The 54,723-nt window shown below is 70.9% G+C and carries 57 protein-coding genes, 1 pseudogene and 1 riboswitch; of the genes and pseudogenes, 34 read left to right on the top strand and 24 right to left on the bottom strand.

Annotated elements, in window-relative coordinates; all coding sequences use genetic code 11:
- The first annotated feature begins 185 nt into the window (after positions 1-185).
- Genes ACWDEW_RS24865 through ACWDEW_RS24850 form a run of 4 tightly spaced genes read left to right on the top strand, consistent with a single transcriptional unit; the run spans position 186 to position 3,275 of the window.
- Entirely contained in the window at positions 186-1,103 is a 918-nt protein-coding gene (locus ACWDEW_RS24865; RefSeq protein WP_450515126.1) for an ABC transporter ATP-binding protein, read from the top strand.
- On the top strand, positions 1,103-1,261 hold the full coding sequence (locus ACWDEW_RS24860; protein ID WP_450515125.1) for a hypothetical protein: 159 nt from the start codon (positions 1,103-1,105) through the stop codon (positions 1,259-1,261). The genes ACWDEW_RS24865 and ACWDEW_RS24860 overlap by 1 nt, the downstream gene beginning before the upstream one ends.
- A complete protein-coding gene (locus tag ACWDEW_RS24855; protein ID WP_450515124.1) occupies positions 1,258-1,974 on the top strand; it encodes an ABC transporter permease in 717 nt (238 codons plus the stop codon). Before ACWDEW_RS24860 ends, ACWDEW_RS24855 begins: the two co-directional genes overlap by 4 nt.
- Before the next feature lie 17 nt (positions 1,975-1,991).
- A complete protein-coding gene (locus ACWDEW_RS24850) occupies positions 1,992-3,275 on the top strand; it encodes a sensor histidine kinase (protein WP_450515123.1) in 1,284 nt (427 codons plus the stop codon).
- Here the strand turns inward: ACWDEW_RS24850 and ACWDEW_RS24845 are convergent.
- A complete protein-coding gene (locus tag ACWDEW_RS24845) occupies positions 3,253-4,815 on the bottom strand; it encodes an alpha-L-arabinofuranosidase B (protein WP_450515122.1) in 1,563 nt (520 codons plus the stop codon). The genes ACWDEW_RS24850 and ACWDEW_RS24845 overlap by 23 nt on opposite strands.
- Before the next feature lie 298 nt (positions 4,816-5,113).
- On the opposite strand from ACWDEW_RS24845, the gene ACWDEW_RS24840 reads away from it, so the two are divergent.
- Positions 5,114-5,746, top strand: a complete 633-nt coding sequence (locus ACWDEW_RS24840) for a response regulator (protein WP_450515273.1) — start codon at positions 5,114-5,116, stop codon at positions 5,744-5,746.
- A gap of 29 nt (positions 5,747-5,775) precedes the next feature.
- A complete protein-coding gene (locus ACWDEW_RS24835) occupies positions 5,776-5,988 on the top strand; it encodes a hypothetical protein (RefSeq protein ID WP_450515121.1) in 213 nt (70 codons plus the stop codon).
- A 64-nt stretch (positions 5,989-6,052) separates the two neighbouring features.
- On the opposite strand, the gene ACWDEW_RS24830 is transcribed toward ACWDEW_RS24835, so the two are convergent.
- The 4 genes from ACWDEW_RS24830 to ACWDEW_RS24815 form a co-directional block, all read right to left on the bottom strand.
- Complete coding sequence (locus tag ACWDEW_RS24830) at positions 6,053-6,886, bottom strand: hypothetical protein (RefSeq protein ID WP_450515120.1); 834 nt, start codon at positions 6,884-6,886, stop codon at positions 6,053-6,055.
- The gene (locus ACWDEW_RS24825) at positions 6,883-7,434 is read right to left on the bottom strand and encodes a SigE family RNA polymerase sigma factor (protein WP_450515119.1); all 552 of its coding nucleotides are present in this window, start codon (positions 7,432-7,434) and stop codon (positions 6,883-6,885) included. Before ACWDEW_RS24825 ends, ACWDEW_RS24830 begins: the two co-directional genes overlap by 4 nt.
- 51 nt (positions 7,435-7,485) lie before the next feature.
- The gene (locus tag ACWDEW_RS24820) at positions 7,486-9,063 is read right to left on the bottom strand and encodes an MFS transporter (protein ID WP_450515118.1); all 1,578 of its coding nucleotides are present in this window, start codon (positions 9,061-9,063) and stop codon (positions 7,486-7,488) included.
- A 64-nt stretch (positions 9,064-9,127) separates the two neighbouring features.
- The gene (locus ACWDEW_RS24815) at positions 9,128-10,318 is read right to left on the bottom strand and encodes a lipid-transfer protein (protein ID WP_450515117.1); all 1,191 of its coding nucleotides are present in this window, start codon (positions 10,316-10,318) and stop codon (positions 9,128-9,130) included.
- 184 nt (positions 10,319-10,502) lie between these two features.
- On the opposite strand from ACWDEW_RS24815, the gene ACWDEW_RS24810 reads away from it, so the two are divergent.
- The 5 genes from ACWDEW_RS24810 (at position 10,503) to ACWDEW_RS24790 (ending at position 15,977) form a co-directional block, all read left to right on the top strand.
- A complete protein-coding gene (locus ACWDEW_RS24810; RefSeq protein ID WP_450515116.1) occupies positions 10,503-12,236 on the top strand; it encodes an MFS transporter in 1,734 nt (577 codons plus the stop codon).
- Between the two features lie 120 nt (positions 12,237-12,356).
- Positions 12,357-13,007 carry a class I SAM-dependent methyltransferase gene (locus tag ACWDEW_RS24805; protein ID WP_450515115.1) on the top strand — a complete coding sequence of 217 codons (651 nt, stop codon included), beginning with the start codon at positions 12,357-12,359 and terminating at the stop codon, positions 13,005-13,007.
- Between the two features lie 76 nt (positions 13,008-13,083).
- A complete protein-coding gene (locus ACWDEW_RS24800) occupies positions 13,084-13,986 on the top strand; it encodes an N-acetylmuramoyl-L-alanine amidase (RefSeq protein ID WP_450515114.1) in 903 nt (300 codons plus the stop codon).
- 119 nt (positions 13,987-14,105) lie between these two features.
- Entirely contained in the window at positions 14,106-14,855 is a 750-nt protein-coding gene (locus ACWDEW_RS24795; RefSeq protein WP_450515113.1) for a hypothetical protein, read from the top strand.
- A 117-nt stretch (positions 14,856-14,972) separates the two neighbouring features.
- Positions 14,973-15,977, top strand: coding sequence for an LLM class F420-dependent oxidoreductase (locus ACWDEW_RS24790; protein ID WP_450515272.1), 1,005 nt, complete (start codon positions 14,973-14,975; stop codon positions 15,975-15,977).
- Here the strand turns inward: ACWDEW_RS24790 and ACWDEW_RS24785 are convergent.
- Positions 15,974-16,549 carry a hypothetical protein gene (locus ACWDEW_RS24785; RefSeq protein ID WP_450515112.1) on the bottom strand — a complete coding sequence of 192 codons (576 nt, stop codon included), beginning with the start codon at positions 16,547-16,549 and terminating at the stop codon, positions 15,974-15,976. The genes ACWDEW_RS24790 and ACWDEW_RS24785 overlap by 4 nt on opposite strands.
- 142 nt (positions 16,550-16,691) lie before the next feature.
- On the opposite strand from ACWDEW_RS24785, the gene ACWDEW_RS24780 reads away from it, so the two are divergent.
- A complete protein-coding gene (locus tag ACWDEW_RS24780) occupies positions 16,692-16,985 on the top strand; it encodes a hypothetical protein (RefSeq protein ID WP_381250752.1) in 294 nt (97 codons plus the stop codon).
- 123 nt (positions 16,986-17,108) lie between these two features.
- Here ACWDEW_RS24780 and ACWDEW_RS24775 read toward each other — a convergent pair whose 3' ends face one another.
- Genes ACWDEW_RS24775 through ACWDEW_RS24765 form a run of 3 tightly spaced genes read right to left on the bottom strand, consistent with a single transcriptional unit; the run spans position 17,109 to position 20,337 of the window.
- The gene (locus ACWDEW_RS24775; RefSeq protein WP_450515111.1) at positions 17,109-18,176 is read right to left on the bottom strand and encodes a prenyltransferase; all 1,068 of its coding nucleotides are present in this window, start codon (positions 18,174-18,176) and stop codon (positions 17,109-17,111) included.
- Entirely contained in the window at positions 18,173-18,907 is a 735-nt protein-coding gene (locus ACWDEW_RS24770) for a class I SAM-dependent methyltransferase (RefSeq protein WP_388112096.1), read from the bottom strand. The genes ACWDEW_RS24775 and ACWDEW_RS24770 overlap by 4 nt, the downstream gene beginning before the upstream one ends.
- Entirely contained in the window at positions 18,901-20,337 is a 1,437-nt protein-coding gene (locus tag ACWDEW_RS24765; RefSeq protein WP_450515110.1) for a glycosyltransferase family 4 protein, read from the bottom strand. Before ACWDEW_RS24765 ends, ACWDEW_RS24770 begins: the two co-directional genes overlap by 7 nt.
- A gap of 222 nt (positions 20,338-20,559) precedes the next feature.
- Here ACWDEW_RS24765 and ACWDEW_RS24760 point away from each other — a divergent pair, with 222 nt between their 5' ends.
- Positions 20,560-21,186, top strand: coding sequence for a TetR family transcriptional regulator (locus ACWDEW_RS24760; protein ID WP_450515109.1), 627 nt, complete (start codon positions 20,560-20,562; stop codon positions 21,184-21,186).
- Between the two features lie 7 nt (positions 21,187-21,193).
- The gene (locus tag ACWDEW_RS24755; protein ID WP_450515108.1) at positions 21,194-21,817 is read left to right on the top strand and encodes a maltokinase N-terminal cap-like domain-containing protein; all 624 of its coding nucleotides are present in this window, start codon (positions 21,194-21,196) and stop codon (positions 21,815-21,817) included.
- A 25-nt stretch (positions 21,818-21,842) separates the two neighbouring features.
- On the opposite strand, the gene ACWDEW_RS24750 is transcribed toward ACWDEW_RS24755, so the two are convergent.
- Together ACWDEW_RS24750 and ACWDEW_RS24745 are read right to left on the bottom strand one after the other, a co-directional pair.
- Positions 21,843-22,076 carry a ferredoxin gene (locus tag ACWDEW_RS24750; protein WP_019067177.1) on the bottom strand — a complete coding sequence of 78 codons (234 nt, stop codon included), beginning with the start codon at positions 22,074-22,076 and terminating at the stop codon, positions 21,843-21,845.
- 7 nt (positions 22,077-22,083) lie between these two features.
- Positions 22,084-23,541, bottom strand: coding sequence for an aldehyde dehydrogenase (locus ACWDEW_RS24745; protein WP_450515107.1), 1,458 nt, complete (start codon positions 23,539-23,541; stop codon positions 22,084-22,086).
- Positions 23,542-23,669: 128 nt separating this feature from the next.
- On the opposite strand from ACWDEW_RS24745, the gene ACWDEW_RS24740 reads away from it, so the two are divergent.
- Together ACWDEW_RS24740 and ACWDEW_RS24735 are read left to right on the top strand one after the other, a co-directional pair.
- The gene (locus tag ACWDEW_RS24740) at positions 23,670-24,704 is read left to right on the top strand and encodes an MBL fold metallo-hydrolase (RefSeq protein ID WP_450515106.1); all 1,035 of its coding nucleotides are present in this window, start codon (positions 23,670-23,672) and stop codon (positions 24,702-24,704) included.
- A 42-nt stretch (positions 24,705-24,746) separates the two neighbouring features.
- Positions 24,747-25,193, top strand: a pseudogene (locus ACWDEW_RS24735) (nuclear transport factor 2 family protein).
- A gap of 8 nt (positions 25,194-25,201) precedes the next feature.
- On the opposite strand, the gene ACWDEW_RS24730 reads toward ACWDEW_RS24735, so the two are convergent.
- Positions 25,202-27,460 (bottom strand): ATP-binding protein, encoded by a 2,259-nt coding sequence (locus tag ACWDEW_RS24730; RefSeq protein WP_450515105.1) that lies wholly within the window; start codon positions 27,458-27,460, stop codon positions 25,202-25,204.
- A gap of 210 nt (positions 27,461-27,670) precedes the next feature.
- Here ACWDEW_RS24730 and ACWDEW_RS24725 point away from each other — a divergent pair, with 210 nt between their 5' ends.
- Positions 27,671-28,726, top strand: coding sequence for a PP2C family protein-serine/threonine phosphatase (locus ACWDEW_RS24725; RefSeq protein WP_450515104.1), 1,056 nt, complete (start codon positions 27,671-27,673; stop codon positions 28,724-28,726).
- Positions 28,727-28,752: 26 nt separating this feature from the next.
- On the opposite strand, the gene ACWDEW_RS24720 is transcribed toward ACWDEW_RS24725, so the two are convergent.
- A complete protein-coding gene (locus ACWDEW_RS24720; RefSeq protein WP_450515103.1) occupies positions 28,753-29,478 on the bottom strand; it encodes an alpha/beta fold hydrolase in 726 nt (241 codons plus the stop codon).
- Positions 29,479-29,627: 149 nt separating this feature from the next.
- Here ACWDEW_RS24720 and ACWDEW_RS24715 point away from each other — a divergent pair, with 149 nt between their 5' ends.
- On the top strand, positions 29,628-30,485 hold the full coding sequence (locus tag ACWDEW_RS24715) for a helix-turn-helix domain-containing protein (RefSeq protein WP_450515102.1): 858 nt from the start codon (positions 29,628-29,630) through the stop codon (positions 30,483-30,485).
- 147 nt (positions 30,486-30,632) lie between these two features.
- On the opposite strand, the gene ACWDEW_RS24710 is transcribed toward ACWDEW_RS24715, so the two are convergent.
- Both ACWDEW_RS24710 and ACWDEW_RS24705 read right to left on the bottom strand, forming a co-directional pair.
- On the bottom strand, positions 30,633-31,586 hold the full coding sequence (locus tag ACWDEW_RS24710; protein ID WP_450515101.1) for a glutamate ABC transporter substrate-binding protein: 954 nt from the start codon (positions 31,584-31,586) through the stop codon (positions 30,633-30,635).
- A gap of 178 nt (positions 31,587-31,764) precedes the next feature.
- Positions 31,765-32,451, bottom strand: a complete 687-nt coding sequence (locus tag ACWDEW_RS24705) for a phosphotransferase (protein WP_450515100.1) — start codon at positions 32,449-32,451, stop codon at positions 31,765-31,767.
- 100 nt (positions 32,452-32,551) lie between these two features.
- A riboswitch (cobalamin riboswitch) is annotated at positions 32,552-32,630 on the top strand.
- A gap of 113 nt (positions 32,631-32,743) precedes the next feature.
- Here ACWDEW_RS24705 and ACWDEW_RS24700 point away from each other — a divergent pair.
- The 8 genes from ACWDEW_RS24700 (at position 32,744) to ACWDEW_RS24665 (ending at position 40,411) form a co-directional block, all read left to right on the top strand.
- Positions 32,744-33,991 (top strand): prenyltransferase/squalene oxidase repeat-containing protein, encoded by a 1,248-nt coding sequence (locus tag ACWDEW_RS24700; protein ID WP_450515099.1) that lies wholly within the window; start codon positions 32,744-32,746, stop codon positions 33,989-33,991.
- Positions 33,988-34,599 (top strand): SCO2322 family protein, encoded by a 612-nt coding sequence (locus ACWDEW_RS24695; protein WP_450515098.1) that lies wholly within the window; start codon positions 33,988-33,990, stop codon positions 34,597-34,599. Before ACWDEW_RS24700 ends, ACWDEW_RS24695 begins: the two co-directional genes overlap by 4 nt.
- The gene (locus tag ACWDEW_RS24690) at positions 34,592-35,761 is read left to right on the top strand and encodes an energy-coupling factor transporter transmembrane component T (RefSeq protein ID WP_450515097.1); all 1,170 of its coding nucleotides are present in this window, start codon (positions 34,592-34,594) and stop codon (positions 35,759-35,761) included. Before ACWDEW_RS24695 ends, ACWDEW_RS24690 begins: the two co-directional genes overlap by 8 nt.
- A complete protein-coding gene (locus ACWDEW_RS24685; protein WP_450515096.1) occupies positions 35,758-37,428 on the top strand; it encodes an ABC transporter ATP-binding protein in 1,671 nt (556 codons plus the stop codon). The genes ACWDEW_RS24690 and ACWDEW_RS24685 overlap by 4 nt, the downstream gene beginning before the upstream one ends.
- Before the next feature lie 23 nt (positions 37,429-37,451).
- On the top strand, positions 37,452-38,258 hold the full coding sequence (locus ACWDEW_RS24680; protein ID WP_450515095.1) for an ECF transporter S component: 807 nt from the start codon (positions 37,452-37,454) through the stop codon (positions 38,256-38,258).
- Positions 38,259-38,564: 306 nt separating this feature from the next.
- A complete protein-coding gene (locus ACWDEW_RS24675; RefSeq protein WP_450515094.1) occupies positions 38,565-38,981 on the top strand; it encodes an aggregation-promoting factor C-terminal-like domain-containing protein in 417 nt (138 codons plus the stop codon).
- Positions 38,982-39,054: 73 nt separating this feature from the next.
- A complete protein-coding gene (locus ACWDEW_RS24670) occupies positions 39,055-39,759 on the top strand; it encodes a YoaK family protein (RefSeq protein ID WP_450515093.1) in 705 nt (234 codons plus the stop codon).
- A 67-nt stretch (positions 39,760-39,826) separates the two neighbouring features.
- Positions 39,827-40,411: a TerD family protein gene (locus ACWDEW_RS24665; protein ID WP_381250708.1), complete on the top strand. Its 585-nt coding sequence runs from the start codon at positions 39,827-39,829 to the stop codon at positions 40,409-40,411.
- 66 nt (positions 40,412-40,477) lie between these two features.
- On the opposite strand, the gene ACWDEW_RS24660 is transcribed toward ACWDEW_RS24665, so the two are convergent.
- Entirely contained in the window at positions 40,478-41,713 is a 1,236-nt protein-coding gene (locus ACWDEW_RS24660) for a cytochrome P450 (protein WP_450515092.1), read from the bottom strand.
- Between the two features lie 229 nt (positions 41,714-41,942).
- Here ACWDEW_RS24660 and ACWDEW_RS24655 point away from each other — a divergent pair, with 229 nt between their 5' ends.
- Complete coding sequence (locus tag ACWDEW_RS24655; RefSeq protein WP_450515091.1) at positions 41,943-43,112, top strand: steroid 3-ketoacyl-CoA thiolase; 1,170 nt, start codon at positions 41,943-41,945, stop codon at positions 43,110-43,112.
- Here ACWDEW_RS24655 and ACWDEW_RS24650 read toward each other — a convergent pair.
- Positions 43,096-43,995, bottom strand: coding sequence for a LysR family transcriptional regulator (locus ACWDEW_RS24650; protein WP_450515090.1), 900 nt, complete (start codon positions 43,993-43,995; stop codon positions 43,096-43,098). The two genes, ACWDEW_RS24655 and ACWDEW_RS24650, sit on opposite strands and share 17 nt — an antisense overlap.
- 139 nt (positions 43,996-44,134) lie before the next feature.
- On the opposite strand from ACWDEW_RS24650, the gene ACWDEW_RS24645 reads away from it, so the two are divergent.
- Positions 44,135-45,022, top strand: coding sequence for an SDR family oxidoreductase (locus tag ACWDEW_RS24645; RefSeq protein WP_450515089.1), 888 nt, complete (start codon positions 44,135-44,137; stop codon positions 45,020-45,022).
- Here ACWDEW_RS24645 and ACWDEW_RS24640 read toward each other — a convergent pair.
- Entirely contained in the window at positions 45,006-45,281 is a 276-nt protein-coding gene (locus ACWDEW_RS24640) for a DUF397 domain-containing protein (protein ID WP_450515088.1), read from the bottom strand. The two genes, ACWDEW_RS24645 and ACWDEW_RS24640, sit on opposite strands and share 17 nt — an antisense overlap.
- Positions 45,238-46,101 carry a helix-turn-helix domain-containing protein gene (locus tag ACWDEW_RS24635; RefSeq protein ID WP_450515087.1) on the bottom strand — a complete coding sequence of 288 codons (864 nt, stop codon included), beginning with the start codon at positions 46,099-46,101 and terminating at the stop codon, positions 45,238-45,240. The genes ACWDEW_RS24640 and ACWDEW_RS24635 overlap by 44 nt, the downstream gene beginning before the upstream one ends.
- A gap of 126 nt (positions 46,102-46,227) precedes the next feature.
- Here ACWDEW_RS24635 and ACWDEW_RS24630 point away from each other — a divergent pair, with 126 nt between their 5' ends.
- Positions 46,228-46,620 carry an ATP-binding protein gene (locus ACWDEW_RS24630; RefSeq protein WP_450515270.1) on the top strand — a complete coding sequence of 131 codons (393 nt, stop codon included), beginning with the start codon at positions 46,228-46,230 and terminating at the stop codon, positions 46,618-46,620.
- A gap of 10 nt (positions 46,621-46,630) precedes the next feature.
- On the opposite strand, the gene ACWDEW_RS24625 is transcribed toward ACWDEW_RS24630, so the two are convergent.
- Positions 46,631-47,461: a hypothetical protein gene (locus ACWDEW_RS24625; RefSeq protein ID WP_450515086.1), complete on the bottom strand. Its 831-nt coding sequence runs from the start codon at positions 47,459-47,461 to the stop codon at positions 46,631-46,633.
- A gap of 104 nt (positions 47,462-47,565) precedes the next feature.
- Here ACWDEW_RS24625 and ACWDEW_RS24620 point away from each other — a divergent pair, with 104 nt between their 5' ends.
- The gene (locus ACWDEW_RS24620) at positions 47,566-48,027 is read left to right on the top strand and encodes a hypothetical protein (RefSeq protein WP_450515085.1); all 462 of its coding nucleotides are present in this window, start codon (positions 47,566-47,568) and stop codon (positions 48,025-48,027) included.
- On the opposite strand, the gene ACWDEW_RS24615 is transcribed toward ACWDEW_RS24620, so the two are convergent.
- A complete protein-coding gene (locus ACWDEW_RS24615; protein WP_450515084.1) occupies positions 48,018-50,069 on the bottom strand; it encodes a bifunctional glycosyltransferase 87/phosphatase PAP2 family protein in 2,052 nt (683 codons plus the stop codon). The two genes, ACWDEW_RS24620 and ACWDEW_RS24615, sit on opposite strands and share 10 nt — an antisense overlap.
- Positions 50,070-50,351: 282 nt before the next feature.
- Between ACWDEW_RS24615 and ACWDEW_RS24610 the strand changes: the two genes are divergently transcribed.
- Entirely contained in the window at positions 50,352-51,023 is a 672-nt protein-coding gene (locus tag ACWDEW_RS24610; RefSeq protein WP_450515083.1) for an O-methyltransferase, read from the top strand.
- Between the two features lie 20 nt (positions 51,024-51,043).
- On the opposite strand, the gene ACWDEW_RS24605 is transcribed toward ACWDEW_RS24610, so the two are convergent.
- On the bottom strand, positions 51,044-51,436 hold the full coding sequence (locus ACWDEW_RS24605; protein ID WP_450515082.1) for a hypothetical protein: 393 nt from the start codon (positions 51,434-51,436) through the stop codon (positions 51,044-51,046).
- A gap of 82 nt (positions 51,437-51,518) precedes the next feature.
- Here ACWDEW_RS24605 and ACWDEW_RS24600 point away from each other — a divergent pair, with 82 nt between their 5' ends.
- Positions 51,519-51,947: a DnaJ family domain-containing protein gene (locus ACWDEW_RS24600; protein WP_450515081.1), complete on the top strand. Its 429-nt coding sequence runs from the start codon at positions 51,519-51,521 to the stop codon at positions 51,945-51,947.
- 1 nt (position 51,948) lies between these two features.
- Here ACWDEW_RS24600 and ACWDEW_RS24595 read toward each other — a convergent pair whose 3' ends face one another.
- Both ACWDEW_RS24595 and ACWDEW_RS24590 read right to left on the bottom strand, forming a co-directional pair.
- Positions 51,949-52,644, bottom strand: coding sequence for a hypothetical protein (locus ACWDEW_RS24595; protein WP_450515080.1), 696 nt, complete (start codon positions 52,642-52,644; stop codon positions 51,949-51,951).
- 5 nt (positions 52,645-52,649) lie between these two features.
- On the bottom strand, positions 52,650-53,294 hold the full coding sequence (locus ACWDEW_RS24590; protein ID WP_450515079.1) for a hypothetical protein: 645 nt from the start codon (positions 53,292-53,294) through the stop codon (positions 52,650-52,652).
- A gap of 187 nt (positions 53,295-53,481) precedes the next feature.
- Between ACWDEW_RS24590 and ACWDEW_RS24585 the strand changes: the two genes are divergently transcribed.
- Positions 53,482-54,108 (top strand): dihydrofolate reductase family protein, encoded by a 627-nt coding sequence (locus tag ACWDEW_RS24585; RefSeq protein ID WP_450515078.1) that lies wholly within the window; start codon positions 53,482-53,484, stop codon positions 54,106-54,108.
- 10 nt (positions 54,109-54,118) lie between these two features.
- On the top strand, positions 54,119-54,619 hold the full coding sequence (locus ACWDEW_RS24580) for a GNAT family N-acetyltransferase (protein WP_450515077.1): 501 nt from the start codon (positions 54,119-54,121) through the stop codon (positions 54,617-54,619).
- The last annotated feature ends 104 nt before the right edge of the window (positions 54,620-54,723 follow it).

The following is a 54,723-nucleotide window of genomic DNA, read 5'->3' as shown; positions in this document are numbered from 1 at the left end:
CGGGCCGACCTAGAACGCGTTCCAGTCCGGCGACCCTTGTATAGCCCAGCACCCGGCAGTTGTGAAGGCTCCTGACACTGTGTCAGGTCCGGGTGCCGCGGCTGGGGACCAGTGACATTTGTCCTGCCCGAGTCCGTACAAGCGCATCTGCCGGACAGGGGGCGCGAGTTCGTAGCGTCGTACCCATGACACAGACAGGTGGGACAGAGCGCACGGTGTCCTTCGCGGGGGCGGTCAAGACCTTCGGCGCGGTGCGTGCCGTCGACGGGGTGGACCTGGAGATCGGGCGCGGCGAGACGGTCGCGCTGCTCGGGCGCAACGGCGCGGGCAAGTCGACGGCGATCTCGCTGCTGCTCGGGCTGAACGCGCCCGACGCCGGCACGGTCGAACTGTTCGGCGCGGTGCCCGAGTCGGCCGTACGCGGCGGCCTGGTGGGGGCGATGCTCCAGGAGGCGCGGGCGGTGCCCCGGGTCACCGTCGGTGAGCTGGTCGCGTTCGTCGCCCGGCGCTATCCGGCGCCGATGCCCGTCGCGCGGGCCCTGGAGCTGGCCGGGATCGGCGAGCTGGCCGGCCGGCGGGTGGACCGGCTGTCGGGCGGGCAGACGCAGCGGGTGCGGTTCGCCGTGGCGCTGGCGGGCAACCCGTCGCTGATCGTGCTGGACGAGCCGACCGCCGCACTCGATGTGGAGGCGCGGCACGCGTTCTGGCAGTCGATGCGGGCGTACGCGCGGCGCGGCCACACCGTGCTGTTCTCCACTCACTACTTGGAGGAGGCCGACGCGCACGCCGACCGGATCGTCGTCATCGACCGCGGCCGGATCGTCGCCGACGGCACCGGCGAGCAGCTCAAGCGGGCGGCCGGCGGCAGCCTCGTCACCATCGACCTGGCGGGCCGCCCCACCGAAGGCCTCGACCGGCTGCCCGGCGTACGCACCCTGGAAGTCCGCGGCGACCGCGCCCTGTTGCGCACCGACGACTCCGACGCGACGGTACGCGCGCTGGCGGAACTGGACGCGATCCACGGCCTGGAGGTCGCGCCGGCGTCGCTCGACCACGCGTTCCTGGCACTGACGGCACGTGAACTCGACCTGGAGACGGTGTGATGCGCGACCGCCTGCGGCTCGCGGACGGCCGGACCGAGCGCGCCCCTGGTTCGACGACCGGCCGCACGGACACGGACCGCCCGCACGACGCCGTCCCCGCGGCCCCGCACCACCGCTCCCCTGCCCGCACGACCCCCGAGACGGAGACCGTCCGATGATCGACTACCTGCGCCTCGAAGTCCGCCGGACCCTGCGCGACGTCGGCTTCGTGATCGGCGGGATCGCGATGCCCGTGATGATGTACCTGCTGTTCACCAACCTCGGCGGTGACGACAGCGGCTACAAGGCCACGGCGATGGTCGGCATGGCCGCCTACGGCGCGGTCGGCTCCGCGCTCAACACCGGTGGCGGGGTCGCCGAGGACCGCGCGATCGGCTGGCTGCGGCAACTGCGGGTGACGCCGATGACCCCGCGCCAGGTCGTCCTCGGCCGCGCGCTGACCGGCTCGGTGACCGTGCTGCCGGCGATCGTCGCGGTGCTCGCGGCGGGCGGCCTGGTCAACGGCGTACGACTCGACGCCTGGCAGTGGGCGGCGATCGCGCTGCTGCTGTGGCTGGGCTCGATCCCCTTCACCCTGCTCGGCCTCGGCAACGGCTACGGGCTCACCTCCCAGACCACCGGCGTCGCCAACATGGCCTGCAACCTGGGGCTCGCGGTGATCGGCGGCCTGTGGTTCCCGATCAGCCTCTTCCCCGGCTGGCTGCGCGCGATCTCGGAGTACACCCCCACCAACCGCTTCGCCCAGCTCGGCACCTCCGTCGCCGACGGGCACGCCCCCGCGCTCGGCGCGATCGTCGTCCTGACGGCCTGGCTGCTCGCGTTCGGTTCGTACGCTGTGCTGGCGTACCGCCGGACCGGGCGGACCGTGTGACCGGGGGAGCGGAAGAGATGTCCTGGATGCGAGGGATCAGGTGCCAGGTCCGCGCCTGGCGGGCGGCACGGGCCCGGTGGCGGGCCGACATGGCGGAGTTCAAGGCCGCGCAGAAGGAGGCGCGCCGCAAGGGCGAGTGGCCCGAGAACCCGGGCCCGCCGCCGACCGGCTTCTCCCTGCTGCCGTGGCTGCTGATGGGTCTGGGCTCCTTCTCCAACCTCCTCCAGGGCAAGGCCGACAACCCCTGGATCGGCGGCCTGGGCCTGCTGACCTTCAACTCCCTCTACATCTACGTCGTCTTCCGCTCCTTCGTGAAGGAGAAGCGCGAGGCCGTCGCGACGCGGGTGGCCCTCGTCGTGATGGGCCTGGTGACCTGCGGCCTCGCCCTGGGCTACGGCGGCAGTTGGCTGTACTTCTTCCCGCTGCTGGGCCTCGCCACCGGCGCCTGCCTGCGCGGCCCGCGCCTGGGCCAGGTCGGCCTCTCGCTGACCGCGCTCGCGGCGGCCGTCTCCATCTACCGGGCGGGCTGGGACGCGATCAACGTCGCCTACGGCACCTTCCTGTCGACGATGGTGACCGCCGCGATCCTCTCCCTCTCCGAGGCCGTACGCGAACTGCGCGCCGCCCGCGAGGAGTTGGCCCGCCGGGCGGTGGCGGAGGAACGCATGCGCTTCTCCCGCGACCTGCACGACCTGCTCGGCCACACCCTCTCGGTGATCGTGGTGAAGTCGGAGGCGGCCCGACGCCTCGCACCCCGAGACATGGAGGCCGCGCTCGGCCAGATCACCGACATCGAGGCCGTGGGCCGGCAGGCGCTCACCGAGATCCGTGAGGCCGTCACCGGCTACCGCGAGGGCAGCCTCGCCACCGAACTCGACCGCGCCCGCTCCGCGTTGTCCGCCGCCGACATCGACCCGGTGGTCCGCCAGTCCGGCCCGCCGCTGACCCCGCAGACCGAGGCTCTGCTCGGCTGGGTGGTCCGCGAGGCGGTCACCAACGTCGTACGGCACAGCGGCGCGACCCGCTGCGAGATCACCCTCGACGGCGTCCTGGACCGCGCCCGCCTGACCGTCGCGGACGACGGCGCCGGCGACCCCACCGGGTCCGGTGCCGCCGAGGGCGTCGGCGGCACCGGTCTGAAGGGCCTCACCGAACGCCTCGCGGCGGCGGGCGGCTCCCTGCGGGCCGGCCCGTCGCCGCGCGGCGGCTTCACGGTGACCGCCGAACTCCCGGTGGAACAGGCGGACTTGACGTCACACGTCGTGACTACGACGGGGACTACGGCGCCCAGGGAGCCGTGACCACCCAACTCACGTCGTCCGTCCACGAGGTGGCGCTGTCGAAGGCGTTCGAGCCGCCGTCGCTCGCTATGTAGACGTTGTAGTTGTAGTGCCGGAGGTATCTGGTCGGGTAGTTGTACGACGCGAACGAGGTGCCCGTGCCGCTCTTCCCGGTCGAGGCACAGAACGTGGCGTCCTGTCTGAACTGCGCGGTGCCGACCATGGGTTGGCGGTAGAGCTGGTAGTTGTAGTGGCGCAGGAAGTCGCCGGGGTAGTTCCGCGACTCGAAGGAGTAGCAGGAGCTGTCGGCCAGGCCCCGGCGGACGATCCAGGTGGCGTCGCCCTTGTCGAGCGTCGAACTGCTCGATGTGATGGCCGAGATGACCGCCGCGTTGTTCTGGTGGCGGACGTAGTCGGCCGTGCAGCACGAGGTGGTCGCCCGCAGCGAGATCTCCGAACCGGCCGCGAGCGTCCCGGTGGTGCCGGTCGAGCCGCCGTAGCCGACGGACACGATGTTGGCCTGTACGGAGTTGTCGGCGGCGTCCGTCGGGATGCCGGCCGTCATGACGCCCTCGAAGAACGAGCCGATGGAGCCGTTGCTGTTGTCCCCGCCGGTACCCAGGACGATCGCGCCCTCCTGATGCATGGGCGAGTAACCGCTCGTGGTGGGCTCACCCCCGGAATAGGTGGTCGTGAGACTCCCCGACTGGGCGTTTCCGTATTTCAGCGCGAAATGGTTCTGACCGTTGTTTTTCAGCAAAGCGGTGACGAACGGTATCGCCCCGGTGCCGGTGTTCGCCGTGTTCTTGCTGTACCCGGAGTCCGACTGGAACAGCCCGTTCTCCAGGTCGGCCTGCACCCAGGGACCGCTGCCGTAGCAGGGCGCGAACCAGCACTCGGTGCCGAAGTTGATCGCGTCCATGTGCCCGTTGCCGGTGTCCTGGTTGTTGGTCTCGGCGTTGCCGTAGTCGAAGCAGCAACTGCCGTTGACGTGGGTGCCCGAGGTCACCATGTACATCCCCTCGGCGGCGCCGTTGGTGGCCACGCCCGAGGTGGAGTTGTCGCGGTAGCCCATCCCGGCCGAGATCTCCAGGCCGTAGACCTGGTGCCCGCCGACGGTCACCGGCAGCGCGTCCGCGGGCGCCCCGACATCGGCCACGCCGGCCCCGCCCGCGCCCTCGATCGTGAGGTCGTTGTGGCGCGCGGACTGGTCGTAGATCTTGGTGATGATGCACGTCGTACCGGAACAGAACGAGTCCTGCGCCGCCGCGTTGGCGTATCCCCCGGCCGCCAGCAGGCCTATGTTCGCGGTGGCACCGTCGGAGGCGCGCTGCACTTGGTACAGCGACCCGTTGTACGACGAGTAGAGCGCCCGGACGAGGCTGTGCGCGGCGACGCACGGTGTCCCGGCGGTGGCGTAGATGTCGCACGGGAGCGAGGTGGCGGCCGACGCCTGCGGAACACCGACGGCCAGTGCGAGGACGGTCACGAGCGCCGACAGTGCGGCCAGGGTCGCGTTTCTCAGCCGGCGCGGCCGAGTGCGGAGGAGTCTCAAGAACACGGTGCACCTCTTTTTCTGCTTCTGGTGGGGCGGTGCGGGTGGCCGGCATCCGGAGGAGTGGGCAGGGGATGGTCGATATACCGAATGTCGTTCGATCGAAATGCCGAACCCATTCGCGATCGAAATGTCGAACTGTCGAAAGTTTTCCGAAAACGGCTCTGCTCGGGGAATTCCAGGATGCCGGCGGAATGCCGAGGCGATTGTTTGCCCGCAGCCGAAGACCGTCAAGACTCGCGGACGCGAACAATGAAGAGTTTTTGATAACCGCCCCGGGCCTTACCCTTGCCCCGTGGATGAGATGCCCCGGGACCACCGGCCCGCCAAGTCCGTCAGAGTGCTGCTCGCCGAGGACCAGGGCATGATGCGCGGCGCCCTCGCCCTGCTGCTCGGCATGGAGGCGGACCTGGAGGTCGTCGCCCAGGTCGGGAGGGGCGACGCGATCGTGGACGCCGCACTGACCCACCGCCCCGATGTCGCCCTCCTGGACATCGAGCTCCCCGGCATGAGCGGCCTGGACGCCGCCGCCGAACTCCGCGAACAGGCCCCCGACTGCCGGGTGTTGATCCTCACCACCTTCGGCCGCCCCGGCTATCTCCGCCGGGCGATGGAGGCGGGCGCGGCCGGCTTCCTGGTGAAGGACGGCCCGGTGGAGGACCTGGCCGCCGCGATCCGCCGCGTCCTGACCGGCGAGAGGGTCATCGACCCGGCCCTTGCCGCCGCCGCGCTGAGCGCGGGCCCGAACCCGCTGACCGCCCGCGAATGCGACGTCCTCAAGGCCTCGGTGGACGGCGCGACGGTCTCCGACATCGCCACGAAGCTCCACCTCTCCGAGTCCACCGTCCGCAACTACCTCTCGTCGGCGATCGGCAAGACGGCCACCCGCAACCGCATGGAAGCGATGCGAGAGGCCCGCCAACAGGGGTGGTTGTAGCCCGGATGCACCTCAGGAGACGGGGAGGGATGGGCGAACCCGAGGTGCAGGCCACTGTGAGAGCGAGCGAACTGTTGGCCGAGCACGAGGTCGAACTGCTGAGGCGTCCGCTCCTGGAGTGGGCTGGTCCCGCACGCTGCGGCGACCACGGCGCCGAGACGACGACCAGGACGCTGCGGGTGATTCAGCGGAAGCCGGCCCGGACCGTCAGCCCCTATTGCGGGAAGCGACCGAGCGAGTAGCCCACCCAGGCCAACCCGCTGCCGACCGCTCCCTGGACCTGCCGCAGGAACGGCCGGGCAGCTCCTAGTTCGTCACCGTCACCGAGTCGAACATCGCCCCCTCCGCCCCGACGCACACGAACCAGTTGTCCGGGGAGCCGGCCGCCGGGCGGATCGTCGACTCGTCGCTGTTGACGTCGGCGCCCGCTGCCACTCTGCGGGCCTCGGTGGACGTGCCGTCCTTCCAGGTGCAGAGGACCGTCCGCGCGGTCTTGGCGACCTGGCCGACCACCAGGCGCTGGGGGCCGTCGGTCTTCTTCGGGTCCAGGGTGGAGGCGCCCGACTTGAGGTCCGTGCCCGCCATGGTGTCCTGCGGGGAGGCCGAGTCGCCCATCAGGAGGGTCGGGGCTCCGCTCCCGTATGTCCGACGTACGAAGTATGTGATCTTGCCGACCAGTGCGGACGCCTTGTCCTTGTCCCAGGGCTCTTCACCGCGGTTGGACATGGCACTGAGCTGGGCCTGGGCCTCCTCCTCGGTGCGGGGGGCGCCCCACACGTCGACCGTGACGTACCACGCCCGGCCCTTCTCGGTGCCCGCCGCGAGCATCGTCTCCTGCGGCAGATACACGTGCCGCTCCTCCGGTGTCGACGGCAGCGTCGGCTTCTGGGTCACCGCGGGTGTCACCTCCGCGCCGCTCCCGTCGCGCAGCGAGGCCAGGGCCAGGGTGCCCGACGCGCCCGTGATCACCAGTGCCGCGGCCGTCGCCAGCGCCCAGCGGCGGGCCCGGCGGCGACGGCCGCCGCGGATCACCGCCTGGTAGGGGGCTGTGCCGATCTCGACCTCGTCCGCCGCGTCCGCCAGCAGGAGGGCGATGTCCGTGTCCGTCATGGTGTGGTTCGTCTCCCGGTCCGCGTTCATCGCTTCGGCCCTCCCTGCGTCACCGTCTCGGCGAGTCCTGGTATGGCGCGGAGCTTCGCGATCCCCTTGGCCGCGTTGCTCTTCACCGCGCCGACGGAACAGCCCATCGCCTGTGCCGTCTGTGTCTCGGTGAGGTCCTCCCAGTACCGCAGCACCACCGCCTCCCGCTGCCTGGCGGGCAGTTGGGCCAGCGCCTTCAGCAGGGCGTTGCGGTCCTCGGCCTGGGCGATGCGGTCACCGGTGTCGGCGATCTCGCGCACCAGTCCCGAGTCGTCCTTCGGGGCGAGGAACTCCTTGAGCCGTCTGCGGTGTTTGCGTGCGTGGGCGTTGATCATCACGCGCCGTACGTACGCCTCCGGATCGTCCGCCGAGCCGACCTTGCGCCAGGCCACGAAGACCTGCTCCAACGTCGACTGGACCAGGTCCTCCGCCGCGTGCTGCTCCCCCGTCAGAAGAAATGCCGTCCGCATCAACCGCGGCCAGCGGCCGATGACGAAGCTCTGGAACTCGTCGTCCCGAGTCCCCCGAGCCTCCTTGCGATCCCCCATGGGCACCTCCTAGATGTCTGAAGGAGTCCATGAGCCGCCCGGACCGTTGCCTCACTTCTCGAAACTCGTGGAAGTCGTGCCCTCCGCGTTGGTGGAGGCCGTCCCCTCGGCGACCTTCGCGGCCACTGCCGGCCCGGCCCCCTTCCCCCACGGCAGCCACACCAGCATCAGCGCCACCCCGCCGAGCAGCACCCCCGCCCCCGTACGGAACGCCAGCGCGTATCCCTCCGTCAGCGCCTCCGGCACACCGCCGTCGGGCCCAGGCGTACTGATCGCACCGGCCGCGCCGGCCGTCCCGGCCACCCCCAGCGCGCTCGCCGTCCGCGCCGCCGCGATCGTCGACATCACGGCGAGGCCCAGCGAACCCCCCATCGTGCGCGAGGTGTTGATCAGCCCGGAGACGAGACCGGCCTCACCCGGCGCCGCCCCGGACGTGGCGAGCGCGGCGAGCGGCGTGGCGGTCAGGCCCGCGCCCAGCATCATCAGGATTCCGGGGAGCATGATCTCCGTCAGGTAGTCCCCCCGCGCGGTCATCAGCGACTGCCAGCCGAAGCCGACCGCCGCGATCACCGTCCCGAGCACGGCGACGTTGCGCGCGCCGAGGACCGGCATGAAGCGGGGCGCCGACTTGGAGCCGACGAGGACGGCGAGGGAGCTCGGCACCAGGGCGAGCCCGGCCTCCAGCGGGCTGTACCCGAGGACGTTCTGCGCGTACAGCGTCATGAAGAACCACATGCAGAACATCGCGGAGCCGCTCAGGAACATCGCAGCGTTGGCCGACGACACCGCCCGCGACCGGAACAGCCCGAGCGGCATCAGCGGAGCCGCCGTGCGGGCCTCGACGACCAGGAAGAGCGCGACCAGCGCGAGTCCGGCGGCCAGCGGGACCAGGGTCGCGGCGGCCGTCCACCCCTCGGCCTCGGTCTGCGAGATGCCGTAGGCCAGTACGCCGAGACCGGCCGTGACCAGGACGGCACCCGGCAGATCGAGTCGCCGGCCGTCCCCCGCCCGGCTCTCCGGGAGCCACCGCAGTGAGCTGAGCAGGACCACCGCGCCGACGGGCACGTTGATCAGCAGCACCCAGCGCCAGGACAGCGTGTCCACGAGCACCCCGCCGACGAGTCCGCCGGCGGCCCCGCCGCCCGCGCCGACCGCGGTCCAGGTGGCGATGGCCCGGGCGCGGGCCGCGCCCTCCGGCACCGCCGAGGTGACGATGGTCAGCGTCGAGGGCGCCAGCACGGCGGCGCCGAGTCCCTGCGCGGCCCGGGCGAGGAGCAGTTGCCAGCCGTCCTGGGCGAGGCCGCCGCACAGCGAGGCCAGCGTGAACAGCGCGAGCCCGACCAGGAACATCCGCTTGCGGCCGTAGAGGTCACCGGCGCGCCCGCCGAGCAGCATGAACCCGGCGAAGGCGATGGCGTACGCGTTGACCACCCACTGGAGCCCGGGCGCGCTCATGCCCAGGTCGGTCCGCATCGACGGCAGCGCCACGTTGACGACGGACACGTCGAGCACGACGAGGAACTGTCCGGCGCACGCGAGCGCCACCACCAGCCAGGCGGGCGGCGCGGCGCCCCTGCTGAACAGGCGGGATATTCGGGAGGCATCAGCGGCTCGGGACATGGTCGTCATACTCTCAACCGGCCCGCACCCCCGGCATCGGCATTTCGCCTCAGCCCCACCACCGCCGTAGGACCTAAGCCGCCCGCAGCAACGTCACCACCGCGGCCCCGCCCAGCCCGATGTTGTGCGCGAGCCCCACCTCGGCCCCCGGTACCTGCCGCTGCCCCGCCGTCCCCCTCAGCTGCCACACCAGCTCGGCGACTTGGGCGATCCCGGTGGCCCCCAGCGGATGTCCCTTGGAGATCAGCCCGCCCGACGGGTTGACCACCCAGCGTCCGCCGTACGTCGTACCGCCGGACTCGACGAGCTTCCCGGACTCCCCGGGTCCGCACATGCCGAGGGCCTCGTACGTCAGCAGTTCGTTGATCGAGAAGCAGTCGTGGAGTTCCACGACGTCCACGTCCTCGATGCCGAGTCCGGACCGTTCGTAGACCTGGCGGGCGGCGGCCCGGGACATGGGCTGTCCTACGACGTCCACGCAGGAGCCGGAGGCGAAGGAGTCCTCGGTGTCGGTGGTCATCGCCTGGGCGACGATCTCGACGGGCCGACCCGCCAACTGCCTTGACCGCGCGAAGCGTTCGGAGACGACGACCGCCGCCGCGGCCCCGTCCGAGGTCGGTGAGCACTGGAGTTTCGTCAGCGGGTGGTGGACGACCCGGGCCGCGAGGATGTCGTCGACGTCGTAGACGTCCTGGAACTGGGCGTTCGGGTTGTGCGCGGAGTGCCGGTGGTTCTTGGCGGCGACGGCGGCGAGCTGGGCCTCGGTCGTGCCGTACTTCTCCATGTGTTCGCGGGCCGCGTCGCCGAAGATCTGGGCGGTGGGCGGGGTCATCTCGAAGCCGTGCCGGGCGGCCATGACGCCGTAGTGGCGCGCGACGGGGGACGTAGCGAAGTCGCCACCGTCGGCGCCGCCCCCGAGCGCACCCCTCTTCATCTTCTCGAAGCCCACCGCCAGTACGCAGTCGGCCGCCCCGCCCTCGACGAGCTGGCGGGCGAGCATCAGGGCGGTCGAACCCGTCGCGCAGTTGTTGTTGACGTTGTAGACGGGGATGCCGGTGAGACCGAGCTCATAGACGGCGCGCTGGCCGGCGGTCGAGGGCTGGAAGCAGTAGCCGATCGGAACCTGTTCTACGTCCGCGTAGGAGATCCCGGCGTCCGCGAGGGCGGCACTCCCGGCCTCCCGCACCATGTCCCAGTACTGCCACTCCCGGCTCTCCGGCTTCTCGAACTTCGTCATTCCGACGCCGGCGACATAGGCCTTCATGGCGGGCGAGACTAGAACACGTTTCAGTAAATGGCCAGAGGTGACGGAGGGTCAGATATTCATGGGACGGTCAAGGATTCGTTAGTACGCCGAAGCATCGGAATAGTTGCCCATGCATACGAGGTTTACCGTGCACTTATCCCGCACGGATCACCTCACCCTTACGGCCTGGAGGCCTCACTCCATGACGCACACGTCGACCGACCAGCCCGCACGGAGGCCGTCCGGCGCCATCGTGCCGGTGCTCGCCTTCGCGGGCATCGTTGTCGCGGTGATGCAGACCCTGCTCGTCCCGGTCATCAAGGACCTGCCGCAGCTGCTGAGCACCGAGCCCAGCAACGCCACCTGGGTCCTGACCTCGACACTCCTCTCCGGAGCCGTCGCCACGCCGATCATGGGCCGCCTCGGCGACCTCTACGGCAAGCGGCGGATGCTGATCACCAGCCTGGCCATCATGGTGGTGGGCGCCCTCGTCAGCGCCCTCACCAGCGATCTCCTCACGATGATCGCGGGCCGTACGCTCCAGGGCTTCGCGATGGGCGCGATACCGCTGGGCATCGGCCTGATGCGCGACATGCTGCCCCGCGAGAAGCTCGGCTCGGCCATGGCCCTGATGAGCTCCTCGATCGGCGTCGGCGGCGGCCTCGCCCTGCCCGCCGCGGCCCTCGTCGCCCAGCACGCCGACTGGCACGCCCTCTTCTACGGCGCCGCCGGCCTCGGTGTCCTCGCCATCGCCCTCACCCTCCTCGTCGTACCGGAGTCCCCGATGCGCGCCGAGGGCACCTTCGACGTGCTCGGCGCGATCGGCCTCTCCGCCGGCCTCGTCCTCTTCCTCCTGCCGATCACCAAGGGCAGCGACTGGGGCTGGACCTCCGGCACCACGCTCGGCCTGTTCGCCGCGGCCGTCGTCGTCCTGCTCCTGTGGGGCGTGATGGAACTGCGCGTGAAGGCCCCGCTGGTCGACCTGCGCACCACGGCCCGCCCGGCGGTCCTCTTCACCAACCTCGCCTCGATCATGGTCGGCGTCTCCTTCTACGTCGTCTCCCTCGTCCTGCCCCAGCTCCTCCAACTGCCCAAGGCCACGGGCTACGGTCTCGGCCAGTCGATGGTCACCGCCGGTCTGCTGGTCGCGCCGCTGGGCCTGACGATGATGTTCACCGCCCCCGTCTACGCCCGTCTCTCGGCGAAGTACGGCCCCAAGGTCACCCTGATCATCGGCATGGTGATCATCGGCGTCGGCTACGGCGCGGGCATCGGCCTGATGAGCGCGGCCTGGCAGAGCCTGGTCATCGCGGTCGTGCTGGGCGCGGGCATCGGCCTCGCGTACTCGTCGCTGCCCGCGCTGATCGTGGGTGCGGTGCCGGCGTCGGAGACCGGTGCGGCGAACGGGCTCAACACCCTGATGCGGTCCATCGGTACGTCCGTCTCCAGCGCCGTGATCGGGATGGTGCTCGCCAACACCGCGAACCATGTGGGCGGGGTCGCGATCCCGACGATGCATGGATTCCGCGTCTCCTTCATGATCGCGACGGGTGCGGTCGCCGTCGGTCTGCTGATGGCGCTGTTCCTCCCGAAGCCGAACCGGGCACCGCAACTGAACTTCAGCAGCGAGGAGGAGGCCAACCTGGAGCGCGCGGAGGAGATTCTGCGGGGGTTCCGGGGGCGGGTGCTGGGTGCCGACGGTTCTCCTGTCGCGCGGGCCAAGGTCACGTTGATCGACCGGCGGGGGCGGCAGGCCGGAGCCACCTTGTCCTCCGAGGACGGGAGTTACGTCATCGCTGTGCCGTCCGAGGGGGCGTACGTGTTGGCGGCGCGGGCCAGTGGGCATGGGCCGTTGGCCTCGTCCGCGTCGCACGCGGGGGACGAGGTTGCGGTTGACCTTGATCTGTCGTTGCCCGGGGAGACTGTCAGCGCGTAGTCGGTAGTTTGTTGGCCGCGGGTGTGTGGGGGCTGGTCGCGCCCAGGCGGCGGAGCCGCATATCGACACAGCCCCGCACCCCTGAAAGACAATGCCGTACCCCCGATCGAGAGGTCCCCCATGCCGCCGGCACCCAAGTCCGAAATCCTCGCCGCGTTCGAGGCCGCCAAGGGATTCATGCCGGCCGGTGAGGGGCTCGCCCTGTACTCCGCCGCCGTGGAAGCCGGAAGCCTCGGGCTGCCGCTGCTGGAGGTGGGTACCTACTGCGGGCGCTCCACCCTCCTCCTCGCCGATGCCGCCCGCGCGGCCGGTGTCGTCGCACTCACGGTCGACCATCACCGGGGCAGCGAGGAGCAGCAGCCGGGGTGGGAGTACCACGACCCGGCGACCGTCGACCCGGAGATCGGGCTGATGGACACGTTGCCCACGTTCCGCAGGACCCTGTACCGGGCGGGGCTTGAGGAGCATGTGGTGGCCCTCGTCGGGCGGTCGCCGCAGGTGGCACGCGTGTGGGGCGCTCCCCTCGGCCTCGTCTTCATCGACGGCGGGCACACCGACGAGCACGCGAACGCCGACTACGAGGGCTGGGCGCCCCATGTCGCCGAGGGCGGGCTGCTCGTCATCCACGACGTGTTCCCGGAACCCGAGGACGAGTTCACCGGGCAGGCCCCGTACCGCGTGTACCAACGGGCCCTGGAATCGGGCGCGTTCACGGAGGTGTCGGTGACGGACTCACTGCGGGTGCTACGGCGCACGGGAACCGGCGTCTGAAGATCGGTCGCGACTCCTGGCGGCGCTCGTCGCCGCTTCGGCGGGACCGTCCCGCCAGGCCGCTAGGCTGGCTCACGTGTCGTACGTAGGTCCGGACTTCGATCCTCCGCAGCCCCGTCGTTCCCGTCGAGGGCCCCTGACCGTGGCGCTGGCCGCGCTGGTGCCGGGGGCGCTGATCGGGTGGTTCGTGTACGGGGCGGTGAGCGGCCCGGGTGACTCGGGCGAGGCGTCGGCCACGGTGCCGGGTGCGTCCTCCTCGCCCTCGGTCACCGCCTCGAACGACGACAAGCCGCCGAACTCCAGGCCCCTCACGGGCAAGGTCGTCGTCATCGACCCGGGGCACAACGTCACCAACTTCCAGCACACCGCCGAGATCAACCGCAAGGTGGACATCGGCACGAACTGGAAGGAGTGCGACACGACCGGGACGTCCACCAACGCGGGTTACTCGGAAGCCCAGTTCACGATGGACGTGTCCCACCGGCTGCGGAAGATCCTGGAGCGGCAGGGCGCCACGGTGAAGCTGACCCACGACGGCGCCTCCCCGGCCTGGGGACCGTGCGTCGACGAGCGCGCGAGGATCGGCAACGCCGCGCACGCGGACGCCGCGATCTCCATCCACGCGGACGGCGCACCGGCCGGCGACCGCGGGTTCCACGTGATCCTTCCGGCCTCCGTGCACGCGGGCGGCGCCGACACCCGCGCGATCGTCGCCCCCTCCGCCGTTCTCGGCCGCACCATCGAGAGCGACTACCGTCGCGCGACGGGCGAACAGCCGTCCAACTACGTCGGCGACGGCACCGGTCTCGTCACGCGTAAGGACCTGGGCGGTCTCAATCTGTCAACGGTTCCCAAGGTGTTCATCGAGTGCGGCAATATGCGCGATAGCAAGGATGCCGCACTGCTGACGAACGGCGCCTGGAGACAGGCGGCGGCGCAGGGGATCTCTGAGGGAATCGTGAGTTTCCTGCGCGGGTAACGATCAGTGGGCTGATCCGGGCGGACACCCTGGCAAGGTGGACGATAGGGTCAACCGACGACGAGACGACCTACGAAGGACCTGAAGTGAATATCCGCTCCCTCACACGAGGCGACGGTGTGGTGATCGGAGCAGCGGTATTGCTCTTCATCGCGTCGTTCCTCAAGCTCTATTCCGTCTCCGGGTACAACGTGGACGTGACCGCGTGGACCAACCTCGGTGACGCCCTCGGCACTTACGCCGGCGGCGTGATCGGTGCCGCTCTCATCGTCGTCAACCGCGCCCTGCCCCAGCCGCGCAAGATCGTGGGACTGGACCTCGGGACGGTCGGCGTGGCGTTCACCGTTCTCTCCGCGTGGACCCTCTTCTGGTCGCTCGTGGACACCCCGGACGGCGCCAGCGCCTCCTCCGGCCTCATCATCGGCTTCATCGCGGCCCTCGCCCTGGCCGGTGCCGCCATCGCGACGCCTCTCGTCCCGGCGCTCCAGGCCGCCCTCGTCCCCGCCCCCAAGCCGGCCGCCCCGCAGCCCTACGGCGCCCAGCCTCCCGGTGGTTACGGCTACCCGGGCGCCGGTGCGCCGCAGCCGTCGTACGGCACTCAGCCGCAGCAGGCGGGGACCGCGCAGCCGTTCGGGCAGCCCCAGCCGCAGCCGACGCCGCCTCCCGGCGGGGACTTCTCGCCGTTCTGGTTCGCCGTGCCGGTGGCCCGGCCGCTGTTCGCGGAGGACGGCTCGCCGTCGCCGATCGCCGAACTCGCGCCGGGTACCTGGTACTTGGCCGTCGAGCAGCGCGGTCCGGCGCTGATCGCGCAGACGCAGGACGGCCGTCGTGGCGTACTGCAGGACACGTCAGGGATCCAGCGCGGCTGAGCCCCGCACCGTCTCCCACGGCCCCTCGCCCTTCCGGGCGGGGGGCCGTTGTCGTACAGTCGCAGCCGTCCCGTCGAAGAGCTGACGATCCGTCAGGTGGCTGACTGTGGAGGCGACATGCGGCTCGGTCTCGCACTCGGGTACTGGGGACGCGGTCCCTCCGCGGACCATGTGCCGCTGGCCCAGGAGGCGGAGCGGCTCGGCTACGACTCGGTGTGGACGGCCGAGTCGTGGGGTTCCGACGCCTTCACTCCCCTGACCTGGATCGCCGCGCAGACGTCAACGATCAAGCTGGGGACGGCCGTTGCCCAGATGGCGGCCCGGTCCCCGACCACCACCGCGATGCACGCGCTCACCCTCGACCATCTGTCGGGCGGGCGGATGATGCTCGGGCTCGGGCTGTCGGGGCCGCAGGTGGTGGAGGGCTGGTACGGGCGGCCGTTCCCCAGGTCGCCGCTGACCGCGACCCGGGAGTACGTCGAGGTCGTACGGCAGGTGCTGCGGCGGGAGGCGCCGGTCGAGGTGGCCGGGCGGTACCACGCGCATCCGTACCGGGGCGCGGACGGAACGGGACTCGGCAAGGCGCTCAGGTCCATCACCCACCCGCTCCGCCCCGACCTGCCGGTCCTGCTGGGCGCCGAGGGGCCGAAGAACGTGGCGCAGACGGCCGAAATCGCCGACGGGTGGCTGCCGTTGTACTGGTCGCCGAGTCGGCCGGAGGTGTACGGGACCACCGACTTTCGCGACAACTTCCTCGTGGCGCCCATGGCACAGGTGAAGGTCTGTGACGACGTCGCCGAGGGCCTGCTCCCCGTGAAGATGATGCTCGGCTTCTACATCGGCGGGATGGGGCACGCGGCACGCAACTTCCACGCCGATCTGATGGCGCGCATGGGGTACGAGGAAGAGGCCCGGCGGATACAGGAGTTGTTCCTCGGCGGGCGCCGGGAGGAGGCCGTCCGCGCCGTGCCGGACGCGTTCGCCGACGAGATCTCGCTCGTGGGGCCGCGTGAACGGATCGCGGAGCGGCTGGAGTCGTGGCGCAAGGGCCCGGTGACAGATCTGCTGGCCCTTGCGCCCGACCCGCACACACTGCGGGTACTGGCGGAGCTCAACTCCTAGGAGCCGCCCGCCAGTTGGCCTGCCGACGGCACCTTCTCGGTCACCTCGGCACCGGCGCTCTTCCCGGCTTCCTTGACCTTGTTGATGATGTCGTCGAAGGAACTCGCCGTCGCGTCGGTCGAGTCGCCCTTGCGGAGCTTGGACGGCAGGTCCTTGAGGGATTCGATGCCGGCGGTCAGCGGGGCGAGTGCCTTGGAGAGCGTGGGGTCGCCCTGGGCGTTCTTCTTGGCCGCCTTGAGCCGGTTGTACGCGAACGCGCCGGCCAGACCCGCCTTGACGAGGGCGAACCTGCGTCCGCTCGCCCCCTTCTTGAACTTGCCGGCCTTCCAGGGCTTCACGATCCACTGGTAGGTGGCACCGGCGGCGAGGCCCGCGTTCGCGACGAAGCGGGTCTTGGCCAGTTTCTGGCGCTCGGCGGTGGTGCTGGGGCTCGGCGTGGCGGCGGCAGCGGCCACGACGGCCGCGGTGTTCTGTGTGGCGTCGTCGGCGGTGCTGCCGCAGGCGGTGCCGCCGGCGAGCAGGGCGCAGCACAGGGTGAGCGCCGCGAAGAGGCGCCGTATCGGTACGGGCACGGAATCCTCCGGGGGTTTCCCCGAGTGGGTGTCCTTACCCCGGCAGCCTCACCCGGCCCGGAAGGTTGCGCCACCCGGGGGACGCCGTTCGGGTTTCACCGCTACCTGGTTTCATCGCGGGCGGAGCGGCAATCCGGTGGGCATGTCCCCCTACTACAGACGCGGTTCGAATTCCGCCGGCAACGTCATCGTGATCATTGCCGACATCATGGCCCTCATCCTGGGCCTCTGGATTCTGATGTACCTGTTGGACGCCAACCGCGCGAACGACCTCGTGCAGTTCGTCCACCGCACGGCCAACTGGCTCGCGGGCTGGTCCCGCGATCTGTTCACCTTCGACGAGGCGTGGGCGCGGGTCGTGTGCGGTTACGGTCTCGCCGCGATCGTCTACCTGTTTATCGGCCATGCGATCGCCAACCGGGTGAACCGCTCCTGACTGTTCGGCGGCTGCGAGTGCGTCGTGGCTGAGCGCGCAGTTCCCCGCGCCCCCAAGGACTCCGGCTCGCCGTGTCTTTTGGGGGCGCGGGGAACTGCGCGGCCGGCCCCCACCGCCCCGCACCTAGCAACAGTCGGGATCCAGCCCATCCGGCAACAGCTCGGCCCCGAACACCGCGCACGTCGCGTCATGCCCGCCCAGCGCCGCCACCGCCAGCAGCAACGACCCCGCGGTCCACGTCGTCAGCTCACGCGGCCAGATCGCGTCGTCGTCGAAGACGTACCCGGTCCAGTACAGCCCGGTCTCCGCATCGCGCAGGTGCTGTATCGACTGGAGGATCTCCAACGCGCGGTCGGACTCGCCCAACACCCACAGCGCCAGGGCGAGTTCGGCGGACTCGCCGCCCGTCACCCAAGGGTTGGGGACGACACACCGCACCCCGAGACCGGGTACGACGAAGCGGCTCCAGCCCTCCTCCACACGGGACTTGGCCTCCGCGCCCAGCAACGCGCCGCCCAGGACCGGGTAGTACCAGTCCATCGAGTAGCGGTCCTTGTCCAGGAACCGTTCCGGATGACGGCGGATCGCGTGCCGCAGTGCGCCGACCGCCAACTCCCAGTCGGGCTGCGGCTCTTCACGCTGTTCGGCGATCGCGAGGGCGCAGCGCAGCGCCTGGTGGATCGAGGAGGAACCGGTCAGCAGCGCATCGGCCGTGTCCGTGCCGTCGGCGTCCCGCTTCCAGCCGATCTGCCCGCCCGGCTGCTGGAGCCGGAGGACGAACTCGACGGCCGCGTAGACCGTGGGCCACAGCCGGTCGAGGAACGTGTCGTCGCCGGTCGAGAGGTAGTGGTGCCACACGCCCACGGCCACATAGGCGACGAAGTTGGTCTCGCGGCCCCGGTCGGTGACGTCGTGCGCGTCGCCGTCGGCGTAGGCCGCGTACCAGGAGCCGTCCTCGTTCTGGTGCCGGGCGAGCCAGTTGTACGCCCGCTCGGCGGCCTCGTGCTCGCCCGCCGCGTCGAGCGCCATCGCGGCCTCGGTGTGGTCCCACGGGTCGAGGTGATGGCCCCGGAACCAGGGGATCGCCCCGTCCTCCCGCTGCACGGCGAGGATGCCGGCGACGGTCGCGGCGGCCTCCTCCGCGGTGAGGACCCCGGGCAGGACGAGGTGTTCTGTCCGGGGAGCGGTCACTTGGCTTCCGCCAGGGGGAGGTGCGGCTTGGTCGCGTAGGCCACGAAGCTCTTGCCGATCAGCGGGTTCAGCGCCTGTTCGGCGACCCGGGTGGCGAGGGGTTTCTTCATGATGTCCCAGACCAGGAGCTTGTGGTACGCCTGCACCGGCAGCGCCTTGTCGTTGTCCACGCCGAACGCGCACTTCAGCCACCAGTACGGCGAGTGCAGCGCGTGCGCGTGGTGGGTGCCGTAGGGCTTGAGGCCGGCCTCGCGGATCTTGGTGAGGAGTTCGTCCGCCTTGTAGATGCGGATGTGGCCGCCCTCGACCTCGTGGTAGGCGTCGGACAGCGCCCAGCAGACCTTCTCGGGGCCGTAGCGCGGGACGGTGATCGCGATCCGGCCGCCGGGCTTCAGGACCCGGACCATCTCGGCGAGCACGCCCTTGTCGTCCGGGATGTGCTCCATCACCTCGGAGATGATCACGACGTCGAACGACTCGTCGGGGAAGGGGAGTTGGAGCGCGTCGCCCTCCATCGCGGTGGCGGTGGCGCCGGCCGGGGCCTCGCCGGCCTCCTTCATCGCCGCGAACCACTTGGCGACCTCGCGGATCTCCTCGGCGTTCTGGTCGAGGGCGACGACCTGGGCCCCTCGCCGGTAGCACTCGAACGCGTGCCGCCCGGCACCGCACCCGAGGTCCAGGACACGGTCGCCAGGGGCGAGCGGGAACCGGGAGAAGTCGACGGTCAGCACGTGGCCCTGCTTTCGGGATAGACGCCGGTTTCACTTGTCGAGGTCGTGGATGCGACACCCTGAGAGGCCGCGGAGCGGCCGGGAAGCCTGCCGGCGAGGGGGGTGCCCCCGCGCGAGTTCTTCCGAGCGTGGGGGCCCGCCATGGCCTCGCGGTAGCGCAGGACCGTGCCCTCCGCGGCTCGCGACCAGGTGAACCGGGCCAGTACCCGCTCACGTCCGGCGCGGCCGAGTCGGGCTCTCAACCCCGGGTCGCCCAGCAGGCGGCTCAGGGCGGTCGCCAACGCGCCCGGGTCACCCGGCGGTACCGCCAGGCAGGTCTCCCCGTCGCGCCCCACGACCTCCGGGATCGCCCCGCCGGTCGTGGCCACGACCGGCGTCCCCGTGGCCATCGCCTCGGCCGCCGGGAGCGAGAAGCCCTCGTACAGCGAGGGCACGCAGGCGACCTCCGCCGAGCGGACCAGGTCGACGAGTTCGGCGTCCGAGATGCCCTTGACGAACTCGACGGAGCCTTCGAGGCCGTAGCGCTCGACGGCCTGGGCGACCGGACCTTCGGTGGGGCGTTTGCCTACGACGACCAGGTGGGCGTCGAGGTGTTCGGTGCGGACCTTGGCGAGGGCCTCGACCAGGAAGACCAGGCCCTTGAGGGGGACGTCCGCGCTGGACGTGGTGACGATCCGGCCCGGCACCTGGGGTACGGCGGGGTCCGGGGAGAACTGGTCGGTGTCGGCGCCGATGTGGACGACGTGGATGCGGTCGTCGCGGACGCCGAGGTGGTCGATGATCTCCTGGCGCGAGGTGCCGGAGACGGTGAGCACGGAGGGCAGGCGGCGGGCGACCCGCTTCTGCATCTGCGTGAACGCGTACCAGCGGCGCTTGGACATCCGCTGCCGCCGGTTCTCCGCCGCGTCCAGCTCCAACTGCCGGTCCACGGTGATGGGGTGATGGATCGTCGTCAGCAACGGGGCACCGACGTCGCCCAACAGGCCGTAGCCGAGCGTCTGGTTGTCGTGCACGACGTCGAACTCACCGCGCCTGGCGCGGAGATGGCGGCGGGCGCGCAGCGAGAACGTGAGGGGCTCGGGGAAGCCGCCGGTCCACATCGTCGCGACTTCGAGGGCGTCGATCCAGTCCCGGTACTCGTCGCGCTTCGGGGTGCGGAAGGGGTCGGGGGAGCGGTAGAGGTCGAGCGAGGGCAGCTCGGTCAGGGAGATGCCCGGGTAGCCCTCGTCGAGGACCGGGTACGGCTGGGAGCCGATGACCTCGACGCGGTGCCCGAGGCGGGCCAGTTCGCGGGAGAGATGGCGGACGTAGACGCCCTGACCACCGCAGAACGGGTTCCCTTTATAGGTGAGGAGTGCGATACGGAGCGGTCGCTCGCCGTCTGCGGCCGGGCCCTCCTGGGGGCCCGCCTGACTGGCCTCAGCGGTCACTCTGAGCCCCCTTCTGCCTGCACTGTCCCGCGAGATTACGCCGGGACGCTAATCTAGAACAAGTTTCAGACTTGATCGTCCAGGAGGTTCTGAATCTACCGGCCGGTACGGGCGCTGTGAGAAGTGGATCAGGTGATTCACACCACGGCCGAGACCCTGCCATGATCGGTCCGATCACCCGCCCTCACCGACAGTCACGGGAACAGTCACGGAACGGGAGCCATGCCAGTGGAAGCCAAGCCCGAAGCCACTGCGCGGACCTCACCGCCCCTCACCGAGCGGCAGGAGGCGCGCCGGCGCCGCATCCTGCACGCGAGCGCGCAGCTGGCGAGCCGGGGCGGTTTCGACGCCGTGCAGATGCGGGAGGTCGCGGAGTCCTCGCAGGTCGCGCTCGGCACGCTGTACCGGTACTTCCCGTCCAAGGTGCATCTCCTGGTCGCCACGATGCAGGACCAGCTGGAGCACATGCACGGCACGCTCCGCAAGAAGCCGCCGGGCGGCGAGACGGCGGCCGAGCGGGTCGCGGAGACCCTGATGCGGGCCTTCCGCGCGCTCCAGCGCGAGCCACATCTCGCCGACGCGATGGTCCGCGCGCTGACCTTCGCGGACCGCAGCGTCTCCCCCGAGGTCGACCAGGTCTCCCGGCAGACCACGGTGATCATCCTGGACGCGATGGGCCTGGAGCACCCCACTCCGGAGCAGCTTTCCGCCGTCCGCGTGATCGAGCACACCTGGCACTCGGCCCTGATCACCTGGCTCTCGGGCCGCGCGTCCATCGCCCAGGTGAAGATCGATATCGAGACAGTCTGCCGCCTGATCGACCTCACGGAACCGGGCGACGACCGATAATTTCCGTATGTCGATCATCCACCGCACCCACGTCAAGCCCACCAAGCTCGAACTCCTCTTCACCTGGCTGCCCACCCGCCCCTGGTATCACGGCTCCACGGAACCGGAGTTGGCGAAGGCCGGCGGGTTCCGGCTCGACGACCCCGAGGGCGAGGTCGGCATCGAGTTCATGGTCGTCACCGAAGGCCCGACGGCCTACCTGGTACCGCTCACCTACCGGGCCGCCCCGCTCCCCGGCGCCGAGCACGCCCTCGTCGGCACCATGGAGCACGGCGTGCTCGGTCCTCGCTGGGCCTACGACGGCTGCCACGACCCGGTGCTGACCGCCGAGTTGGTCGCGTTCATCGAGGGGCGCACCCAGGCGCAGGCGCAGAGCATCTCGCACACCCTGGACCGCGAGGTCGCCCGCTCCTGGACCGGTACGGCACCCCTCCCCGCTCTCGGCGCCCCCAACGACACGGACAGGACAACGGAGTTCGCCGTACCGGACGGCCCGACCCTGCGGCTGCACCGGGTACTGAGCCCCGGCTCCACGGCCCCCGAGGGCGCGCTCGGCCACGTCACCGGCGTCTGGGCCCAGCCCGACGGCACCCGTGTCCGTGCGCTGTTCGCCGACCTCCTGGTCTCCTAGGGCGCCAACTCCCCTGCGGCCACCGCTACTCCTCCGGCGGGAACACCGGCTCCCCGCTGCCCAGCAGCGTGATCATGATGGCCTCCACCGGGCAGCCCTCGGCCGCCGCGAGGATCCGCTCGTTGGCGTCGGTCTCCGGTTCGGCCGGGTGGGACTGCATGGCCGAGTCGAGGCGGAAGCGGTCGGGGGCCTGGTGGACGCACTGGGCCGAGCCGATGCAGACGGAGCGGTCGACCTCGACCTGCCAGCGGTCGCCCATCTCCTGTTCACCCCTCCCAGCCGGCGGGCAGGTGGATCATCTTGTGTTCGAGGAACTCGGAGAAGCCCTCGGGTCCGAACTCCCGCCCCAGACCTGAGTTCTTGTAGCCGCCGAAGGGGCCGAGCATGTCGAGGCTGAAGGTGTTGACGTTGTAGGTGCCGGTGCGGACCTGGCGGGCGATGTCGATGCCGTGGGCCACATCGCCCGTCCACACACTGCCGCTCAGCCCGTAGTCGGAGTCGTTCGCGATCTTCACGGCCTCGCTCTCGTCGCCGTACGGGAGCAGGCAGATGACCGGGCCGAAGATCTCCTCGCGGGCGATGCGCATGGAGTTGTCGACGTCTCCGAAGAGGGTCGGCTCCACGTACCAGCCGCGGTCGAGGCCGGGTGGACGGCCGCCGCCGGTAAGGATCTTGGCGCCCTCCTCCTGGCCGATGCGGATGTAGTCGAGGTTGCGCTGCTGCTGGCGTTTGGCGACCAGCGGGCCGACCTGGGTGGCGGGGTCGAGCGGGTCGCCGACCACAAGAGCGCTCGCCGCTTGGGCAAAGGCGTCCGCGAACTCGTCATAGCGCGAGCGCGGTACGAGGATGCGGGTCTGGGCAACGCACGCCTGGCCGTTGTTCATCCAGGCCGCCGAGACGATGCCGGGGACGGAGGTGGTGATGTCCGCGTCGGGCAGCACGATCGCCGCCGACTTGCCGCCCAACTCCAGTGTCACGCGGGTGAGATGACGGGCGGCTACCTCCATCACGCGCTTGCCGGCCGGGACCGAACCGGTGAAGGAGATCTTGTCGATGCCGGGGTGTCCGACGAGGTACTCGCTGACCTCGCGGTCGGCCGGGAGGATCGACAGGACGCCGTCCGGCAGCCCGGCCTCCTTCGCGATCTCGCCCAACAGGTAGGCGTCCAGGGGCGCTTCGGGCGACGGCTTCAGGATCACCGTGCAGCCGGTGAGCAGCGCGGGCGCGAGCTTGGCCGCCGCCACGAACTGCGGGACGTTCCAGGGGACCACGGCCGCGACCACCCCGACCGGCTCCCGGCGGACGAGGATCTTCCCGAGGACCCCGTCCCGCTGCTCCTCGTAGGTGAAGTCCTTCGCGACGGTGATCGCCGCGTCCCACACCATCATCGCGCCGAGGGCCTGGCCGAGGATGCTCCAGGAGTACGGCGATCCGTTCTCGGAGGAGATGACGCGGCCGATCTCCTCGTACCGGGCGGCGATCGCGTCCTTGATGCGGGTGACGACCGCGACCCGTTCGTCCAGGGTCGCGCGCGGCCAGGGTCCCTCGTCGAAGGCCCGGCGGGCCACGGCGACCGCACGGTCCACGTCCTCCCGCGACGCGTGCGGGACGCGGCCGATGACCTCCTCCGTGTGCGGGGAGATCACCTCGATGACGTCCTTGCCCAGGGGGTCGGTCAACTCCCCGCCGATGAACAGCTGTCGGTGTTCCACGAGCTCCGTCATGGCCGAACGCCTCCCCGGTGCCGCTGCCTGAACCACAGTCTGACGATCCATCAGATACGAGGACTGAATACCAGTTCCGGTCGATGGAGTCCACGTATAGTGGCCGGAAGGCGGCGATTGGGGAGTCCATGACGTCCACGGGTCAGGTCCACGACCACGGCGGCGGTGTTCGTTCCATCGAAGTCCCCATCCCCGACAACCCACTTGGGACCACGCTCGTCTACGTCGTCGACACCGACCGCGGCCCGGTCCTGGTCGACACCGGCTGGGACGACCCGGCCTCCTGGGACACCCTCGTCGCGGGCCTCGACGCCTGCGGTACGGGGGTGGGCGAGGTGCACGGCGTGATCGTCACCCACCACCACCCCGACCACCACGGCCTGTCCGGGCGGGTGCGCGAGGCGTCCGGGGCATGGCTCGCGATGCACGCGGCGGACACGGCGATCGTACGGCGGGCCCGTTCGACGGAACCGGGCCGCTGGCTGACGTACATGACCGCGAAGCTCGCGGCGGCCGGTGCCCCCGAGGAACACCTGGCCCCGCTCCGGGCGGCCCGTCCGCGCAGCGTCCCCGGCCTCACGCCCGCGCTGCCCGACCGGGAGATCGTCCCCGGCGAACTCCTCCCCCTGGCCGGCCGCCGGCTGCGCGCGATCTGGACCCCGGGCCACACCCCGGGCCATGTCTGCCTGCACCTGGAGGAAGACCACCCGGCCCAACTACCCGGCCACGGACGTCTGTTCTCCGGCGACCACCTCCTCCCCGAGATCACCCCGCACATCGGCCTGTACGAGGACCCGGACGACACCACGATCGCCGACCCCCTCGGCGACTACCTCGACTCCCTGGAGCGGATCGGCCGTCTCGCGCCCGCCGAAGTACTCCCGGCCCACCAGCACACCTTCACCGACGCGCCCGGCCGCGTACGGGAGTTGCTCACCCACCACGAGGACCGGCTGACCGGACTGCTCGCCCTGCTCTCCGAACCGCTCACCGCCTGGCAGGTCGCGGAGCGGATGGAGTGGAACCGTCCCTGGGCACAGATCCCCTTCCCGTCGAGGAACATCGCGGTGTCCGAGGCGGAGGCGCATCTGCGGCGGCTGGTGAAGCTGGGCCAGGCGGAGGTCATGACGGGGAGCGAGCCGGTGACGTACGTGGCGGTGTAATTCGGTCGTGGGGCGAGGAGTGCGGCTGATACCAACGACCCCATGGACCTGGACCCTTTGCAGCGACTGCTCGCCGAACGTGCCTGCGAGCGCGTCGTCCTGGACTTCGTCCGCCGGCTCGATCTCGGTGAACCGTCCTCCGTCGCCGGGCTGTTCACCGAGGACGGCCGCTGGGAGTAGCCGGAGGGGGAGAGAGCGGTCGAGGGGCGGGAGGCGCTGCGGAAGTATTTCGGCGCCCGTCCCGCCGGCCGGCTCTCGCGCCGCCTGATGTCGAACGTCCTGGTCACCCTCACCTCCCCCGACACGGCGATCTCGACCGCGTACTTCACGACGTACCGCGTCGACGGCCACCACGGCGGGATGGTCCCCGCCGGTCCTCCGGTCCAGGTCGGTCACTACGAGGACACCTTCCGCCAGGTGGACGGGGATTGGCTGATCAGCACCCGCACCCTGTTCCTGCCGTTCGGCGGCCCCACCCCGCGTCACTGACTTCCGCGTCACCGGCTGATCGCCGCGTACGCGATCCCCTCGTCGTACGTCATCGCCAGGCCCGCCCGGTAGCCGTTCGTGTAGGCGGCGTCGCCGAGGTGTTCGCGGACGCGGAGTTCGCAGGTGCGGCGGGTGGCGATCAGGTCCGGGGAGTCCATCTGGGCGCGGCCGGTGAGCTCCCACAGGCGGGTGCCGATGCCGAGGAGGCGGGCGGCGCGGTGGGCGTCGCCGGTGCGGATGACGGCGGCGGCCAGCAGGTCGAGGGACATCGCGGCGCCGACGGTGTTGTGCAGCAGGGCGTGGCCTGCGATCGAGGTGCGGGCGCCGAGCACGGCCGCCGGTATGTCGCCGTGCGCCAGATCGGCCTGGGCGATCATGTAGTCCGCGAAGGCCCCGCACCAGAACTCGCCCTGTTTCCGGCTGGCCGTGCGCACCTCGTCGGCGACCTCACGGCCGCGCTCGAACTCGCCCCGCAGCACGTGGGCGAGGGACAGTGCGAGCCGGACCTGGAGCTGGGCGGCGCCGAACCCGTCGTCCTGAACGGGGAGTTGGGGTGCCGCGTCGAGGACGGTGATCGCCTCGGCCTGGCGGCCGGTGAGTGCCAGGTGACCGCCCCTGAGGTAGGCGGCGGCGACCTGGGCGACCGGGGAGTCCTGTTCGCGGGCCGCGTCGGCGCAGCGCACGGCCCAGTTGGCCGCCGCCTCCTGGTCGCCCTGGAGGAGGGCGACCGCGCCGCGCGCCCACAGGGCGAGGGTGCGGCCGGGGCCGGGCGGCGACTCCACGGCGAGGGCCTGGTCGAGGCAGTGCTGGGCCTCGCGGAGGTAGCCGCAGTGCCGCCACAGGAAGCCGACATGGCCGGCCATCTCCACGGCCGCCGACCAAGCGCGGTCCCTCTCGGCGGACGGGCCGCCGTCCGTCGCCCCGTCCGGGTCCGCGAGCGCGCAGTCGACGGCCGTACGGAGATTGGCGTGTTCGGTCAGCACACGCTCGCACCAGGCGACCTGCCGTCCGGTGTTCCACTCGGCGCAGCCCTCGCGGGCGAGGCGGGCGTAGTGGTCGCGGTGGCGCCGGCGTACGGCGCGTTCCTCGCCGAGGGCGTGCAGCCAGTCGGCGCCGTACTCGCGGACGGTGTCGAGCATGCGGTAGCGGGCCGAGATGACGGGGTCGGGCAGGACGATGGACTGGGCGACGAGCCGGTCGAGCAGCCCGGCGATCCGCTCCGGGGGCAGTGGGCCGCCCGCGCAGACCTGTCGGACGGCCCCCAGGGAGAAGCCGCCGCTGAAGACGGAGAGCCGCGCCCACAACAGCCGTTCGAGCGGAGCGCACAGCTCGTGGCTCCAGCCGATGGCGGTGCGCAGGGTCTGGTGGCGGGGCGGCCGTTCGCCCGGGGCGGAGACGAGCAGGTCGAGGGGCGAGGACGGGGCGGGTGTGCCCGGCGGCGCGGACGGGTCCGGCAGGGGCGGGAGTGTCGGCAGGCGTTCGCCGAGACGGGTGTGGAGCTGGTCGAGGGTCAGGTCGGTGAGGCGGGCGGCGGCGAGTTCGAGGGCCAGGGGGATGCCGTCGAGGCGGCGGCAGACGGCGACGGCGGTGGCGCGGGCGCCCGGGTCGTCGTCCCTCAGGGGGCGGCCGGCGGCCGCGGCGCGCTGGGCGAACAGGGCTACGGCGGCGCCGGCGTCCTCATCGACACCGGGGCGGCCGTCCACCGGCAGTGGTTCGAGGTGGAGTACCTCCTCGCCGGGCAGTGCGAGCCGTTCCCTGCTGGTGAGCAGGATGCGCAGGCCGGGCAGGCGGGAGCGCAGCGCGGCGGTGAACCTGGCGCAGTCGGCGAGGACGTGTTCGCAGGAGTCGAGGATCAGCAACAGCCTTCTGCCGTGGGCCCATTCGGTGATGACGTCGATCACCGGGCGCGTCGACTGGTCGGCGAGCCGGAGGCTCTCCATGACGGCGAGGTCCACGAGTCCCGAGGTGCGCAGGGGCGAGAGTTCGGTGAGCCAGACGCCGTCGGGGTAGGCGTCCCGGACCTGCGCCGCCGCGCGCAGCGCGAGCCGGGTCTTGCCGACTCCGCCGACCCCGACGACCGTCACCGGCCGGGCCGGTCCCCCGCCCGGGTCCAACGCGGCCCGCAGCCGCCCGAGTTCGGCGCCCCGCCCGACGAAACTGTGCGTCTCGGGCGGCAGATTCCCAGGCTTGGCCTGCCTGTTGGAGTTACCGGGGTCCCCGGGGGTGTGGGAGTCGCCTGGGTTCCCGTGGTCAGTCCTGTCCGGCACGAGGCCAGTGTGTCCGTACGTCACCGGCTCCATGCGCGGGTCCCGGAACGCGGCCCACGCATGCCCGGAAAAGTCGCCGTATCACCGGAATGGCAGCCGCTTCCGATCACCGTCCGTCCCGATTCGACGAGTTGTGATCGAGAGCCGGTCAACTCCCCCGTGCCACAGGTACGGAGCCGGGAATTCCGCGATCGTCGTGGAGTGAACGCGATGGACACGAACGCGATGGACGGGGGACGCCGCTTGCTCGTCGCACCGGTCGGCTGTCTGCTGGCGGCCACGCCGGGTCTGCTGATCGGCCGGGTGCAGCCGATCCTGCCGCTGCTGGCGATCGGGCCGCTGATGGCCGCCACCTTCCTCGGTGCCCGCCGTACGCTCCTGGTCTGCTGCTGGACGGTGCTGCTCGCGCTGGCGGCGGGGCTCGGCTCGGGGGCACAGCTGAACACCGGTTTCGCCGTCCGCTGGGGCGGGCTGCTCCTCGGCTGCGTGTGCAGTGTGTACGCGGCGAGACAGCGCGGCCGGCTGCGGGAACGGCTCGCGGAGGCGCGGGAGGTGGCCCGGATCACCCAGGAGGCGATCCTGCGGCCGGTCTCCCGCACCCTCTCCGGCACCCATGTCAGCACCCGCTACCACTGCGCGCACCGCGAGTCCTCGGTCGGCGGCGACCTGTACGACCTCGCGGTGACGCCGTACGGCCTGCGGGTGCTGGTCGGGGACGCGCGCGGGCACGGGCTCGACGCGCTGCGGACGGCCGCCGACACCCTCATCGGGTTCCGTGAACTCGCCTACACGGCACCGGACTTGACGACCCTCGCGAAGGCACTGGACGCCCGGCTCGCCCCCGGTCTCGGCCCCGAGGACTTCGTCACGGCGGTGCTGGCCGAGTTCGGTCCCGGCGAGGTGCGGCTCGTCAACTGCGGCCATCCGGCGCCCCTGCGCTCCGGACAGCGCCTCGAACTCCTCGAACCCCGGGTCCCCGCACCGCCGTTGGGCCTGCGCCCCGACCCGCGGCAGTACCGGGTCCGCCTCCAGCCCGGCGACCGCCTCCTGCTCTACACGGACGGCCTCACCGAGTCCCGCGCCCTCGACGGCACCCCGTTCGCCCTGCTCACCGAGTGCGCGACGGCGCTGAGCGAACCGACGCCGGACGCGGCGCTGCACGCGCTCTACGAACGACTGCTCGCCCACGCCGGCGGCCCGCCCACCGACGACCTGGCCCTGGTCCTGTGCCAGCCGACGGGGGTGACGGCGCCGGTGCGGGTCTGAGGCCGGCCCCCGTCACCAGCCCCGGCTCAGCCCAACTTGTCGAGCAGGTCGGCCAGTTCGGCCGGCTTGGTGACCATGCAGTCGTGGCCGGACTCCAGTTCCCACACCTGGGCCGGGGTGCCGTTGGGCTGGATCGCGGGGACCGGCCGCCGCTCGAAGCCCTCCGGTTCGCTGCCCACGCAGTGGATGTGGGTGCGGGGGATCGAGCGCGCGGCCGGGTTGTCCAGCCGTACCGGCTGCTGGAGGCAGCGCGCCGACTGGTCCGAGAGCGTGGTCCGCAGCCAGGCGATGTCCGCGGGGTCGGTGACCCCGAACAGGCCCCCGGGCGGCGGCAGTTCGGGCAGCGGCGGAATCCGCCAGCCGGTACCCGAACTCACCGCCATGTCGATCAGCAGTTGCGTCACCGGCATGATGTCGATCGCGCTCTCCCCGTCCTCCGGGACCATCGCGTCGAGGTAGACCAGTTGGGCGATCCGGTCGGGGACCCGGTCGGCGGCCGATGCGACGACCAGCCCGCCGTAGCTGTGCCCGACGAGGATCACCTCGGTGAGGTCCTCCACCGTGATGAGCCCGACGACGTCGTCGACATGTGTGTCGAGGCCGACGTCGGGGCCGAGCAGCCGCGCCTTGTCGCCGTGGCCGGTCAGCGAGGGCGCGAACACCCGGTGTCCGGCCGCCGTCAGCAGCGGGACCACGCGCTGCCAGCTTTCTCCGCTGTGCCAGGCACCGTGCACCAGTAGGTATGTGGACATGGCTGTTGCTCCTCGCTGTGGTGGCCGGCGTCGCCGATCAGCACGCCACCGGTGACGCTGCCGCCCGGCCCAGGCCCCAGCCAGGGCCCCCGCGCCCCTGGGGGTGACAGGACCAGGCACGCGCGCGGCGGCCGACTTACAGTGCGGGGATGGCCGGTGAACCGAATCTGCTGGGCGAGTACGTGCGTGCCCGCCGCGAACTCGTCACCCCCGAACAGGCCGGTATCCCCGCCTACGGGGTACGGCGGGTGCCGGGCCTGCGCCGGGAGGAGGTCGCGCTGCTCGCCGGTATCAGCGCCGACTACTACCTGCGCCTGGAGCAGGGCCGCGACCGCAACCCCTCCGTGCAGGTCCTGGAGTCCATCGCCCGGGTGCTGCGGCTGGACGAGGACGCGACGGCCCATCTGCTGCGGCTGGGCGCCGCGCAGCCCAGGCGCCGCCGGCCCCGCCCGGTACGGGAGACCGTGCCCGAAGGGATCGCCAAGCTCCTCGTCACGCTCCCGCTCCCCGCGCTGGTGGAGGGCCGCTACTTCGACGTCCTCGCCGCCAACTCCCTGGCGACCGCGCTGTCCCCGCGCTTCGCCGCCGGTTCCAACCGGCTGCTGTCCCTCTTCCTCGACCCGGCCGAGCAGGCGCTCTACCCGTACTGGGAGAGCGCGGTCGGCGGCATGGTCGCCGCGTTCCGCGAGGCCGTGGGCCCCGACACGGACGACCCCCGGTTCATCGAGCTGGTCGGCGAACTCTCCCTCGCCAGCCCGCTGTTCAGCCGACTCTGGGCCCGCCACGACGTACAGGCCTGCGAGGCCGCGCCGAAGTACATCGCCCACCCCCAGGTCGGCGGCCTGGAGCTGAACCGGGAGCGGCTGAGCATCGACGGCGTACCGGGCCAGACCCTGGTCGTCTACCACCCGGACCCCGACACCGACGCCGCCGGGAAGCTGGCCCTCCTCGCGTCCATGACCCGGACACCCGACGCCGGCCGTACCCGGTCCGAGGTGACCGGCTAGGACCGTGCGGCGCCTGGGTCTTCGACTCGTCGAACCCCGTCCGTCACAGCACAACTGACGCCGCTCCCCTGGGAGTCGGCGTCGCGAACAAGGCGGTTGAGGTGCCGGCCGGCAACCCTGCCGGTACGGCACATCGCCCGGGTGCCGTCAGTCGCGGTAGCGCGGCGCGGGCGGGTAGAAGTCGCCGTAGGGGCCCAGCCACCGTTCGTGCAGGGCGCGTAGCGTGCCCGAGGTGCGCAGGTGCGCGAGGACGCCGTTGACGAAGCGGACGAGTTCGGGCGTCGTCTTCGGTACGGCGATTCCGTGCGGCTCGTAGGTGAACCGCGGTCCGGTGACGCGGGTGGCGGGGTCCTGGGCGCTCAGTCCGGCGAGGACGTTGTCGGTGGTCGACACGGCGGCCACCTCGCCCTGTTGCAGCAGCAGGAGGCAGTCGGTCCAGTCGGAGACGGTCACCGGCCGCACCGCCGGGCGGGCGCGTCGCAGCTCGGTCAGTGAGGTGGTGCCCCGGGCCGTGCACACCTTCTGTCCGGCGAGATCGGCCAGGGTCTTCACCGGGGAGGTGTCGGTGACGAGGACGCGCTGCCCCGAGTCGAGGTAGTCGCTGCTGAACAGCACCTGCTGCATGCGCTCGCAGGTGATCGTCATGGAGTGGACGACGAGGTCGACCTGACCGCGTTGCAGTATCCCGATCCTCTGCGCGGACGGCACGGCCTTGAACTGCACCCGGTCCGGCCGCCCGAACAGCGCGCGGGAGATCTCCCGCACCAGGTCGATGTCGAGCCCGTCCAGCTGCCCGGTGTCGGAGTCGCGGTAGCCGAAGAGATAGGTGTTCTGGTCCACTCCCACGATCAGCCGCCCCCGGGCGACGATCCGCTCCATCGCCGTACCGCTGGGCATCCTGCCGCCGGGCGTCGGCATGTGGGCGAGCGGTCTCAACGACCGCAGCGGATCACAGCTCGCGCCGGCCGCCGCGGATGCGCTCGCGGACGCGGACGCGCTGACGGTCGACGCGGACGCGCGCACCCCGGCGGCCGAACGGCGTTGCGGTACGGCCGAGTCGGCGCAGGACACCGTCAGCGCCAGTACCGCGACCGACGCCACGACCCCGGCAACCAGCCGCCGGCGAAAGGGGACGACGGCACCACCCGACAAACCGCCTTCTTCCCCACGTGCCCGAAGTTCCCTCACACTGCCCCGCAGCCCTCGGAACCCATCCGAAGACGCCGTCCGGCGCCCCGGCCCCTCACGCGCTCGTCGGTGGTGACGCGTTCACGTTGATTCACGGTTCCCGAGGAGACGCGAGCGACCGGATCAACTCCTCTGCGGCACCGAGGAGTTCGACCTCGCGCGGAGTCATCGTCGGGTTGGCCGCGCGCCTCCGCCGGGCTTCCGCCAGCCCCGCCTCCGTGAGGTCGGCGGGGTCGGCGAGGAGTGCGGCGAGCACCGCGCGGGCCGGCTCGGCGATCGGCTGGTCGTCCACGGCGACCTGGGCGAGGATGATCGCGGAGAGACCCCAGTCGAGCCCGGGGTCGCCGTCCTCCGCGGTGCCCCAGTCGATGACGCGGGGACCGGCCGGGGTGAGCATCACGTTCTCCGGGTGGAGGTCGAGATGCAGGACGCGGGTGCCGGGGCGCCGGCCGGGTATCGCGTGCAACTGCCGTAGCAGCGCGGCGAGTACGGTCCCCGCCTCCCGCACGTCGATCGAGCCCGCGACAAGGGCCTCCAGCATGGTGGGCCCGGCCAGCCGTTCCATCACCAGGTCGGTGCGCGAAGTGACCGAGGTGACCGAGTCCTCCGGCCTTACCCGGGGCACGGGGTAGCCGTACGCGCGCACATGCTCCATCACCGCGCCCTCGGCCGCCGCGTCCCCCCAGTCCTCCCGGTTGCGGCGGAGTACCCACTCCCCGTCGATCTCGTACACGTCCGCGGTACGGCCGGAGCCGAGCAGCTTCCCCGTCGTCGACATGGCCAGAACCTACCGGAACGGGTGGACCGGGCACCCCCTCCCCACAGCCGATGCCCAGGCTGGCCGTAGAGTGACCGCGTCGTCATCACACCCGTACGGGGGGAAGCCGGTGCAATTCCGGCGCTGACCCGCAACCGTGATCCGGTCCTCGGCCACCTCCGGGACCGGTGAGCCGGACCGCCCCGCACGGTACGTGACCGGCTCATACGCACCGTCGAGGAATACGGAGCCGAGCCGCCCGGGGGTGTTCCCGTGCTGCCGTGCTCCCCACAGGGGAAGGCATTCGCCGATCATGAACGTCCGCCGCAGCGCCACGGCTCTGGCCGCCGGCATCACCGTCACAGTGATCGCCGCGGCACCCGCCGTCGCCGGTCCGTCGCCGTCCCCGTCCGTGGCGATACCCGCCGGGCTCTACGGCACCTCCGACCCCACCTACGACGGCGTCTGGCGCCAGTCCCTCGCCCTCCTCGCGCAGGACGCCGTGGGTGTGCAGCCCGCCGACAAGGCGGTGGCGTGGCTGGCCGGGCAGCAGTGCGCGAACGGCGCCTTCGCGGCGTTTCGGGCCGACCCCGGCAAGGCGTGCGACGCGAAGGTCATGGTCGACACGAACAGCACGGCCGTCGCCGTACAGGCCCTCTCGACGCTGACCGTCTCCTACGACGCCCAGGTGGCCAAGGCCGTCAAGTGGCTGAAGTCCGTCGAGAACACCGATGGCGGCTGGGGGTACTCCCCCGGCGGGGCCAGTGACGCGAACTCCACCGCCGTCGTCATGGGTGCGCTCGGCGACGCCGGAGTGACCGTGCCGAACATCCGCAAGGACGGGAAGTCGCCCTACGACGCCCTCCGGAAGCTCGCGCTGCCCTGCGACGACGGCACGGACGCGGGCGCCTTCGCCTACCAGCCCGACAAGAAGGGCAAGCTCTTCGCCAACGCGGACGCGACCGCCGCGGCCGTGCTCGGGATGTCCGGCCAGTCGCTGGCCGGCAGCCGGCAGGACGACGCCGGCTCGCCCGCCAAGTGCGAGAAGCCCGGCGCCGATCCCGAGCAGTCGGCGATCAACGGCGCCGCGTGGCTCGCCGAGGCCATGGCGAAGGACGGGCACCTGACCTCCGCGCTCCCCGGCGCCAAGCCCCGGCCCGACTACGGCAACACGGCCGACGCGATCGTCGCCCTGTCCTCCCTCGGCCTGCACGACCAGGCCGCGAAGCCGCTGCGCTGGCTGGAGACCCACGCCAGGTCATGGGCCGCGCAAGGCGGTCCGGCCGCCTACGCGCAGCTCGTCTTCGTCGCGACCACCGCGAAGGGCGCCGACGTCCACGACTTCGGCGGCCAGAACCTCGTCACCCTGCTGAACGCGACCGGCCCGACCCCCGCGCACATCGAGGAACCGGTCACCGCAGGCCCGGTGCAGAAGGCGGCATCCGACGACAACGACGGTTCCCCGAACGTCGCCTGGACCGTCGGCGGCGCGCTCCTCGCCGTCGCCGCAGCCGGTTTCGTCCTGGTCGCCCGCAACCGCAAGCGCGGACGGCAGCAGTGATCCGCCGCCCCTCCCTCACCCTCCTCCTCGCCGCACTCCTGCTCGCCCTCACCGCCAACTCCCCCGCTCAGGCGGCCGGTTACCGCTACTGGTCCTTCTGGGACCGCACCGGCACCCACTGGACCTACGCCACCCAGGGCCCCTCCACCACCCGCCCCGCCGACGGCGACGTCCAGGGCTTCCGCTTCGCGGTGAGCAAGGACTCGGCGGACGCGAAGCAACCCCGGGGCCCAGCACCCGACTTCGCGACCATCTGCGCCAACTCCCCGGCCGTGGAAGGGAAGAAGCGCGTCGCTCTCGTCGTCGACTTCGGTACGCGGTCCGACGCCCCGTCCGGCGAAACCCCACCCGCCGCCCGCACCGCCTGCGCCACCGTGTCCCCCGACGCGACGACGGCGGAGGCCCTGGCAACGGTCGCAAAGCCTCTGCGCTACGACACGAACGCCCTGTTGTGCGCGATCGCGGGGTATCCGGAGCAGGGTTGCGGCGAGCAGATCACCGCAGAACACCACGACGGCCCCTCGGTGGGCATACTCGCGGGCGCGACAGCGATCGCCCTCCTGGCAGCGGCAGCGGTCTGGCAAACCCGCAGGCACAAACATGCCTAGCAGCAACCCCCTCAAGGGGCGCGGGGAACTGCGCGACCAGCCACGACGGCGCCGCACCCGCCGAGCGACAGACCGCGGCAGTTCCTCCCGCGCCCCCAACCCCACCAACGTCACCCACCCCGGCGCCTGGTGGGCCTGGTCCCTCGGCCTGGCCACCGCCGCCACCCGCACCACCAACCCCCTCCTCCTCGCCCTCCTGATCACCGTCACGGCCTACGTCGTGGCAACCAACCGCTCCCCCGCCCCCTGGTCCCGCTCCTACACCGCCTTCGCGAAACTCGCCCTCGCCGTGCTCCTCATCCGCCTCCTCTTCGCGATCGCCCTCGGCTCCCCCGTCCCCGGCACCCACACCCTCCTCACGCTCCCCGAAGTCCCGCTCCCCCACTGGGCACAGGGCATCCGCCTCGGCGGCGAGGTCACCGCGGAGGGCCTGGCCTTCGCGTTCTACGACGGCCTGAAGCTGGCCACGTTGCTGATCTGCGTAGGCGCGGCGAACGCCCTCGCGAACCCGGCCCGGCTCCTCAAGTCCCTGCCGGGCGCGTTGTACGAGACCGGCGTCGCGGTGGTCGTCGCGCTCACCTTCGCCCCGAACCTCGTCGCGGACGTCCAGCGCCTGCGTGCCGCCCGCCGCCTCCGGGGCCGCCCCGACCGGGGCCTGCGCGGTCTGCTCCAGGTCGGACTCCCGGTCCTGGAGGGCGCGTTGGAGCGCTCGGTCGCCCTCGCCGCCGCGATGGACGCGCGCGGATACGGTCGTACGGCACAGGTGCCCGCCTCCGTACGGCGGACGACGACCGCCCTCACGCTCGGCGGGCTGCTGGGCGTGTGCGCGGGAACGTACGGGCTGCTCACCGCCGAAGGCGGGGTCTATGGGCTGCCGTTGCTGCTCGCCGGGGTGGTCGCCGCGGCGGCGGGGCTGCGGCTGGGCGGCCGCCGTACGCTGCGCACCCGGTACCGCCCCGACCCGTGGAACGCGCGGGCGTGGCTGGTCGCGGGCTCGGGCGCCGCGGTCGCCGCGCTGCTGACGCTCGCCTCCGTCCGCGACCCCGGCGCACTCACTCCCGGGGTGGTGCCACTGGTCGCGCCGACCCTTCCCCTCTGGCCGGCGGCCGCCGTACTGCTGGGCCTGGCCCCCGCGTTGCCCACTTTCAAGGAGCCGTCGTGATCCGCTTCGAGGATGTCTCCGTGACGTACGAAGGCACGGCCCAACCGGCCGTCCAGGGACTCGACTTCGAGGTCCCGGAAGGTGAACTCGTGCTACTCGTCGGCCCGTCGGGGGTCGGCAAGTCCACGGTGCTCGGCGCGGTGAGCGGACTCGTCCCGCACTTCACCGGCGGCACCCTGCGCGGCCGGGTCACGGTCGCCGGCCGTGACACCCGCACCCACAAGCCGCGTGAACTCGCCGACGTGGTGGGCACGGTGGGCCAGGACCCGCTCTCCCACTTCGTGACGGACACGGTCGAGGACGAACTCGCCTACGGCATGGAGTCGTTGGGCCTCGCCCCGGAGGTGATGCGCCGCCGTGTCGAGGAGACCCTCGATCTGCTGGGCCTCGCCCGACTGCGCGACCGCCCCCTCGCCACCCTCTCCGGCGGCCAGCGACAGCGCGTCGCGATCGGCTCGGTGCTCACCCCGCACCCCCGGGTCCTCGTCCTCGACGAACCGACCTCGGCCCTGGACCCGGCCGCCGCCGAGGAGGTACTCGCGGTCCTCCAGCGCCTGGTCCACGACCTCGGGACCACGGTCCTGCTGGCCGAACACCGCCTGGAGCGCGTCGTCCAGTACGCCGACCAGGTCGTCCTGCTCCCGGCCCCGGGTGCGGCGCCGGTCCTCGGCACCCCGGCGGAGGTGATGGCGGTGTCCCCCGTGTACCCCCCGGTCGTCGCCCTGGGCCGCCTGGCCGAGTGGACGCCGTTGCCCCTCACCGTGCGGGACGCGCGGCGCCGGGCGGACGGGCTGCGGGAGCGCCTGGCCGGACGGGAACCGGACCGTGGCGCAACCCCGTTCACCGGCCAGCTCCCCAACTCCCGGCCACCGAGCTCCCGTTGGCGCGCACGCAAGCAGACGGCCCCAACTCCCGCCCGCACAGCGGAAGTCCGCGCCCTCTCCGTCCGCCGCGCCGGCATCGACGCCCTCCGCCGCGTCGACCTCACCCTCGCCCCCGGCGAGACCGTCGCCCTCATGGGCCGCAACGGCGCCGGCAAGTCCACGCTCCTCAACACCCTCGTCGGTCTGGTCGCGCCCACCTCCGGAACGGTCCAGGTCGGCGGTCTCACCCCGCATCGCACGGCGCCCCGGGACCTCGTACGCCGGGTGGGTCTGGTCCCGCAGGAACCCCGTGACCTGCTGTACGCCGACACGGTCGCCGCCGAGTGCGCCGCGGCCGACGCGGACGCGGGCGCCGAGCCGGGTACCTGCCGCGCCCTCGTCTCCGATCTGCTCCCCCATGTGACCGACGACATCCACCCGCGCGATCTCTCCGAGGGGCAGCGCCTCGCGCTCGCCCTCGCGATCGTGCTCACGGCCCGGCCGCCCCTCCTCCTGCTCGACGAGCCGACCCGGGGTCTCGACTACGCGGCCAAGTCCCGCCTGGTCACGATTCTGCGCGCGCTCGCGACCGAGGGTCACGCGATCGTCCTGGCCACCCATGACGTGGAGCTCGCCGCCGAACTGGCCCACCGGGTCGTCCTCCTCGCCGAGGGAGAGGTGATCGCGGACGGCCCGACCGCGGAGGTGGTCGTGGCGTCCCCGTCCTTCGCCCCGCAGACGACGAAGATCCTCGCCCCGCAGCAGTGGCTGACCGTCGCCGAGGTACGGGAGGCCCTGACATGAGGGAGACAAGGGGTATGAGGGGCATGAGGCCGATCCCCTTCACTCCCCGCTCCGCCGCCGCCCTCACCCTCGTCACCGTCACCGGGATCGCCGCCTTCACCTGGCCCTTCCTCGCCCCGCCCGGCTCCCAGGTCGCCGCGCACTCGCAGGACGCGCCCTGGCTCTTCGCCGGCCTGCTCGTCCTGCTCGTCGCCGTCGCCGCCGCGGCGATCTCGGAGTCCGGGCTCGGCCCGAAAGCCGTGGCCATGCTGGGCGTGCTCGCCGCGACCGGCGCAGCCCTCCGCCCCGTCGGCGCCGGTACGGCCGGTATCGAGCCGATGTTCTTCCTGATGGTGCTGAGCGGACGGGTCCTGGGACCCGGTTTCGGATTCGTGCTCGGCAACGTCACGATGTTCGCGTCGGCGCTGCTGACCGGCGGGGTCGGCCCGTGGCTGCCGTTCCAGATGCTGGCGATGGGCTGGTTCACGATGGGCGCGGGCCTGCTGCCGGGCCGGGAGCGGCTGCGCGGCCGTAGTGAGATCGCGGTGCTCGCCTGCTACGGCTTCCTCGCCGCGTTCGCCTACGGCACCGCGATGAACCTGGCGGGCTGGCCCTTCATGGGGGCGCTGGCCTCGTCGGTCGCCTTCGACCCGGGGGCGGCCGTGCCCGCGAACCTGGCGCGTTTCGTCGCGTACTGCGTGGCCACCTCGCTGGGCTGGGACCTGGGGCGGGCGGTCGTCACGGTCGCGCTGACGCTGACCGTCGGTCCGGCACTGCTGCGGGCGCTGCGCCGGGCGACCCGGCGGGCGGCCTTCGAGACGCGGGTCACTTTCGACGGACGAACCGGGTGAAGCGTCCCACATGACGCATGTCACCAACGATGTGGATTAGTAGGGTCAAATGGGTGTCATGCACGCGTCCGCATGCCCTCTGACCTGGGGCTTGAGAGCCACGTCACACAGTTGACGATTCACCCACATGCGACCACAACTAGTAAAAGGGGTCTTTGCGGACACGGATCGAGAGTGCTTCTGTGGAGCAGTCGCACGGCGCCGACGAGTCCTCACGGGCCTCGGCGCCGACGCCTTGCCGGGGCCGCGCCCCGCGTGACACCGGCAGGCATACGACGTCACTGTCCCCGAAGAAACAGGTTCTCCGTGTCCGTCTCCCGCATCGTCGCTCGCATCGCCTCCCCGAAGAAGGCCCTGACCGCCGCCGCTCTGGCCGCCGCCACCACCGGTCTGGTGCTGACCTCGGCTCCCGCTCAGGCCGCGACGACCTCCGCCTCCTCCGCCCAGGCGATCGCGCACAGGATGATCCCGAGCGCGGCGCAGTACAACGCGTTCAGCAAGATCGTCGAGCACGAGAGCGGCTGGAACGTCACCGCCACGAACTCCTCCTCCGGCGCCTACGGCCTGGTCCAGGCGCTGCCCGGTTCGAAGATGGCCTCGGCCGGCTCGGACTGGAAGACCAACCCCGCCACGCAGATCAAGTGGGGTCTGAACTACATGAACTCCCGCTACGGCTCCCCCGCCGCGGCCTGGAGCTTCTGGCAGTCCAACGGCTGGTACTGATCACCGGCCCACACACACGCACACGCGGCGGCGGCCCCCCGGCATCCCGGGGGGCCGCCGCTACATTGCGTTCATGGACCAGAACACGGACCAGAACACACGGCCCAAGCCCTACGACCGTGAGGCGCGCGGACTCCGGCTGGTGCCCGTGCTGCTCGGTCTGACCCTGGTGAGCGGGCTGATCGACGCCGTCAGCTATCTGGGCCTCGGGCACGTCTTCACCGCGAACATGACCGGCAATGTGGTGGTCCTCGGCTTCGCCGCCGCCGGGGCGCCCGGTTTCTCGGTGTCGCGCACCCTCACCTCGCTCGGCGCCTTCCTGGTGGGCGCGGCGGCCGGGGGCCGGATCGCGGTGCGGATGGACACCGGCTCGCGCCGCACCTGGGCCCGGGTGAGTCTCGGCGCGGAGGCGCTGCTCGTGGGCGTGGCCGCGGTGATCGCGTTCGTCGCGCCGGGCGACAGCGCCACCACGCACCCCTTGATCGCCCTCACCGCCTTCGCGATGGGTCTGCGCAACGCGGTGGTCCGCAAGCTCAGGGTCACCGACTTCACGACCACCACGGTCCTGACGATGACCCTGACCGGACTGGTCGCCGACTCGGTCGCGGGCGAGGGCCGGGGCCCCGGCACCTTCCGCCGCCTCTCGGCGGCCGTGGCGATGGCCGTAGGAGCGTTTTTCGGCGCGTGGCTGATCCTGCACCACGATCTGCGCTACCCACTTCTGCTCGCGGCCCTGGTCGCCGGGGTGTTCGCCGTGATCGCATCCGGACGGGAGTAGCCCAAAGCCCGGTCAAGAAGGCAGAATTCGTGCGTCTGAGTCCCACGATCAAGAGGATCGATCACACATGATCACGCTCACGAAGGAAGACGGTCCGGCGGATCTGGACGGAGTGACCCATCTGGAGATCGGGGCGTCCTGGGACCCCACCGTCGGCAGCAGCGGTGGCATCATCGGGAAGCTGCGGCAGAAGGCGGGTACCGACCTCGATCTGATCGCCATCGCGATGCAGGGCCAGGACCCGGTACGACTCGCGGGGCTCGACTCCGTGGACCCGCTGGGCAACGGCTCGCTGGTGCACAGCGGTGACAACCAGACCGGCAAGGGCGACGGCGACGACGAGACGGTGACCGTCGACCTCGCGCGGATACCCGGCAACATCACCTCGATCGTCTTCGTCGCCGCCGCCTACAAGAAGGGCAGTTCCTTCCAGAAGGCACGGAACATCGCCTTCAAGGTGTACGACGCGACCGGCGGCAGCACCCAGCAGGTCGCCGAGATCTGGCCCAACCTGCTCAGCAGCCACAACGGCTGCGCGGTCGCCAAGGCGGTCCGGGACGGCGCCAGTTGGAAGCTCCAGGTCATCAACGAGACCGGGAACATCAAGCAGGGGGACGAGCGGGAGCTCATGAAGTTCGCGGTACGGAAGTAGGCACGGTCACAGCGAGGACGGGCCGGCGGCGCCGGGATGCCGCCGGCCCGAGCTGTGTGCGCATCCTCAACCGGCGGTCACCTGAAGCTCCTTGACGCCGTTGATCCAGGCGGAGCGCAGCCGGCGCGGGTCGCCCGTCAGGGTCAGGTTGGGCATCGCGTCCGCGATCGCGTTGAAGATCAGGTCGATTTCGAGGACCGCGAGGGACTTGCCGAGGCAGTAGTGCGGGCCGCCGCCGCCGAAGCCGAGATGCGGGTTCGGGTCGCGCATGACGTCGAACTCGTCCGGGTTCTCGAAGACTTCGGGGTCGTGGTTGGCGGAGGCGTAGAAGATGCCGACGCGGTCGCCCTTCTTGATGTGCTTGCCGCCGAGTTCGGTGTCCTGGGTCGCCGTCCGCTGGAAGGCGTTGACCGGGGTGGCCCAGCGGACGATCTCCTCGGCGGCGGTCGAGGGACGCTCCCGCTTGTACAGCTCCCACTGCTCGGGGTGGGTGAGGAACGCGTGCATGCCGTGGGTGATGGCGTTGCGGGTCGTCTCGTTCCCGGCGACCGACAGCATGAGCACGAAGAAGCCGAACTCGTCGGAGTTCAGGTTGCCCTCGTCCTCGGCGGCGACCAGGGTGCTGACGATGTCGTGGGCCGGGCACTGCTTGCGTTCGGCGGCCATTCCCATGGCGTACGCGATGAGTTCGGCGGCGGACTCGGCGCCGACCTGCTCCGTGATCGCGTACTCGGGATCGTCGTAGGCGATCATCTTGTTGGACCACTCGAAGATCTTGACGCGGTCGTCCTGCGGGATGCCGATGAGTTCGGCGATGGCCTGGAGGGGCAGTTCGCAGGCGACCTCGGTGACGAAGTCGAAGGGGCCGGAGTGGGTGCGGGCGTTCGCCACGATGGCCTGGGCCCGGTTGCGCAGGCGTTCCTCCAGGGCGCGGATCGCGCGGGGGGTGAAGCCGCGCTGGACGATCTGGCGGACGCGGGTGTGTTCGGGCGGGTCCATGTTGAGCAGGATCAGCCGCTGGGCGTCGATCGATTCGCGCTCCATGTGCTCGTGGAAGCGGATGATCGCCGTGTTGAGGGTCGAGGAGAAGATCTCCGGGTGGGTGGAGACGTACCGGACGTCGGCGTGCCGGGTGACGGCCCAGTAGCCCTCGTCCTGGAACCCCGCGATGCCCGCGGGCTGCGGGATCCAGCGGACCGGTTCGGCCGCGCGCAGTTCGGCGAACTCCGGCAGGGGCACGCGGTGGTGGAGCAGATCGGGGTCGGTGAAGTCGAACCCTTCGGGCAACGCTGGACAGGGCATCGGCGCAACTCCCGTCATCTGACGGTCCATCAGGAACCCGGCTGCCGTGAAGGTAATAACGGGTTCTACAAGTAGCAAGAGGCACGGCAAGCCGAATTCCCTGCACGACCCTTGCGGTTGTGGACGGCCTGTCAGCAGACTGCACACAGAACTAGAACGCGTACTAGTTCTGCGTGGCGGGTGGCCGGGACGCCCGCGCCGCGCGGTGGACGAGGAGAGGACGTGTCCCATGGCCGCGGAACCCGTCATCGTGGAAGCCGTACGCACCCCCATCGGCAAGCGCGGCGGCGCGCTCGCCAATCTGCATCCCGCCTATCTGCTGGGCGAGACCTACCGTGAACTCCTCGGCCGCACCGGCATTCACGCCGACTGCGTCGAACAGATCGTCGGCGGCACGGTGACCCACGCCGGCGAACAGTCCATGAACCCCGCGCGCACGGCCTGGCTGACCATGGGCCTGCCCTACGAGACGGCGGCCACGACCGTCGACTGTCAGTGCGGCTCCTCGCAGCAGGCCTCGCACATGACCGCCAACCTGATCGCGGCGGGCGTCATCGACGTCGGCATCAGCTGTGGCGTCGAGGCGATGTCACGCGTGCCGCTGGGCTCGGGGTCGAAGCACGGACCGGGGAAGCCGTTCCCGGACGAGTGGAACGTGGACCTGCCCAACCAGTTCGAGGCCGCCGAACGCATCGCCCGCAACCGGAAGTTGACCCGCGAGAACGTCGACTCGCTCGGCCTGATCTCGCAGGAGCGGGCGGCCATCGCCTGGTCCGAGGAGCGGTTCAAGAAGGAGACGTTCGCCGTCCAGGTGCCGACGACGGAGGACGAGCAGCGCGCCGGCCAGGGCATGTGGCGGCTGGTCGACCGGGACGAAGGCCTGCGCGACACGACGATGGAGGGACTCGCGAGGCTGAAGCCGGTCATGCCGACGGCCGTCCACACGGCGGGCAACTCGTCCCAGATCAGCGACGGCGCCTCGGCGATCATGTGGGCGTCGAAGCGGATGGCGCGGGCGCTCAAGCTCAGGCCGAGGGCAAGGATCGTGGCTCAGGCGCTGGTCGGAGCCGACCCGCACTACCACCTCGACGGGCCGATCGACGCGACGCGCGCCGTACTCGGCAAGGCGGGCATGACCCTCAAGGACATCGACATCGTCGAGATCAACGAGGCTTTCGCATCAGTGGTGTTGAGCTGGGCGCAGGTCTTCGAACAGGACCTGGAGAAGGTCAACGTGAACGGCGGCGCGATCGCCCTCGGCCATCCGGTCGGGGCCACCGGTGCCCGCCTCATCACCAGCGCACTGCACGAACTGGAGCGCACCGACAAGGAGTTCGCGCTGATCACCATGTGCGCGGGCGGGGCACTGGCGACCGGGACGATCATTCAGCGCCTGTAGCCGACCAGTCGGCGGGGATCAGTTGCTCCGCCGCGCAGGCGCGGAAGGCCGCGAGCAGTCGGCGGTTCTCCTCGCCTGCGCGGGTGGCCAGGACGACCGGGATGGGATCCACGCCCTCCAGCGGGACCGTGGTCAGATCGGGCCGCAGACCCTTCAGGACGCTGCCCGCCGGGGCGAGGCACACCGCCTCGCCCGCGGCGATGAGTTCGAGCTTGTCCTCCAGGTTCCTGACGAGCGGACCGTCCGGCGCCGGGCGTCCGTCCGGACGGGGGTCGACACGCCAGAACGCGTTGAACTCCTCGTCGGGGAACCGGGGTACGGGCTCGTCGGCGATGTCGTCGAGGGTGATGAGTTCCTTGCCGGCCAGCCGGTGGGTGACCGGCATCATCACCACGCGGGGCTCCTCGTAGAGGACGGTGACGCTCAACCCCTCGGTGGGGAAAGGGAACCGGCCCACGACCACGTCCACCCGGTGCTCCAGCAGGGCGATCGGCAGCTCGCCCCAGCCCAGGAAGCGGCTGTGCACGTCGGCGTCCGGGTGGCGCGCACGCAGGGCCCGCACCGCCGGGGTGACGATGAGCCCGGTCATGAACCCGATGACGATACGACTGGGCTGCCCGACCGCCCGCGCCACGGCCGCCGCCTCCTCCGCCGACCGCAGCAGCGCCCGGGCCCGGGGCAGGAACGCTGCCCCCGCTTCGGTGAGTCGGGTGCCCTGCGTGGTCCGGTCGAGGAGCCGCACCCCCAACTCGCCCTCCAGCCGCCGCACATGGCGGCTGAGCGAAGGCTGCGCGAGATGCAGCACGGCCGCCGCCCGCCCGAAGTGCAGTTCCTCGGCGACGACGGTGAAACAGCGCACCAGACGCAGGTCCAGGTCGGTCATACATCGACTGTACGTCCGTAGGAGCTGGGGTGATACCGGAACTGAATCACGTCTTCCGGAGTCGGTCTTGGACGGGCGTACCCAGGCGGGCGCAGGCTGGAAGCACACCACTTCCGAACCCACCTGGGGTGATTTCGTCATGCGTGTTTTCGTCACCGGCGCGACCGGATTCGTCGGCGGCGCCGTCGTCCGCGAACTGCTCGACTCGGGACACCAGGTCCTCGGCCTCGCCCGCTCCGACACCTCGGCGGAACAACTGGCCGCGACCGGAGCCGAGGTCCACCGGGGTTCCCTGGAGGACCTCGACGCGCTCCGCGCGGGCGCGTCCGCCGCCGACGGTGTGATCCACACCGGTTTCATCCACGACTTCTCGAACTACGCGGCCTCCGTCGTGACGGACCTGAACGCGGTCAGGGCCCTGGTCGACGCGCTCTCCGGCTCGGACCGCCCCCTCGTCATCAGCTCCGTGATGAGCCACGGCCCGACCGAGGACGACGTACCCGACCCGTCCGCACGCCCCGACCTGCCGCGCCTCCCCGCGGAGGTGACGGTCCTGGCGGCGGCAGCGCAGGGCGTCCGCGCGTCGGTCATCCGACTGCCGCAGGTGCACGGCGAGGGCGATCACGCCTTCGTCCCCGGCCTCATCGACATCGCCCGCGCCAAGGGCGTCTCCGCCTACGTCGGCGACGGCACGAACCGCTGGGCCGCCGTCCACCGCGAGGACGCTGCGCTGCTGTACCGGTTGGCGTTGGAGGACGCCCCCGCGGCCACTGTCCTGCACGCGGTCGCCGACGAGGGGGTACCGGTACGGGAGATCGCCGAGGTCATCGGCAGGCGGCTGGGCCTACCGGTGACGAGCGTGCCGGTCGAGCAGGCCGGGGACCACTTCGGCTGGCTGGGCCACTTCGTCGCGTCCGACCTCACGGGAACGAGCACGCTCACACAGAAGCGGTTCGGCTGGACTCCGACCCGGATCGGCCTGCTGGCCGACCTGGACCACGACTACTACTTCAACCAACCGTCGTAGCGGTCCAGTTGACGAAGGTGGTGAACGCGGCGGGGTCGAGGGTGAGGATCGGCCCCGCCGGGGTCTTGGAGTCGCGGATGAGGAGGGCGGTGGGGGTTGTGGGGCAGGAGGCTTCGGCGATCTCTACGCAGTTGCCGCCCTGATCACCGCTGTACGAGGACTTGCGCCAGGCGAGGGGGCCGATCGGCGCGCACTCGATGCAGTTGCCGCCCTGATCACTGCTGTAGCTGGACTTCCGCCACTGCGTCCCCGTCGGCATCGCGTTGTTCCCCATAACGTTCCTCCATCACGCGCCGGATCAGCTCCGCCGAGTCCCTGAGGGAGAGGGCGGCGGCCTGGAGATGATCGTAACGGAGCGAACAGTCCTTGACAGTGTCCGGGTTGGCTGTGGGATGCCCGCTTCCGTAGCTCTCCGTGTAGACGATGGTCGGGTCGCTCGGAAAGCGGTAGAGGTCATACGAGCCTTGAAGTCCCGCGTGCGCTCCGGTCGAGTGCGGCAGAACCTGGATGTTGATCCGAGGATTGTTCTCGTAGGCCAACAGGCGGGCCAGTTGGTTCCTCATGGTCTGTCGGCCGCCGATCTCCAGATACAGCGCGGCCTCGCTCAGGATCGCCCAGAAGACCGGCGGCTCCTCCTTCTGGAAGATGCGCTGACGAGCCATGCGTACGGCGGTCCGGTCGTCCAGGTTGCTCTGGTCCAGCGTGCCGAGCACAGCGCGGGCGTACTCCTCGGTCTGGAGGAGACCGTGGATCATCTGTGCCTCGAACGAGCAGATCTCCACTGCCCGCGCCTGCAATTCGGCCACCTGCTGGAACCAGGACGGGAGTTGGCTGCGCAGCACCAGATCGAGCAACCGGGTCAGCAGCCCACCTGTGTCGAGCGCCGCGTCCACCCGCTGGCTGAACTCCAGCGTGGGCAGCTTGCGGGCCGTCTCGATCTGGCCGATCAGTGACCCGGTGTAGTTGACGATCTTGCCGAGTTCCCGTTGCGTGAGACCGGCGGCCTCTCGGTAGCGGCGCAGTTCGAAGCCGTAGTAGTCCAGCGGCGACGCCCCTGGATCGAGGGTGTTGATGTGCACGCGAAGCCCCTGCCTCCCGACAACCGACCAGAAGTGTCCACCCGCGAACGGGTTGTATTCGTGCCGTTGCCGAGGGTAGCGGCGGGGCGGCAGCCTCATAGTGTGAATGAACCAACTCCCCCCGCCATGCTGGCCTTTCCCGACCGCCGGCAGTACGTCATGCGCCTCACCGTGGGTGAACACTCCGCCCGGCACATCCGCCGTATCGTCCGCTCGTTCCTGCTGGAGTGGGGCATGCCGGAGCTGTCGGACACCGTGGAACTGGCCGTGACGGAGCTCCTCGCCAACGTCGTCCGGCATGTTCCGGACCGGCGCTGCGGACTGCGCCTGCAACGCCGGCTCGCCGGAGTTCGCGTGGAGGTGACGGACGGCTGTCCTGAACTCCCCGCCCTGAGGCCGGAGTTGGATCCCGAGTCGGAGAACGGCCGCGGGCTCGTGATCCTGGACGCGGTGACCGACAAGTGGGGGGTGTCACCGGCGTCGAGGGGCGGGAAGACGGTGTGGTTCGAGTGCTCGTGAACTCGGGCCGTCAGCCGCCGAGTTCGGCGGTGTCGTCGGCGGGCGGGGTCTTGACGGTCACCTTCTGGTTGATGTCGAGGAAGGTGACGGTCAGGTCGAGCCTGCCGCCGTCGGGGTCGTTCTGGGTGGGATAGGTCTTGCCCTGTACCCGGAACTGCTTGGGGTGGTCGTCGCCGTCGACCCACAGGTCCATGGTCAGGGTGCCGTCGACCCGCAGGGCCACGAACTGGTCGATGCTGTCGGTCCGGCGCTGCCAGGACGCCTTGCCCTTGGCGGCACTCTGGGCCGCGCGCAGGCCGCGGGTGGTGACCGTTCCCCGGTAGTGCACGGCCTTCGTGCCGTCGACCGTCTCTGCGCCGATCCGCCGGACATCCTTGGAGCCTGCCAGGATCGTGGACTGGACGACCGGGCTCCCCTCCAGCGAACCGGGCAGCACACCATAGGAGTTGTTGTCCGCCGCGCCACGCCCCCACACGGCCGGCTCGGCCTTCAGCCAGCCCTTGCCGCCCCACTTCGCCGTGTCGACGCCGCTGCCGCCGAGGTAGATCGACTTGCCGACGAACCGGATGTCCAACTCGCCGGGCTTACGCGCTCCGACCACCGTCATCACCATCGTCATGGCCGCCGGTTTCGCCTTCATGGACGCCTCGGCCGTCAGCCGCCCCCTCTCGGGCACGGTCCCGCTGACCCGGTAGTGCAGCGAGGTGATGTCCTCGGACTTGTCCGCTACCTCGGCCACGGCCGCCGAGGGCGCCAGCTCGGCCGAGTCCGCCTTCACGGAGCCGTCTCCGCACCCCACCGCTCCCCCGCCGAGCAGCACGACGGCGAACGCCACACGCACCGAAATCCCCACAACTCCCCCTGGAATCAGGCGTGTTCACGCCGGTCAAGAACACGATCTTATTCAGGGACGGCAGAATTCGGCGGGTGACCAGTTGGAGGCGCTTGCAGGACAGACGGTTCAACGGATACCTGAGGGTCAGGCTTCCGCACGAACTGGACGCCGAGGTGGACGCTTTCGTCATCGCGTACATGAGCCGCCCGGAGCCGCTCGACCTGGGCCGGCTGGCCGCAGGCGTACTGAGCGCCTACGGCCGGCGCATGGCGTCCGTGGCGGTCAGGACCCGGTCCCCCGAAGCGCTGCGGCGCGGACTCGTCGCCATAGGCCTGGCCGAGGCGCATCTTGAGGACCCGCGCAACAATCTGTACGGGCTCGCCGCGCTCCATGACGGCGCGTCGCTGATCGGCACCCCGTTTTCAGGTCTCATCACCGAGGTGTCCCGCTGTCTCCCGCCGTCCGGCCTCGCGGCACTGCGCGATTTCGACGGACGCCAGGACCGCGACAAGACCATCGAAGCCATGGGGATCAGACGGACCGGTGAGGGCGAGACCTTCCTCTACCGGTAGGCCGTCGGCTCCAACTCGGTTTTGATCTCCGCCGGTTGAGGTCTCGCCGACCGCGCCCGCGGCCCCTGGAAGAGGTACGCCAGCCCGAAGCCCGCCGCCACGACCGCCGCTCCGCCCGCCGCGTCCAGTACCCAGTGATTGCCGGTCGCCACGATCGCCGAGACAGTGAAGAACGGGTGCAGGAGCCCCAGAGCCTTCATCCACCACTTCGGCGCGATGATCGCGATGACGACACCGCACCACAGGGACCAGCCGAAGTGCAGCGAGGGCATCGCGGCGTACTGGTTGGTGAGGGCGGTGAGGGTGCCGTAGTCCGGCTTGGAGAAGTCCTGGACGCCGTGGACCGTGTCGATGATGCCCAGGCCGGGGAGGAGGCGGGGCGGAGCCAACGGGTAGAGCCAGAAGCCGACCAGGGCGAGCAGGGTGGCGAAGCCGAGGGAGGAGCGGGCCCAGCGGTAGTCGACCGGGCGGCGCCAGTACAGGACGGCCATCACGCTCAGCGGGACCACGAAGTGGAAGGACTCGTAGTAGAAGTTGAAGAACTCCCGCAGGAAGTCGACCTTCACGACCCAGTGGTTGACCGCGTGCTCGATGTCGATGTGCAGGAAGCGCTCGATGTCGAGGATCTGGTGGCCGTGGTGTTCCGCCGTGACCCGGCCGCCCGCGTTGGTGCCGCCCGTCGCCGCGAGGCGGACCTGCTGGTAGGCGGCGTAGGTGACGCGGATGAGGAGGAGTTCGAGGAGGAGGTTCGGGCGGGTGAGGACGCGGCGCAGCTGCGGGATCAGCGGGACGTGCTTCCAGCGCGTCGGGACCGGCTCGGCGTACTCCGTGGGGATCGGCCGCCGGTAGTACTCCGACGTGCGCGGCAGGAACGGCACGACGGTCGCGGCGGCGAGGGCCGCGAGCAGGACGACGTTGTCACGTACGGGGTACATGGCCGGCATGTTCGGCAGCATCATCTTCGCGGGCAGCGTGACGACGAGGACCACCGCCACCGGCCACACATACCGGTCCGAGGCCCGCTTGCCGACCCGGCCGACCACCGCGAGCAGCACCCACAGCAGCTGGTGCTGCCAGGTCGTCGGCGACACGGCGATCGCCGCGCAGCCGGTGACCGCGACCGCGAGCAGCAGCTGCCCGTCGCGGGCGTAGCGCACGGCACGGCGCAGGCCCAGGTACGTGACGACCGCGCCGAGCGTCAGGAAGACGCCGATCTCCAGCGGCCCGGTCAGGTCGAGGCGCAGCAGCGCGCCGTGCAGGGACTGGTTGCCGAGGCCGTCCGCCTTGCCGCCGAGGCCGACACCGGCCATGTGGTGCACCCAGTAGGTGTACGAGTCGTGCGGCATCGCCGCCCAGGCGACCACCACGCTCGCGGCGAACGTCAGCGCGGAGGTCACGGCGGCCCGGCGGCGGTCGGTGAACCACAGCAGCGGCGCGAACAGCAGCACCGTCGGCTGGAGCGCGGCGGCCAGACCGATCAGCACGCCGCTGGCCCGCTCGCCGCGCACCGTGAAGCAGGCGAGCAGCACGAGCAGGACCGGGATGATGCTGGTCTGGCCGAGCCAGAGCGTGTTGCGCACCGGCAGCGACAGCATCAGCAGGCTGATCGCGACGGGCGCGGCGAGCAGCGAGGCCCGGCGGGTGACGGGCTGCGGCAGGGCCCGCGAGACGACGAGACCGAGCGCCACGACGAGCAGCAGCGTGCCGAAGGTCCAGCCCCAGCCGAGGGCCTGCTCGGCGGCCCGGGTGAGCGGTTTGAGGACGAGCCCGCCGAAGGGGGTGCCGGTGAACTGCGTCGAGTCGTACAGCGAGCCCTTCACATGCAGCACGCCGTTCGGCCCGACCCAGGTCTCCAGGTCGGTCAGCCGGTCCCCGCGCGGGGTGCTGAGGACCACGGCCACCTGCCGTACGGCCAGGACCGCGGCCACCAGCCACAGGACCAGGCGCGCGGCGCGCAGCCGTGCCCTGGCCGTCCCGGCGGCCGTCGACCCGAAAGCTCCTACGGCTCCCGCCGGTCGCCCGCTGTGCTCCACGTTCGCCACGCCTCGTAGGCCTCCCGCCCCGCTCGTCCCACGCGTCACACGCGCGGCTGTTCCCTCTGCGAACCTTATGAGGTTCGCACCCCCTGCGGGAGAGACGCAGGCAACCCCCTCTTCACCTGTCGGCCGCTCTCCTTTTGTCCGGATGACGATAGTCGGCCCCGGGTTGCCTGGGCACGGCAAATAACGGCGTATCCGTACAGTGAGTGACTACACACGAACGGGTTCGCAACATTCTCACCGAATTCATGATCACCGGATATACGAAAGGCACCGGCACATCACATGAGCGAGTCGCAGCTGTGGAACGACGTCGACGACTACCTGATCGGCCACCTCGCCCCGCACGACGAGGTTCTGGAGGCGACCCTGCGCGACAGCGACTCCGCCGGCCTCCCGCAGATCGCCGTGTCCGCCGCCGCGGGCAAGCTGCTGCACCTCCTCGCCCGCATCCAGGGCGCCGCCCGCATCCTGGAGATCGGCACCCTGGGCGGCTACAGCACGATCCTGCTGGCCCGCGCGCTGCCCGCCGACGGCCGCCTGGTCACGCTGGAGTACAGCCCTAAGCACGCCGAGGTCGCGGGCCGCAACATCGCCCGCGCGGGCCTCGACAAGCTGGTCGAGATCCGAGTGGGCCCGGCCCTGGACTCACTGGCCGCACTCGCCGACGAGAACGCGGCCCCCTTCGACCTCGTCTTCATCGACGCGGACAAGGCCAACAACCCGAACTACATCGAGTGGGCCCTCAAGCTGACCCGCCCCGGCAGCCTGATCATCGTCGACAACGTCGTCCGCGGCGGCCGGGTCGCCGACCCGGCCAACACGGACCCCGACGTCCTGGGCACCCGCGCGGCGATCGAACTGATCGGCTCGCACCCGCGCCTGTCCGGCACGGCGATCCAGACGGTGGGCGAAAAGGGCTACGACGGCTTCGCGCTCGCCAGGGTCATCGACTAGGAGCCCTCCACCGGGACGCCTCAACTCTCGTGATAGAAGCCGACGTTGACGCTGCGCGGCCCGGTGCGGTCCTTGATGACGATCTCGCCGCTGCCACCACGGGGCAACGGGACGCTCCCGCCGTAGCCGACCGTCTGGGCGTACTCCCCGACGATCAGCCGTACCTCGGAGGACGGGTCGGGCTGGGAGCCGCGCAGCCAGCTCACCTGCCAGATGCCCTCGGGTCCGCACAGGAACTCCAGATGGACCCGTGAGATGAACAGCCAGTCGTCCGGTGTCACCAGCCGGCACACCGACTCGTCGCGGCCCACCCGCAGCACCGCGCCCGGGTCGCTGGGCGCCTCGGCCATCAGCATGCCGGCCGTGGCGCCCTCGTCCGTCCCGGAGACCGAGGCCATGGTGAGTTCGAGCACGTGCGCTTCCCCCTTGAGGTGTCCTTACACAGCCGCCGCATGATAAATCCCCCGGCCGCGCCACGTCCGGCACAATGGAGTCATGACCGAGCGAAAGCCACCGGGTGTGTCCTTCGAGTCCTGGGTCGACAAGCAGATCCGGGACGCCGAGCGAGCCGGCGAGTTCGCCCAACTCCCCGGAGCGGGCAAGCCGTTGCCCTCCGGTTCCGACACGACGTACGACGAACTGTGGTGGATCAAGCAGAAAATGGCCCGCGAGGGCATCTCCGTGCTCCCGCCGACGCTGGCACTGCGCAAAGAGGCCGAGGACGCCCTGGCTGCGGCGTACTCGGCCCCTTCGGAGCGGATCGCTCGGCAGATCATCACCGAAGTCAACGTGAAGATCCGCGACATGATGTTCAAGCCGCCGCCCGGCCCGCCGCTGGGGATGAAGCCGTACGACGTGGAAGAGGTCGCACGGGAGTGGCGGGAGCGCCGGGCGCTCGACGGACCCGACGGGTCACCTGCGTAGCTCACATGTGCAGCAGCCGCTCCGTCAGCTCGCGGTAGTCCCGCAGGGCCAGACGGAGTTGCTCGGTGTCGTCGGAGCCCTTGGACTCCCAGGAGCTGTGCAGGGTGTCACGGCGCTTGGTGACAGCCTCCGTGAGACGGCCGGCCACCTCTTCGAGGACGTGGGCGGCCTCCTCCACGGCGGAGCGGGGCTCGTCGACGAACCCGGTCACCGCGTGCTGCAGCCGCAGGCTGAACTTGTCGCTCTCGTCGTGCGGCAGCAGGCTCCCGTTCTCGGTGTCCAGCCGGTCGTGCCGCTTGTCGGCGGACCCGGCGACCGGCGCGGCGGGAGGAGGCTCGGGGGCGTGCACGGGCCGCCGCATCGACTGCGCCTGCTGGTCGCCACGGGCCGTCTCGTCGCCCTCGCGCGGTGCGGCCTTGTCGGCCTGGCGCTCGGTCTGGCGCGGTATCGGGGTCACGGTCGTGGCTTCCCGCCGGTCGGCACCCTTCGCGGGGTCCCGCCGGTCGCTGCCGACGCCCGACCCCGCGCTGGTGCCCGTGCCCGGACTGATGCCCGTACCCGTATCCGCACCCGTGCCCGCACCGGTGTCAGTGTCGGTACTCGCGCCCTTGCGCTCGTCGCTCACGCCCTTGCGCTCGTCACTCGCACTCTTGCGCTCGTCGCTCGTGTCGCCGTTGGGTCGTGTCACATCGGTCATGCGGCTCAACTTCCCTTCACTGCTTGCCTGTTGAATGAGCCGAACGCGTGGCGTCCGGTACGCCCGCGGCTGCTGCCACGGCCGCCGCCGTCGTCCGTGCTGATCAGGTCGTCGAAGAGGGCGCGGGCTTCGAGCATGGCCTCGCGCATCTCCTCGGTACCCGCCTGGCTCTCCGGCGTGCCGTTCGTGCGCGTGGTGACGACGCGGTGCACGCGCCGGTAGCCGTGGACGTGGTCCGCGTGGTGCACGGACAGCGCGTCGAACTGCTTGTCGTACTCCTCGACGTCGGGGAAGCCCCGGGCCCCGGCCACCTCGCCGAGCAGCTGGTCGACGTCGGTCAAGGCCTGGCGGGGCGAGTCGACGAAGAGCTCCTGGGCGGCGGCCCAGCGGGCCTGGTACTGCTCACGGGCCGCGGGCTCCAACGGCTGCTCCTGCAGCGAACCGTGCTGCTGGACGCGCTCGCCGAGCTCCCGCTCGGCGGCCTTCGTGTCGCCGTCGTGCCGGGCCACGGTCCGGTCGTACTCGGGCCCGAAGCGCCGCTTCAGACCCGAGCCGCCCATCGCGCCCCGGGCACGCGGTACCAGGGCCGCCGCGGCAGCGACCACGCCGACCAAGATCACGATCAAAACGATGATCACGCCTGTGGACATGAGTGCCTTCCGGATTCTTGGCCAACCGGCTCTCGTAGTCGGTCGGTTCCCGTACCGGGTTGCCGCAAAGGACCCCTTCAAACGACGGCCACGGCTACGGGGATTCCGTGATGCCGGTGTGTCGATTCCGCCCCGGCCCGATCGACGCATGGGTAAAGGACCGGTTGAGACAATCGAGGAGACTGTCATGGGTGAGGTCATCGCACGGCTGGCCATGTCGCTGGACGGCTACATCGCGGGGCCGGAGTCAGGGCGGGAGCACCCGCTCGGGATCGGCGGGGAGCGCCTGCACTCTTGGGTGTTCGGACTCCGGAGCTTCCGTCGCATGCAGGGCATGGCGGGCGGAGACACCGGGCCGGACGACGAACTGCTCGCCGAGTGGATCGAACGACCGGGCGCGGTGGTCATGGGCCACGGCATGTTCATCACCGGGGAGACCCCGTGGGGCGACGAACCCCCCTTCCACGCCCCCGTGTTCGTCGTCACCCACCACCCACGCGAACCGGTGTCGAAGAAGGGCGGCACGACCTACCACTTCGTCACCGAAGGCCCGCAGCACGCACTGGAGTCGGCACGCAAGGCAGCGGGCGACAAGGACATCTCGCTCGCCGGCGGCGCCGACCTGGTCCAGCAGTTCATCCGCGCCGGATGGCTGGACGAACTCCTCCTGCATGTCGTACCCGTGCTCGCGTGCGGCGGACGGCGCCTGTTCGACAACGTGGGCGACCAGCACATCGAGTGGCGGAAGACGCAGGTGCTGGACTCTCCGGGGGTCACCCATATTCGGTTGCGCCGCACCCCCACGGCCTCCTGACAATGCCCGCATGACCTGGACGATCGCCCCGGAGCCCTACGACTCCCCCGTAGCCGCCGCGCTCTGGAGGGCGTACTACACGGAGGTCAGCGACCGCTGGTACCTGCTCCACGAGAACCGGCGAACAGACCCGGAGGAACTGGAGCGGGAGATCGCCGCCCGCACCGGCTCCGAACTCTCCCCGCCCCACGGCCAGTTGCTGGTCGCCCGGTACGGGGGCGAACCGGCCGGCAGCGCGGGCGTACGCCTCCTCTCCCCGACGACAGCCGAGCTGACGAGAGTCTTCCTCCACGAGGGGATGCGCGGCCGGGGCGGCGCCGCGAAGCTGGTGACCGCGGCAGAGGAGACAGCCCGCGACCTGGGCGCCGACACCATGATCCTCGACACCCGCCACGACCTCATCGAGGCCCGCACCCTCTACACCCACCTCGGCTACAAGGAGACCGACCGCCACAACAACGACCCGTACGCAGAACACTGGTTCCGCAAAGCCCTCCTCAACCCACGGTGAGGGCCCACCAACTCCCACTGTCCCCACGCGTCGGCCGAGAGGGAGCCGTAGGGGCGCGCCGGTGTCGAGAGCCCCAGCGCGCGGAGGCGCGCAGCGCCGAGCAC

The organism is Streptomyces sp. NPDC001100 (genome assembly GCF_053598575.1).
This window is presented reverse-complemented; position numbering and strand designations above follow the sequence as displayed.

Coding starts and splice junctions, on each gene's coding strand:
- ACWDEW_RS24865 (WP_450515126.1), top strand. CDS start 186: ATGACACAGACAGGTGGGACAGAGCGCACGGTGTCCTTCGCGGGGGCG.
- ACWDEW_RS24860 (WP_450515125.1), top strand. CDS start 1,103: ATGCGCGACCGCCTGCGGCTCGCGGACGGCCGGACCGAGCGCGCCCCT.
- ACWDEW_RS24855 (WP_450515124.1), top strand. CDS start 1,258: ATGATCGACTACCTGCGCCTCGAAGTCCGCCGGACCCTGCGCGACGTC.
- ACWDEW_RS24850 (WP_450515123.1), top strand. CDS start 1,992: ATGTCCTGGATGCGAGGGATCAGGTGCCAGGTCCGCGCCTGGCGGGCG.
- ACWDEW_RS24840 (WP_450515273.1), top strand. CDS start 5,114: ATGCCCCGGGACCACCGGCCCGCCAAGTCCGTCAGAGTGCTGCTCGCC.
- ACWDEW_RS24835 (WP_450515121.1), top strand. CDS start 5,776: ATGGGCGAACCCGAGGTGCAGGCCACTGTGAGAGCGAGCGAACTGTTG.
- ACWDEW_RS24830 (WP_450515120.1), bottom strand. CDS start 6,886: ATGAACGCGGACCGGGAGACGAACCACACCATGACGGACACGGACATC.
- ACWDEW_RS24825 (WP_450515119.1), bottom strand. CDS start 7,434: ATGGGGGATCGCAAGGAGGCTCGGGGGACTCGGGACGACGAGTTCCAG.
- ACWDEW_RS24820 (WP_450515118.1), bottom strand. CDS start 9,063: ATGACGACCATGTCCCGAGCCGCTGATGCCTCCCGAATATCCCGCCTG.
- ACWDEW_RS24815 (WP_450515117.1), bottom strand. CDS start 10,318: ATGAAGGCCTATGTCGCCGGCGTCGGAATGACGAAGTTCGAGAAGCCG.
- ACWDEW_RS24810 (WP_450515116.1), top strand. CDS start 10,503: ATGACGCACACGTCGACCGACCAGCCCGCACGGAGGCCGTCCGGCGCC.
- ACWDEW_RS24805 (WP_450515115.1), top strand. CDS start 12,357: ATGCCGCCGGCACCCAAGTCCGAAATCCTCGCCGCGTTCGAGGCCGCC.
- ACWDEW_RS24790 (WP_450515272.1), top strand. CDS start 14,973: ATGCGGCTCGGTCTCGCACTCGGGTACTGGGGACGCGGTCCCTCCGCG.
- ACWDEW_RS24780 (WP_381250752.1), top strand. CDS start 16,692: ATGTCCCCCTACTACAGACGCGGTTCGAATTCCGCCGGCAACGTCATC.
- ACWDEW_RS24760 (WP_450515109.1), top strand. CDS start 20,560: ATGCCAGTGGAAGCCAAGCCCGAAGCCACTGCGCGGACCTCACCGCCC.
- ACWDEW_RS24755 (WP_450515108.1), top strand. CDS start 21,194: ATGTCGATCATCCACCGCACCCACGTCAAGCCCACCAAGCTCGAACTC.
- ACWDEW_RS24750 (WP_019067177.1), bottom strand. CDS start 22,076: ATGGGCGACCGCTGGCAGGTCGAGGTCGACCGCTCCGTCTGCATCGGC.
- ACWDEW_RS24745 (WP_450515107.1), bottom strand. CDS start 23,541: ATGACGGAGCTCGTGGAACACCGACAGCTGTTCATCGGCGGGGAGTTG.
- ACWDEW_RS24740 (WP_450515106.1), top strand. CDS start 23,670: ATGACGTCCACGGGTCAGGTCCACGACCACGGCGGCGGTGTTCGTTCC.
- ACWDEW_RS24725 (WP_450515104.1), top strand. CDS start 27,671: ATGGACACGAACGCGATGGACGGGGGACGCCGCTTGCTCGTCGCACCG.
- ACWDEW_RS24720 (WP_450515103.1), bottom strand. CDS start 29,478: ATGTCCACATACCTACTGGTGCACGGTGCCTGGCACAGCGGAGAAAGC.
- ACWDEW_RS24715 (WP_450515102.1), top strand. CDS start 29,628: ATGGCCGGTGAACCGAATCTGCTGGGCGAGTACGTGCGTGCCCGCCGC.
- ACWDEW_RS24705 (WP_450515100.1), bottom strand. CDS start 32,451: ATGTCGACGACGGGGAAGCTGCTCGGCTCCGGCCGTACCGCGGACGTG.
- ACWDEW_RS24700 (WP_450515099.1), top strand. CDS start 32,744: ATGAACGTCCGCCGCAGCGCCACGGCTCTGGCCGCCGGCATCACCGTC.
- ACWDEW_RS24690 (WP_450515097.1), top strand. CDS start 34,592: ATGCCTAGCAGCAACCCCCTCAAGGGGCGCGGGGAACTGCGCGACCAG.
- ACWDEW_RS24680 (WP_450515095.1), top strand. CDS start 37,452: ATGAGGCCGATCCCCTTCACTCCCCGCTCCGCCGCCGCCCTCACCCTC.
- ACWDEW_RS24670 (WP_450515093.1), top strand. CDS start 39,055: ATGGACCAGAACACGGACCAGAACACACGGCCCAAGCCCTACGACCGT.
- ACWDEW_RS24665 (WP_381250708.1), top strand. CDS start 39,827: ATGATCACGCTCACGAAGGAAGACGGTCCGGCGGATCTGGACGGAGTG.
- ACWDEW_RS24660 (WP_450515092.1), bottom strand. CDS start 41,713: ATGCCCTGTCCAGCGTTGCCCGAAGGGTTCGACTTCACCGACCCCGAT.
- ACWDEW_RS24655 (WP_450515091.1), top strand. CDS start 41,943: ATGGCCGCGGAACCCGTCATCGTGGAAGCCGTACGCACCCCCATCGGC.
- ACWDEW_RS24650 (WP_450515090.1), bottom strand. CDS start 43,995: ATGACCGACCTGGACCTGCGTCTGGTGCGCTGTTTCACCGTCGTCGCC.
- ACWDEW_RS24645 (WP_450515089.1), top strand. CDS start 44,135: ATGCGTGTTTTCGTCACCGGCGCGACCGGATTCGTCGGCGGCGCCGTC.
- ACWDEW_RS24640 (WP_450515088.1), bottom strand. CDS start 45,281: ATGCCGACGGGGACGCAGTGGCGGAAGTCCAGCTACAGCAGTGATCAG.
- ACWDEW_RS24630 (WP_450515270.1), top strand. CDS start 46,228: ATGCTGGCCTTTCCCGACCGCCGGCAGTACGTCATGCGCCTCACCGTG.
- ACWDEW_RS24610 (WP_450515083.1), top strand. CDS start 50,352: ATGAGCGAGTCGCAGCTGTGGAACGACGTCGACGACTACCTGATCGGC.
- ACWDEW_RS24600 (WP_450515081.1), top strand. CDS start 51,519: ATGACCGAGCGAAAGCCACCGGGTGTGTCCTTCGAGTCCTGGGTCGAC.
- ACWDEW_RS24595 (WP_450515080.1), bottom strand. CDS start 52,644: ATGACCGATGTGACACGACCCAACGGCGACACGAGCGACGAGCGCAAG.
- ACWDEW_RS24590 (WP_450515079.1), bottom strand. CDS start 53,294: ATGTCCACAGGCGTGATCATCGTTTTGATCGTGATCTTGGTCGGCGTG.
- ACWDEW_RS24585 (WP_450515078.1), top strand. CDS start 53,482: ATGGGTGAGGTCATCGCACGGCTGGCCATGTCGCTGGACGGCTACATC.
- ACWDEW_RS24580 (WP_450515077.1), top strand. CDS start 54,119: ATGACCTGGACGATCGCCCCGGAGCCCTACGACTCCCCCGTAGCCGCC.